General features: G+C 71.9%; 46 protein-coding genes and 1 tRNA gene (1 of these 47 running past the window's edge). 20 read left to right on the top strand and 27 right to left on the bottom strand.

What is annotated here, in order from left to right; all coding sequences use genetic code 11:
• The 4 genes in view from ACX80K_RS10335 to ACX80K_RS10320 are tightly spaced (at most 43 nt apart) and all read right to left on the bottom strand, a layout consistent with a single transcriptional unit that may run on beyond the window.
• A protein-coding gene (locus tag ACX80K_RS10335; protein ID WP_459271783.1) for a uroporphyrinogen decarboxylase/cobalamine-independent methonine synthase family protein crosses the window boundary here: on the bottom strand, positions 1 to 495 show its 5' portion. Its footprint begins 540 nt before the window's first position; the window shows 495 of its 1,035 coding nt (coding positions 1-495); it begins with the start codon at positions 493 to 495; its stop codon lies beyond the left edge, outside the window.
• Complete coding sequence (locus tag ACX80K_RS10330; protein WP_459271782.1) at positions 488 to 907, bottom strand: chorismate mutase; 420 nt, start codon at positions 905 to 907, stop codon at positions 488 to 490. Before ACX80K_RS10330 ends, ACX80K_RS10335 begins: the two co-directional genes overlap by 8 nt.
• A 43-nt stretch (positions 908 to 950) precedes the next feature.
• A complete protein-coding gene (gene mnmA / locus ACX80K_RS10325) occupies positions 951 to 2,087 on the bottom strand; it encodes a tRNA 2-thiouridine(34) synthase MnmA (RefSeq protein WP_459271781.1) in 1,137 nt (378 codons plus the stop codon).
• A complete protein-coding gene (locus ACX80K_RS10320) occupies positions 2,084 to 3,307 on the bottom strand; it encodes a cysteine desulfurase family protein (RefSeq protein WP_459271780.1) in 1,224 nt (407 codons plus the stop codon). The genes mnmA and ACX80K_RS10320 overlap by 4 nt, the downstream gene beginning before the upstream one ends.
• Positions 3,308 to 3,400: 93 nt before the next feature.
• Between ACX80K_RS10320 and folP the strand changes: the two genes are divergently transcribed.
• The 7 genes from folP to ACX80K_RS10285 all read left to right on the top strand — a co-directional run bounded on the left by folP (position 3,401) and on the right by ACX80K_RS10285 (position 9,323).
• Entirely contained in the window at positions 3,401 to 4,345 is a 945-nt protein-coding gene (gene folP, locus ACX80K_RS10315; protein ID WP_459271779.1) for a dihydropteroate synthase, read from the top strand.
• Positions 4,342 to 5,085 carry a pyrimidine reductase family protein gene (locus ACX80K_RS10310; RefSeq protein ID WP_459271778.1) on the top strand — a complete coding sequence of 248 codons (744 nt, stop codon included), beginning with the start codon at positions 4,342 to 4,344 and terminating at the stop codon, positions 5,083 to 5,085. The genes folP and ACX80K_RS10310 overlap by 4 nt, the downstream gene beginning before the upstream one ends.
• A 291-nt stretch (positions 5,086 to 5,376) precedes the next feature.
• The gene (locus ACX80K_RS10305) at positions 5,377 to 6,327 is read left to right on the top strand and encodes a J domain-containing protein (protein ID WP_459271777.1); all 951 of its coding nucleotides are present in this window, start codon (positions 5,377 to 5,379) and stop codon (positions 6,325 to 6,327) included.
• Between the two features lie 9 nt (positions 6,328 to 6,336).
• Entirely contained in the window at positions 6,337 to 6,801 is a 465-nt protein-coding gene (locus tag ACX80K_RS10300) for a tRNA (cytidine(34)-2'-O)-methyltransferase (protein ID WP_459271776.1), read from the top strand.
• 19 nt (positions 6,802 to 6,820) lie between these two features.
• Positions 6,821 to 7,645 (top strand): class I SAM-dependent methyltransferase, encoded by an 825-nt coding sequence (locus ACX80K_RS10295; RefSeq protein WP_459271775.1) that lies wholly within the window; start codon positions 6,821 to 6,823, stop codon positions 7,643 to 7,645.
• Between the two features lie 180 nt (positions 7,646 to 7,825).
• Positions 7,826 to 8,443: an ECF RNA polymerase sigma factor SigK gene (gene sigK / locus ACX80K_RS10290; RefSeq protein WP_459271774.1), complete on the top strand. Its 618-nt coding sequence runs from the start codon at positions 7,826 to 7,828 to the stop codon at positions 8,441 to 8,443.
• Positions 8,444 to 8,459: 16 nt separating this feature from the next.
• The gene (locus ACX80K_RS10285; RefSeq protein ID WP_459271773.1) at positions 8,460 to 9,323 is read left to right on the top strand and encodes an anti-sigma factor; all 864 of its coding nucleotides are present in this window, start codon (positions 8,460 to 8,462) and stop codon (positions 9,321 to 9,323) included.
• A gap of 77 nt (positions 9,324 to 9,400) precedes the next feature.
• Here ACX80K_RS10285 and ACX80K_RS10280 read toward each other — a convergent pair whose 3' ends face one another.
• From ACX80K_RS10280 to ACX80K_RS10265, 4 genes are all read right to left on the bottom strand, one after another.
• Complete coding sequence (locus ACX80K_RS10280) at positions 9,401 to 10,153, bottom strand: PIG-L deacetylase family protein (RefSeq protein ID WP_459271772.1); 753 nt, start codon at positions 10,151 to 10,153, stop codon at positions 9,401 to 9,403.
• 9 nt (positions 10,154 to 10,162) lie between these two features.
• Positions 10,163 to 11,110: an electron transfer flavoprotein subunit alpha/FixB family protein gene (locus tag ACX80K_RS10275; RefSeq protein WP_459271771.1), complete on the bottom strand. Its 948-nt coding sequence runs from the start codon at positions 11,108 to 11,110 to the stop codon at positions 10,163 to 10,165.
• A gap of 40 nt (positions 11,111 to 11,150) precedes the next feature.
• Complete coding sequence (locus ACX80K_RS10270; protein ID WP_459271770.1) at positions 11,151 to 11,978, bottom strand: electron transfer flavoprotein subunit beta/FixA family protein; 828 nt, start codon at positions 11,976 to 11,978, stop codon at positions 11,151 to 11,153.
• Positions 11,979 to 12,076: 98 nt separating this feature from the next.
• Complete coding sequence (locus ACX80K_RS10265; protein WP_459271769.1) at positions 12,077 to 13,624, bottom strand: S1C family serine protease; 1,548 nt, start codon at positions 13,622 to 13,624, stop codon at positions 12,077 to 12,079.
• A 443-nt stretch (positions 13,625 to 14,067) separates the two neighbouring features.
• Here ACX80K_RS10265 and ACX80K_RS10260 point away from each other — a divergent pair, with 443 nt between their 5' ends.
• From ACX80K_RS10260 to ACX80K_RS10250, 3 genes are all read left to right on the top strand, one after another.
• Positions 14,068 to 16,203: a TPM domain-containing protein gene (locus tag ACX80K_RS10260; protein ID WP_459271768.1), complete on the top strand. Its 2,136-nt coding sequence runs from the start codon at positions 14,068 to 14,070 to the stop codon at positions 16,201 to 16,203.
• 62 nt (positions 16,204 to 16,265) lie between these two features.
• Positions 16,266 to 17,060: a PspA/IM30 family protein gene (locus tag ACX80K_RS10255; protein WP_459271767.1), complete on the top strand. Its 795-nt coding sequence runs from the start codon at positions 16,266 to 16,268 to the stop codon at positions 17,058 to 17,060.
• A 111-nt stretch (positions 17,061 to 17,171) separates the two neighbouring features.
• Positions 17,172 to 18,560 (top strand): cryptochrome/photolyase family protein, encoded by a 1,389-nt coding sequence (locus tag ACX80K_RS10250; RefSeq protein WP_459271766.1) that lies wholly within the window; start codon positions 17,172 to 17,174, stop codon positions 18,558 to 18,560.
• A gap of 97 nt (positions 18,561 to 18,657) precedes the next feature.
• Here ACX80K_RS10250 and ACX80K_RS10245 read toward each other — a convergent pair.
• The 3 genes from ACX80K_RS10245 to ACX80K_RS10235 all read right to left on the bottom strand — a co-directional run bounded on the left by ACX80K_RS10245 (position 18,658) and on the right by ACX80K_RS10235 (position 23,176).
• Positions 18,658 to 18,731: transfer RNA gene (locus tag ACX80K_RS10245), tRNA-Met, on the bottom strand.
• A 67-nt stretch (positions 18,732 to 18,798) separates the two neighbouring features.
• Positions 18,799 to 21,849: a UPF0182 family membrane protein gene (locus tag ACX80K_RS10240; protein ID WP_459271765.1), complete on the bottom strand. Its 3,051-nt coding sequence runs from the start codon at positions 21,847 to 21,849 to the stop codon at positions 18,799 to 18,801.
• A 232-nt stretch (positions 21,850 to 22,081) separates the two neighbouring features.
• Positions 22,082 to 23,176: a YlbL family protein gene (locus tag ACX80K_RS10235; RefSeq protein WP_459271764.1), complete on the bottom strand. Its 1,095-nt coding sequence runs from the start codon at positions 23,174 to 23,176 to the stop codon at positions 22,082 to 22,084.
• Between the two features lie 329 nt (positions 23,177 to 23,505).
• On the opposite strand from ACX80K_RS10235, the gene ACX80K_RS10230 reads away from it, so the two are divergent.
• Positions 23,506 to 24,951, top strand: a complete 1,446-nt coding sequence (locus ACX80K_RS10230; RefSeq protein WP_459271926.1) for a zinc-dependent metalloprotease — start codon at positions 23,506 to 23,508, stop codon at positions 24,949 to 24,951.
• Positions 24,952 to 25,083: 132 nt separating this feature from the next.
• Here the strand turns inward: ACX80K_RS10230 and ACX80K_RS10225 are convergent, their stop codons facing one another.
• From ACX80K_RS10225 to nudC, 3 genes are read right to left on the bottom strand one after another with little or no spacing between them, the layout of a single operon-like run.
• Positions 25,084 to 25,656 carry a M48 metallopeptidase family protein gene (locus tag ACX80K_RS10225; protein ID WP_459271763.1) on the bottom strand — a complete coding sequence of 191 codons (573 nt, stop codon included), beginning with the start codon at positions 25,654 to 25,656 and terminating at the stop codon, positions 25,084 to 25,086.
• Positions 25,643 to 27,751, bottom strand: a complete 2,109-nt coding sequence (locus tag ACX80K_RS10220) for an ATP-dependent DNA helicase UvrD2 (protein WP_459271762.1) — start codon at positions 27,749 to 27,751, stop codon at positions 25,643 to 25,645. Before ACX80K_RS10220 ends, ACX80K_RS10225 begins: the two co-directional genes overlap by 14 nt.
• Positions 27,751 to 28,707, bottom strand: coding sequence for an NAD(+) diphosphatase (gene nudC / locus ACX80K_RS10215; protein ID WP_459271761.1), 957 nt, complete (start codon positions 28,705 to 28,707; stop codon positions 27,751 to 27,753). Before nudC ends, ACX80K_RS10220 begins: the two co-directional genes overlap by 1 nt.
• 163 nt (positions 28,708 to 28,870) lie before the next feature.
• On the opposite strand from nudC, the gene ACX80K_RS10210 reads away from it, so the two are divergent.
• Entirely contained in the window at positions 28,871 to 30,352 is a 1,482-nt protein-coding gene (locus tag ACX80K_RS10210) for a phosphotransferase (RefSeq protein WP_459271760.1), read from the top strand.
• Positions 30,353 to 30,374: 22 nt separating this feature from the next.
• On the opposite strand, the gene ACX80K_RS10205 is transcribed toward ACX80K_RS10210, so the two are convergent.
• From ACX80K_RS10205 to ACX80K_RS10195, 3 genes are read right to left on the bottom strand one after another with little or no spacing between them, the layout of a single operon-like run.
• Positions 30,375 to 33,785 carry an ATP-dependent helicase gene (locus ACX80K_RS10205; protein ID WP_459271759.1) on the bottom strand — a complete coding sequence of 1,137 codons (3,411 nt, stop codon included), beginning with the start codon at positions 33,783 to 33,785 and terminating at the stop codon, positions 30,375 to 30,377.
• Entirely contained in the window at positions 33,785 to 37,057 is a 3,273-nt protein-coding gene (locus ACX80K_RS10200) for an ATP-dependent helicase (protein WP_459271758.1), read from the bottom strand. Before ACX80K_RS10200 ends, ACX80K_RS10205 begins: the two co-directional genes overlap by 1 nt.
• A 53-nt stretch (positions 37,058 to 37,110) precedes the next feature.
• Positions 37,111 to 37,563, bottom strand: a complete 453-nt coding sequence (locus ACX80K_RS10195) for an MGMT family protein (RefSeq protein ID WP_459271757.1) — start codon at positions 37,561 to 37,563, stop codon at positions 37,111 to 37,113.
• 70 nt (positions 37,564 to 37,633) lie between these two features.
• Here ACX80K_RS10195 and ACX80K_RS10190 point away from each other — a divergent pair, with 70 nt between their 5' ends.
• Complete coding sequence (locus ACX80K_RS10190; RefSeq protein WP_459271756.1) at positions 37,634 to 38,437, top strand: exonuclease domain-containing protein; 804 nt, start codon at positions 37,634 to 37,636, stop codon at positions 38,435 to 38,437.
• 54 nt (positions 38,438 to 38,491) lie between these two features.
• On the opposite strand, the gene hemL is transcribed toward ACX80K_RS10190, so the two are convergent.
• From hemL to hemE, 8 genes are all read right to left on the bottom strand, one after another.
• Positions 38,492 to 39,829 carry a glutamate-1-semialdehyde 2,1-aminomutase gene (hemL, locus tag ACX80K_RS10185; protein WP_459271755.1) on the bottom strand — a complete coding sequence of 446 codons (1,338 nt, stop codon included), beginning with the start codon at positions 39,827 to 39,829 and terminating at the stop codon, positions 38,492 to 38,494.
• Positions 39,830 to 39,839: 10 nt separating this feature from the next.
• The gene (hemB, locus tag ACX80K_RS10180) at positions 39,840 to 40,823 is read right to left on the bottom strand and encodes a porphobilinogen synthase (RefSeq protein ID WP_459271754.1); all 984 of its coding nucleotides are present in this window, start codon (positions 40,821 to 40,823) and stop codon (positions 39,840 to 39,842) included.
• A complete protein-coding gene (locus ACX80K_RS10175; protein WP_459271753.1) occupies positions 40,820 to 41,683 on the bottom strand; it encodes a uroporphyrinogen-III synthase in 864 nt (287 codons plus the stop codon). Before ACX80K_RS10175 ends, hemB begins: the two co-directional genes overlap by 4 nt.
• Positions 41,684 to 41,690: 7 nt before the next feature.
• The gene (gene hemC / locus ACX80K_RS10170; RefSeq protein ID WP_459271752.1) at positions 41,691 to 42,638 is read right to left on the bottom strand and encodes a hydroxymethylbilane synthase; all 948 of its coding nucleotides are present in this window, start codon (positions 42,636 to 42,638) and stop codon (positions 41,691 to 41,693) included.
• Complete coding sequence (locus ACX80K_RS10165) at positions 42,638 to 43,792, bottom strand: ferrochelatase (RefSeq protein ID WP_459271925.1); 1,155 nt, start codon at positions 43,790 to 43,792, stop codon at positions 42,638 to 42,640. Before ACX80K_RS10165 ends, hemC begins: the two co-directional genes overlap by 1 nt.
• Before the next feature lie 47 nt (positions 43,793 to 43,839).
• Positions 43,840 to 44,559, bottom strand: a complete 720-nt coding sequence (hemQ, locus tag ACX80K_RS10160) for a hydrogen peroxide-dependent heme synthase (protein ID WP_459271751.1) — start codon at positions 44,557 to 44,559, stop codon at positions 43,840 to 43,842.
• Between the two features lie 73 nt (positions 44,560 to 44,632).
• Positions 44,633 to 46,174: a protoporphyrinogen oxidase gene (gene hemG / locus ACX80K_RS10155; protein ID WP_459271750.1), complete on the bottom strand. Its 1,542-nt coding sequence runs from the start codon at positions 46,172 to 46,174 to the stop codon at positions 44,633 to 44,635.
• A 2-nt stretch (positions 46,175 to 46,176) separates the two neighbouring features.
• A complete protein-coding gene (hemE, locus tag ACX80K_RS10150) occupies positions 46,177 to 47,238 on the bottom strand; it encodes a uroporphyrinogen decarboxylase (protein WP_459271749.1) in 1,062 nt (353 codons plus the stop codon).
• A 183-nt stretch (positions 47,239 to 47,421) separates the two neighbouring features.
• Here hemE and ACX80K_RS10145 point away from each other — a divergent pair, with 183 nt between their 5' ends.
• Positions 47,422 to 48,810 carry a glutamyl-tRNA reductase gene (locus ACX80K_RS10145; RefSeq protein WP_459271748.1) on the top strand — a complete coding sequence of 463 codons (1,389 nt, stop codon included), beginning with the start codon at positions 47,422 to 47,424 and terminating at the stop codon, positions 48,808 to 48,810.
• Positions 48,811 to 48,859: 49 nt separating this feature from the next.
• Here the strand turns inward: ACX80K_RS10145 and moeB are convergent, their stop codons facing one another.
• A complete protein-coding gene (moeB, locus tag ACX80K_RS10140; RefSeq protein ID WP_459271747.1) occupies positions 48,860 to 50,134 on the bottom strand; it encodes a molybdopterin-synthase adenylyltransferase MoeB in 1,275 nt (424 codons plus the stop codon).
• 189 nt (positions 50,135 to 50,323) lie between these two features.
• On the opposite strand from moeB, the gene ACX80K_RS10135 reads away from it, so the two are divergent.
• Positions 50,324 to 50,944: a TetR/AcrR family transcriptional regulator gene (locus ACX80K_RS10135; RefSeq protein ID WP_459271746.1), complete on the top strand. Its 621-nt coding sequence runs from the start codon at positions 50,324 to 50,326 to the stop codon at positions 50,942 to 50,944.
• 48 nt (positions 50,945 to 50,992) lie between these two features.
• Positions 50,993 to 51,217 carry a DUF3107 domain-containing protein gene (locus tag ACX80K_RS10130; RefSeq protein WP_459271745.1) on the top strand — a complete coding sequence of 75 codons (225 nt, stop codon included), beginning with the start codon at positions 50,993 to 50,995 and terminating at the stop codon, positions 51,215 to 51,217.
• A gap of 117 nt (positions 51,218 to 51,334) precedes the next feature.
• Here ACX80K_RS10130 and ACX80K_RS10125 read toward each other — a convergent pair whose 3' ends face one another.
• Entirely contained in the window at positions 51,335 to 52,189 is an 855-nt protein-coding gene (locus ACX80K_RS10125; protein WP_459271744.1) for a ferritin-like fold-containing protein, read from the bottom strand.
• 170 nt (positions 52,190 to 52,359) lie between these two features.
• Between ACX80K_RS10125 and ACX80K_RS10120 the strand changes: the two genes are divergently transcribed.
• From ACX80K_RS10120 to ACX80K_RS10105, 4 genes are all read left to right on the top strand, one after another.
• Positions 52,360 to 52,806, top strand: coding sequence for a YdeI/OmpD-associated family protein (locus ACX80K_RS10120; protein ID WP_459271743.1), 447 nt, complete (start codon positions 52,360 to 52,362; stop codon positions 52,804 to 52,806).
• A 64-nt stretch (positions 52,807 to 52,870) separates the two neighbouring features.
• Positions 52,871 to 54,394 carry an RNB domain-containing ribonuclease gene (locus ACX80K_RS10115; RefSeq protein ID WP_459271742.1) on the top strand — a complete coding sequence of 508 codons (1,524 nt, stop codon included), beginning with the start codon at positions 52,871 to 52,873 and terminating at the stop codon, positions 54,392 to 54,394.
• A gap of 259 nt (positions 54,395 to 54,653) precedes the next feature.
• Complete coding sequence (locus ACX80K_RS10110; protein ID WP_459271741.1) at positions 54,654 to 56,402, top strand: DEAD/DEAH box helicase; 1,749 nt, start codon at positions 54,654 to 54,656, stop codon at positions 56,400 to 56,402.
• Between the two features lie 6 nt (positions 56,403 to 56,408).
• Positions 56,409 to 57,278 (top strand): DNA-methyltransferase, encoded by an 870-nt coding sequence (locus ACX80K_RS10105; RefSeq protein ID WP_459271740.1) that lies wholly within the window; start codon positions 56,409 to 56,411, stop codon positions 57,276 to 57,278.
• Positions 57,279 to 57,671 lie beyond the last annotated feature (393 nt).

Genomic DNA, 57,671 nt, shown 5'->3' with positions numbered 1-57,671 from the left:
CCGGGCGACGGCGGACACGCGGCGGACCAGCTCCGCGGCACCCGAGGCGAGGGACGCGTAGAGCTCCCGCCGGGCGCCGTGGTCCACCAGGACGCGTTCGCCGTTGTGCAGGTGGACACCGGCCGCGAGGGACAGCGGGCCGCGCAGGTGCAGACCCAGGCGTGTCGCGGGCCGCTCCTCGGCGCCGGCGACGTCGCCCAGCGCGTTGATGTCGGAGGACAGGGCCGAGTCCGCACGCCGCTGGTCCCTGCCGGGCCGCTGGACGAGGCGCCAGCCGTGCGGCTGCAGGTCGAAGGGCAACTCGACGAGGACCCCGAGCGTCCGCCCGATCGCGTCGCTGCCCGGTCCGCGTGCGGGCAGCGACGGCAGGAACGGCAGGTTCGCGCCGCCGAGTTCGCCGCGCACCGCGCGGTTGGCCTCGAGGGGGTCGGTGCCCGGCCAGTCGCCGGCAGCCGTCGCCCCCACCGTCCGCACCGATCGGGCCGGCTCAGGCATGCGTACCGGAGGCCGGCGTGGCCTGCGTCGGAGCAGCGGACGGTGCCGTGCCCTCCACGGGGGGCCTGCGGTTCTCGGAGATCGCCTGGTGGTGGCGGATCACCTCGGAGATGATGAAGTTGAGGAACTTCTCGGCGAACGCGGGATCGAGCTGTGCCTCCTCGGCCAGCATGCGGAGCCGGGCGATCTGCGCCGCCTCGCGCTGCGGGTCGCCGGCGGGGAGGTCGTGCTCGGCCTTGAGATGGCCCACCCGCTGCGTCGCCTTGAAGCGTTCGGCCAGCAGGTAGACGAGCGTCGCGTCGATGTTGTCGATCGAGCTCCTCACCGAGAGCAGCTCCGCCATCACCTCGGGGGCCACGTCTCCCGCGAGTGAACTGGCTGCCGGGTCGAAGCCGCTGCGTGGATGCGTCATGGTTCCAGTCAAGCAGACGCCGGGGGCGCTCCGTGAACTGCGACTAGCCCGCGGCGACCGGCTCGGGCCGCAGGGCGGACCTCGCGGAATCGATGGTCGCCTGCCCGAGCACGCGGGTGCCCTGGTAGAGGACGACGGTCTGGCCGGGTGCCACCCCGCGCATCGGCTCCACGAGGCGCACCACGAGGTGCTGGACGCCGTCGGTGGACCCGACGGACGCGCGGGCCGCCACGGGATCGCCGTGCGCCCGTACCTGGGCCATGCAGTCGAACTCGTCCCCCCGCTGCACCTCGTCGATGGGCAGTCCCGCCCAGGACACCTTGATGCCGCGCATCTCGTCGATCGCGAGCAGGTGCTCCGGTCCCACGACCACCTCGTTCTGCTTCGGGCGGATCTCGAGGACGAAGCGGGGCTTGCCGTCCGCAGCGGGGGTGCCGAGCTTCAGCCCGCGCCGCTGACCGACCGTGAACGCGTTCGCGCCGGGGTGGCTGCCGATCCTCGCGCCGTCGACGTCCAGGATGTCGCCCTCGGTCATGTCGATGCGCTCCTCGAGCCAGCCGCGCGTGTCGCCGTCGGGGATGAAGCAGATGTCGTGGCTGTCGGGCTTGTTCGCGACCGAGAGCCCCCGCCGCTCGGCCTCCGCACGGACCTCGGCCTTCGACGGCGTCTCGGCCAGCGGGAACAGGGAGTGCCGGAGCTGCTCGTGGGTCAGCACGCCGAGCACGTAGGACTGGTCCTTCGCCCAGTCGGCCGCGCGGTGCAGCTCCGGGTTGCCGTCGCGGTCCTCGACCACCTTCGCGTAGTGGCCGGTGCAGACGGCGTCGAACCCCAGGGCGAGCGCCTTCTCGAGCAGGGCCGCGAACTTGATGCGCTCGTTGCAGCGCATGCAGGGGTTCGGCGTGCGCCCGGCCGCGTACTCGGCGACGAAGTCGTCGACCACGTCCTCCTTGAACCGCTCGGAGAAGTCCCACACGTAGTAGGGGATGCCGAGGATGTCGCAGGCACGCCAGGCGTCCCGCGAGTCCTCGATGGTGCAGCAGCCGCGGCTGCCCGTCCGGAGCGTGCCGGGCATGCGGGAGAGGGCCAGGTGGACGCCGACGACGTCGTGGCCCGCCTCCACCGCGCGTGCCGCCGCCACCGCGGAGTCGACGCCGCCGCTCATTGCTGCCAGTACCCTCATGAGAAACCTGTTCCTGCCGTCCGGATGGTCGATGCGTGCCCGGCCATGCCTGCCCTGCGGGCGCGGGCGTAGGCTCCGCCGATGGCGCCCACCACGGCGTCAACGTCGTCGGGCGTGGATGTATGCCCCAGGCTGAACCGCTGCGCGCCGCGGGCCTCGTCCTCCGACAGTCCCATGGCGAGCAGGACGTGCGACGGCCGCGGGACGCCTGCGGTGCACGCGGAGCCGGTCGAGGACTCAATGCCCGCGAGGTCCAGGAGGAACAGCAGGGAATCACCCTCGCAGCCCGGGAAGGTGAAGTGGGCGTTGCCGGGGAGCCGGGTCCCCGCCGGGGCGGGGTGCGGGACCCCGCGCAGCACCGCGTCCGGCACCTCCCTGAGGACGCCCTCGATGAGGCGGTCCCTGAGTTCTGCCAGGCGCGCGGACTCCGCCGGGAGGTGCGCGGCGGCGTCGTCGGCCGCGGCGGCGAAGGCGGCGATGCCCGCGCCGTCGAGCGTGCCCGACCGGATGTCGCGCTCCTGCCCTCCGCCGTGCTGGACAGGGGTGAGGGTGACGGAGCGGCCCACGAGGAGGGCGCCCACGCCCACGGGGCCGCCGATCTTGTGGGCACTGACGGCCATGGTGGCGAGCCCGGACGCGGCGAAGGAGACGGGAAGGGCACCGAACGCCTGCACGGCGTCGCTGTGGACGGGGACCCCGTGTCGCGCGGCCTCGTCGACCACGGCACGCACGGGCTGCACGGTCCCCACCTCGTTGTTCGCCCACATGACGGTCACGAGCGCGGTCCGGTCGGGTGCGTCGGCGAGCGCCGCACGCAGTGCGTCGAGGGACACGACGCCGGCCGCGTCCACGGGCAGCCAGAGGACCTCGGCGCCCTCGTGCCGCTCCAGCCATTCGACGGTGTCCTGCACGGCGTGGTGTTCCACGGAGCTGCTGATGATCCGGGTCCGCGCCGGATCCTCGGCACGGCGCGCCCAGTAGAGGCCCTTGAGGGCGAGGTTGTCCGCCTCGGTGCCGCCCGAGGTGAAGATCACCTCCGAGGCGTGCGCCCCGGCGGCCGCGGCGACCGTCTCCCGGGCCTCCTCGACCGAGCGCCGGGCACGACGGCCGGAGCCGTGGAGGGAGGACGGATTCCCGCTCCGGCTGAGTTCGCGGGTGAGCGCGGCGAGCGCAGGGGCCGAGATCGGCGTGGTCGCCGCGTGATCGACATACACGGGCATGCTCCGATTCTACGGGCGCCACGCCGCCCGGACGATTCCCGCCGCGCACCCCGGCACGCGGGAGCGTCCAGCCCGCAGTGGTACAAAGACAGGGTGGACAGTCATGCAGCGGCTCCTTCCTCCCCCGGCACCTACCTGCCGGGCCTCCGGCATCCGACGCACACGTTCGGCGCGCGCACCCTGGACTTCGACCGGCAGGTGGCGCTCATGGCCGTCATCAACCGGACGCCCGATTCCTTCTACGACGGCGGCGCTACCTTCGCCCTCCAGGCCGCCGTCGACGCGTCCCTGAAGGCCGTCGCGGACGGCGCCGACTGGGTGGACATCGGCGGCGCACCCTTCTCGCCGGGCGAACCCATCCCCGCGTCGGAGGAGGCGGACCGCATCCTGCCCGTCATCAGCGCGGTACGGGCTGTGTCCGACGTCGTCATCTCCGCCGACACCTTCCTGCCCGAGGTGGCGCGCCGGGCCCTCGCCGCCGGGGCCAACGTGGTCAACGACACCACGGGCCTCCGGGATCCCGACATGGCCGCCGTGGTGGCCGACGCCGGTGCCCACCTCGTCATCACGCACAGCCTCGCCGAGCCCCGCACCGTGTACCCGAGACCCACGTACGACGACGTCGTCCGGGAGATCGCGGACTTCCTGCTCCGCAAGGTCGACGACGCCGTCCGGCTGGGCATCCCCGAGGACCGGATCCTCCTGGACCCCGGACACGACCTCAACAAGAACACGCTGCATTCGCTCGAGATCACGCGGCGGTTCTCCGAGATCGCCGGGCTGGGCTTCCCCACCCTGGCCGCGGTGTCCAACAAGGACTTCATCGGCGAGACCCTCGACCGCCCCAAGCGGGACCGCGTGGAGGGCTCACTCGCCGCCGCGGTCATCTGCATCCTCGGCGGCGCGCGCGTGGTCCGCATGCACAACGTCGCGGCATCGCGTGCGGCCATCGACCTCACCGAGGCGGTCCTCGGATGGCGTGAGCCCGCCTACCTCCGCCACAACATGGGCGACGCCAACGAGCCGGTGGCGCCGTGATCACGTCACTCGTCCCCGCGTCCCCGGAGGCGATCGACGACGGGGCGCTGCACGGCATCTATGCGTACCCCGCCGCGGACCGGCCCTTCGTCCGGTTCAACTTCGTGGCTGCGGCCGACGGCGCCGCGACGAGCGGCGGCTTCTCCGCGGGGCTGGGCAACGACGGCGACAAGCGCATCTTCACGGTGCTCCGGCGCCTCGCGGACGTGGTGCTGGTGGGGGCGGGGACCGTCCGCGCCGAAGGCTACGCGGGCGCCCTGGTCGACGACGACGCCCGGTCCTGGCGCGCGGGGCAGGGCCTCGCACCGCACCCGGCGGTCGCGGTCATCTCCGGCAGCCTGAACCTCGACCCGTCGGGCGGGTTCTTCCGCAGCGCCCCGGTCCGGCCTCTCCTCCTCACCAGTGCGGCCGCGCCGGCGGACCGGCGCGCTGCGCTCGCGGAGGTCGCCGACGTCGTCGAGTGCGGCCGGGACACCGTGGAGGTGTCCGCAGTGCTCGCCGAACTGGCGGGGCGCGGGCTGCCGAAGGTCCTGTGCGAGGGTGGCCCGGCCGTGCTCGGCGCCTTCATCCGCGCCGACGCCGTCGACGAGCTGTGCCTCTCGATCAGTCCGCTGCTCGCCGGCGGTGACGGTCCCCGCATCGCGGCCGGTGCCGGCCCCGCGGGCGCCCGGGCCCTGACGCTCGCCTCGCTCCTGACGGAGGACTCGGCCCTCTACACGCGGTACCGGCGCGCCCCCTGAGCGCCGCGCGCCGGGCAGGCCCCCCGGCGCGGGTTCCGTCCGGCGCGAACTTCCCCGACGTGTCCCCCGTTGTACCTGTGCGCGTCGCAGGACCCGGACGGGCCCCGGAGGACCGTTCGGGTCCTCCCGCCGGGCTCCGGCCCGGCCCGTGCCGCCCGGACCCGGGTGGATGGTCCGCCCGGCGCTTTTGTCCGGTACCACCGGTGCCTCTAGTCTCAGGGGTACCCGGTGGTCCCGGCGGCGCGGTCCCGCCCGTCCGGACGCGGAGAACTCCCACGAAAGGCCCGATCGATGCCCGAGGCACCACGGAAGTCGTACTACGACATCCTCGGCGTGCCCCCGGGAGCCGACCTCAAGGACATCAAGGACGCGTACCGTCGGGCAGCACGCGCGGCGCACCCCGACCTCGGCGGTACGGCTGCCCGGTTCCACGACGTCGCGGTCGCCTACGAGACGCTGAGCGACCCCCGGCGCCGCGAACGGTACGACGCCGACACCGGACGGTCCCGCCCGGCGGCCGGCGGTCGCGCGGCCGAGGCGCGCCGCAACGGCACCGCTCCCCCTGCCGCGCCCACGCGGGTCGAGGACGAGGATGCGGCGAAGTCCCCGCCGGAGTACCTGCCCCCGTTCTCCCCGTCCTCCCCGCCGGCCGTCCCCTTGATCGACGCCGGCCGGCAGCTGCACGGCACCGCCCGGCAACCCGGCATGTTCGCCCGGCTGTCCACGGGTGTCCGTGCCCGGATCGACGGCGAGCTGCGGACCTCGGCGCTCCTCGAACGCGCGTTGCTGCCCACCTACCCGGCGGCCCGCCTCGTCAACGGCGTCGAGTTCGCCGACCGTGACAGGACCGCCGTGGGTTCCGTCCTCGTCGCCGGCTACCGGATGGCCGTGATCGACTCCTTCACGGCTCCCCCGGGCAATTTCTCCTGGGACGGCCGCGCGCTGCGCCATCAGGGCCGGCCCGTCGAGTTCCGGGTGCCCCGCACGGTGCGGGCCGTGCAGGAGCTGTTCCCGGACTGCAACGTGGCCGGGTGGATCGTGGTCCACGGCGCGCCGGACAATCCCTTCGCGCCCGTCATCGACGTCCCTCCCGGGTTCGACCGGACGTCGCCGGGCGTCGTGCAGGTCGTGAACGCGGGGACGGCCGTCCGGACCATCCGGTCGTTCCTCTCCTCGGGGCCCACGCCGAACGTGGTGCAGCTGCCGGTGCTCGCGCGCCTGCTGGCCGCGGCCGGGAGCTAGGATGAACCGGTGTTCCGCATCCTCTTCCACACCCCCGAGATCCCGGGCAACACCGGCGCCGCGATCCGCCTCGCCGCAGTCGCGGGCGCCGAGCTCCACCTCGTGGAACCGCTCGGGTTCTCCCTCGAGGATGCGAAGCTGAAGCGGGCCGGACTCGACTACCACGACCTCACGGTGCTCCACGTCCACGCGAGCCTCGAGGACGCGTGGACAGCCCTGCAGCCCCGCCGCGTGTTCGCCTACACCTCCGACGGCGACGTCTCCTACACCGACATCGCCTACGAGGCCTCGGACATCCTCCTGTTCGGCAGGGAGTCGGACGGCCTCCCGCACGAGGTGAAGCACGATCCCCGGATCACCTCGCGCGTCAGGGTCCCCATGCTCCCCTCCCGCCGTTCGCTCAACCTCGCCAACACCGCATCGATCGTCCTCTACGAAGCCTGGCGCCAGCACGGCTTCGCGGGCGCCCGATGACCACCGCCCAGGAGTCCTGATGCCCGCTCGCCATGCCGCAACCCTGCCCGACGGCGGTGCGGAGGACTACGACCGCCTCGCCCCTGCCGTCTGGAACCCGGTCAGCAACGCCGTGGTCGCCGCGGCCGACGTCCTGGTGGGCGAGCGCGTCCTCGACGTGTTCGCCGGGACCGGTACCGGGACCATCCCCGCGGCGCAGCTCACCGGACCGGACGGGCACGTCGACGCGGTCGACCGCTCGTCGGCCATGCTGGACCTCGCCGAGGCCAAGGCGGAGGCCCTCGGGCTCGGCAACGTGTCCTTCCACCGGGGGGATCCCGAGGCCTGGGCCGCCGAGGCACCGTACGACGCCGTCGTCAGCTGCTACGGGGTGTTCCTCCTCGACGACATGGACGCGGGCATGGACCGGATCGTCCGCCTGCTGCGACCCGGCGGCCGGCTCGCCCTGAGCGCCTGGGACGACGGCGCCCTCGAGCCGTTCGGCGAGCTCCTCCTCGAGACCCTCCGGGCAGCAGGCAGCGCCGGCATCGCGACCGCGGGCCAGCCGAGCGCCCCGGTCTTCGTGGAGAACTGCAGGAAGCTCGCCTCCGCGGACCGGCTGGCCGAGTGGCTGGGCGCACGGGGTCTCAGGGAGGTCTCCGTGGAGAGGTTCGGCCTGACCGTCCCGCTCGACGCCGACCACGCCTGGTCCCTCGCCCTCGGGAGCGGGTACCGCGGACTGCTGCCGGACGAACCCGTGGCGCTGCAGCGCGTGCGGGAGGACTTCGCCGAGCGCCTCGGCGGCTCCCTCGTGCTCAACGCCGACTCGCTCATCGCCGTCGGGTCCCGGCCGCCGGCGGAGTAGACGGCGCGCCCGACCATCCGCCGGCACTGCAGCACCGAATGACAGGTGACAGCGGAAAGCCAGGAGTAGGCGGGGGGTGGTGGGATGGTGCTTCTACACCAGGAACGTGCTCCCCGGCCGCGGCACGGCGACCTCCGGGGTGTTCGGCCGGGACCGAACGGCGCTCTATGCTGGAGCCCTATGGAAACGCCACGAGTAAGCCGGGTACGCCCTGTCGCTCCCGCCGCACACGAGGTGGCCGTGGATCCCGGTGCGGGCCCGACCCTGACCGATCTGCTGCTGCGGATCGCACGGCAGGACCGCACGGCCTTCGCGCTCTTCTACGAGCAGACGTCGAAACGCGTCTACGGCCTGGCCCGGCGCGTGCTCATCGATCCCGAGCTGAGCGAGGACGCCACCCAGGAGGTGTACCTCCAGGTCTGGAACACCGCGGACCGGTTCGATCCGGCCCTGGGTAGCCCGATGGCGTGGCTCATGACCCTCGCCCACCGCCGCGCGGTGGACAAGGTGCGGTCGGAGCAGAGCGCCACGGACCGTGAGGCCCGGTACGGTGCCGCCACGCAGACCATCGACCACGACGACGTCGTCGACACCGTGACCCAGCGCCTCGAGGCGGAGGGCGTGGTGAGGTGTCTCGACACACTGACCGAGACGCAGCAGGAATCCGTGAAGCTGGCGTACTACGGCGGCCTCACCTACCGCGAGGTGGCCGAGAAGCTCGGCGTCGCGGTACCGACCATCAAATCGCGGATCCGCGACGGACTGATCCGGCTCAAGACCTGTCTGGAGGTGACCTGAGATGCAGGACAAGGATATGAACAGACGATTCGCAGACGACCTCGAGACGGACCTGTCACGAGGCCACGCCCTGGAGTGGGCCGAGCTGTACGCGCTGGACGCCATCAGCGCCGAGGAACGCCGTGTCCTCGAGGCCTTCCTGGAGGACGCCGAGCCCTCGCTCCGCTCCTCGTTCTCCGAGCGGGTCCGCACCTGTCGCGAGACCGTGACCGCCGCCTACGCGACCGACGAGGCCGAGCCACCGGCGGATCTCTTCGAACGCATCGTCCGACGGCTGCCGGCCACGGGCGACACCGGGGAATCGTCGGGCCGACCGACGCTCGTGGCCGCCGGCGGCGGAGCCCTAGGAGCATCGGAGGCAGGCTTCGACCGGGAGGCACTCCCGTCCGGACACGACGAGCTGGCGGCACGGCGCACTGCACGGGCCTCGCTGCCGTCGCGGGCCTCCCGCTGGGTGGTCGCTGCCGCGGCTGCGGCGGTCATCGCCGTCGGCGGCGTGACCATCGGCCAGAACCTGCAGCAGACCACCCTCGAGCAGCAGGTGCTCCAGGCCTCCGATGTGCGCACGGAACAGCTGCCCCTCGACCCCGGGGGGACCGCGGTCCTCGCCGTCTCCGGCGAGGAGAACGCAGCCGTCGTGACGCTCAGCGGTGTCCCTGCCCCCGCAGAGGGCTTCGTCTACCAGATGTGGCGCATCCCCGCCGACGGGACCGCGCCGGTCTCCGAGGGGACGATGTCCGGTGAGGACGTCGCGGGCACCAAGGTGACCGAGCTCCCGGAGATCGGAGGCTTCACCGCGGTCGCCATCACGGTGGAACCCGAGGGCGGATCGGCGACGCCGACCCTGCCGATCGTCGCCCAGATCCCGCTCGGGGCCTGACCCACAGCTTGACGCAGAACGGCCCCGTCGATTCCCGACGGGGCCGTTCTTCTTCGGTGCGCCGCCTCCTGCAGTCGCTAGAAGCCCGCGATCGTCTCATCGGTGTTGACACCGACCACGTGGAAGGACTCGGCGCTGTGCCCGTCGGGCAGACCGCCGCGGCGGGCGTTCTCCCGGAGGATGGCGCGCACCCTCGACTGCATCCGCCCGACGTCGGGGTGCTGGCTCCCATGTGCCGTGATGGCGGCGATCTTGGCGTCCTCCCTGCCGGTCACGTCCATGAAGCGGTTCTCGAGGTGGGCGGGTCCGCCGTAGAACCACAGCCACGGGACGCGGAAGCTCCGGAGCCCGGCCGCCTCGAGTTCGGGATAGGCGAAGGGGTTCTCCACCGCCGGGTACACGGCCCTCGTCACCGCCTCCCCGCAGGCGAGATGGTCGGGGTGGCTCTTCTGGAGGCGGTCCCAGGCGCGTTCGGGGTGCATGGACAGGACGATGTCCGGCCGCACCTCGCGCATCCGCCGGACGATCTCGCGGACGACGGCGTCCGTCGGTGCGAGGTATCCGTCCGGCTCACCGAGGAAGGTGACGTCGGTGACGCCCACCAGGGCGGCGGCGTCGCGCTGCTCACGGCGGCGGAGGTCCGCGATGCCGGGCCGGTCGTCGGCCGAGAAGCCTCCCGCGTCACCGTCCGTCAGGATGCAGTAGCTGACGGACACCCCGGCGGCGGTCCATCCTGCGATCGTGGCGGACGCCCCGAAGTCGATGTCGTCGGGATGGGCGGCGAACACCAGCACGCGCCCGGGAGCGGACGGGGCCTCCTGGTCGGTCATGCCGCCGGCCTACAGGCCACGCTTGCGGATCTCCTCGGTGGCCTGCGGGAGCACCGAGAAGAGATCACCCACGATGCCGAAGTCGGCGATCTCGAAGACGGGCGAATCCGCGTCCTTGTTGATGGCGACGATCACCTTCGAGGTCTGCATGCCTGCCTTCTGCTGGATGGCCCCCGAGATGCCCACGGAGATGTACAGCTGGGGCGACACGGTCTTGCCCGTCTGGCCGATCTGCGCCGAGTGCTCGATCCAGCCCGCGTCCGTGGCCGCCCGCGACGCGCCGACCGCGCCGCCCAGGGCATCGGCGAGGTCCTCCAGCGGGCTGAAATCCCCGTTCACACCGCGACCGCCGGCCACGATGACCCGGGCCTCGGTGAGCTCCGGCCTCCCACTGACGGGCTTGTCCACCCGGCCCGTCACGCGCGCCACGGCCCCCGGCAGGTCCACGGACACCCGCACCTCGCGCGGGGACGACGGGAGACCCGCCTCGACGGCCTCGAAGCTGTTCGGCTTGACCGTCAGGATCGCGACGTCGGTCGTGGCGCGGCACTCCACGGTGTAGGAGCCCGCGAAATCGGACTTCGTGGCCGTGAGGTCGGCGGCGAGCGCGACGACGTCCGTGATGACGCCCGCCTCGATCCGCACGCCGACCCGCGCGGCGATCTCCTTCGCCTCGTAGGAGTTGCCGAGCAGGACGATGGCGGCGCCGGTGCTGCGTGCGGTCGCGGCGAGGAACGCCGCCTTCCCGGCCACCAGCACCTCGGACACGGCGGCGGCCTCGGGCCGGTGGACCTCCTGCACGCCGTACGAGCCGATGCCGTCGAGATAGGCCGGCTCGGCGTCGCCCGCGAGGGCCACGGTGACCTCGCCGAGGGACGCCCCGAGGGAGAGGAGCTCGCGCTCGCTCTTGGCGAGGCTCGCCCCGGCATGGTCGAGGAAAACGAGGACGGTGGTCATGGCGGTGTCTCCTGGGAGTCGGGGGAGGACGGGGTGCGGGCTAGAGGAGTTTCTGTCCCGCGAGGAAGTCGACGAGCCGGACACCGGCATCGCCCTCGTCCGTGATGACGACCCCCTGGCTGCGGGGCGGCCTCGGCGCCGCCGCCTCCACGCGGGTCCAGGAACCCGCGAAGCCCACCTCGTCCTGCTGCAGGCCGATATCGGCCAGAGACAGGACCTGGATCTGCTTCTTCTTCGCCGCCATGATGCCCTTGAAGTTCGGGTAGCGCGGCTCGTTGATCTGGTCGGTCACCGAGACGAGGGCCGGCAGGGACGCCTCGATGGTCTCGGCGTAGGTGTCGTTGTCACGCCGTGCGCTGAGCGTCCAGCCGCTGCCTGCGGCGGTCAGCTCGAGCGACGCCGCGAACGTGACCTGGGGCAGGTCGAGCCGTTCGGCGAGCTGGGCGGGGACGAGCGAGGTCTCCCCGTCAGTGGACGCCATCCCGGTCAGGACGAGGTCGAACGCGCCGAGGTGCCGCAGGAGTGCGGCGAGGGCCTTCGAGGTGGCCGATGCGTCGGATCCGTTCAGCGCCTCGTCGGTGAGGTGGACGCCGTCGTCGGCGCCGATCTGCAGCGACTTCTTCACCGCGGCGACGGCGGCGGCGGGTCCCATGGTGATCGCCGTGACGCGGTGACCGGCGGCCGCTCCCCCGCGCGCCTCGACGAGTTGCAGGGCGGCCTCGAGGGCGTACTCGTCGAGTTCGGAGAGGATGCTCTCCGCGCGGACGGTCGTCAGGTCGTCGCCGCCGATGTGGCGGTCGAACTGAGCGTCCGGAACGTGCTTCACGAGGACTGCGATGTGCAGTGCTCCTGCTGTGGCCTCGTCCATGAATGACCTTCCTCGTTCGGGGATCTTCCCAGCGTCTAGCTAACCACAGGTGGCGGTCCCGGATCCGGGACCGCCACCCGTCCCCGCCCGGGGACCGGCTACTGCGTGGGTGCCTGGGCCAGGGTGACCTCGACGGTGCGGGCGTCTCCCCCGCGGAGGATCTCCACGGGGACCTGCTGCCCCACGGTCTGGATGCGCACGGCGGCGGTGAGGGACTGCGGGTCGCTGATGGAGAAGGTGCCCACCTTGGTGATGACGTCGCCCACCTCCAGCGAAGCCCCCTCGGCGGGGGAACCCGGTTCGACGGACTGCACGAGGGCTCCGGACGAGAACGTGGAATCGCCCGCGGATCCGTCGCTCGCGGCCGACGTGACACTGACACCCAGGAACCCGTGCGTGGCCTCGCCGTCGGCGATGATCTCCTCGGCGATGCGCTGGGCGTAGTTGATGGGGATGGAGAAGCCCACGCCGATGTTGCCGGTGGACTCGCCCGAGCCGGCGGAGGCGATGGCCACGTTGACGCCGATGATCCTGCCGTCGGTGTCGACGAGTGCGCCTCCCGAGTTGCCCTGGTTGATGGCCGCGTCGGTCTGGATGACGTTCAGGTAGATGGAGCCCTGTGATGCGCTCTGCTGTCCGCTGGAACCGCCCGGGGGCAGGAAGTTGAAGCCTTCGCCGTCGTCGGACTCCGTGCTGTCGGGCTGCTCCTCGGGTACGGCGGACGAGGCGACGCTGATGGTGCGGTTGAGGGTGGAGACGATGCCGTCGGTGACGGTACCGCTCAGGCCCAGCGGGGCGCCGATGGCGATCGCCGTGTCGCCGACGTTGAGTTCGTCCGAGTTGCCGAGGGTGGCCGCCGTCAGGTCGGGTGCGTCGATCTTGATGATCGCCAGGTCGCTGAGCGGGTCGGTGCCGACCACCGTCGCCGCGAACACGCGTCCGTCGTTGAGCTTCACCTCGACGGTCGGCTCCGAGACCTGGCCGCCCAGGGTCACCACGTGGGTGTTCGTCAGGATGTGGCCGTCGGTGTCGAGGATGATGCCCGATCCGGAACCGCTCGCGGTTCCGCCGCTGACGGCGATCGTCACGACGCTCGGCGATGCCGTCACCGCCGCGCCGGTGATGGTGTTCACGTCCTCGGTGTTGTTCACCACGACGGACTCCGGTGAGGACCGGAACGTGGTGGCGGACGCGTCGCCGTCCAGGGCGTTGTACCCGGCCGTCGCGACCCCGCCGCCGATCAGCCCCGCCACGAGGGCCCCCGCGGCGAAGGTCGCGAGACCCACACGCTTGCGGTCCTTCACGACCGTCCCGCCCCCGGGCCCGGCTGCGGCGGCGGAGGTGTAGCTGCTCTGCTCGCCGTAGAAGGGCTGGTGGCCCGCATAGGCGGGATGAGCGGCGGGATCCTGCTGGAACACGGGCCGCTGTGCGTCGTGACGGGGCGCCGCCGCGGAGACCGTCGGATGCTGGGCTGTCGGCTGCCCGGCGAGGGGCTGGCTCGTCGTCTCCGGGGCTCCGACCGGACGCTCGGCGGGGCCTCCGGTGGACGGCTGGTCGTGCCGATCCGAGCCCCGGGTCGGTGGGTTCTGCGGCTGGGGAGGGAGGGGTCGGTCCGGAGTGCCCGGCGTGCCTGACTGCTCGTTCATCGGAGGTCCTTTCGTTGCTGTTGACCACATTCTGGCAACCTCCGCTGAGCCTCAAGCATGCGTTCGCTGTGCGGTTGCTGAGAAGTTGCTGGACCGAGGGGCCGGGGCCCGGCGGCCGTGGGATGCGGTCGGCCCTCCCCCAGTATCGTCCGTCGCAGGTCGTACGCGGACGAAGCGCCGCTGTGGGCGCCCGACCGGGACGGTGGGCGGGCTCCGTGGTACGCGGGCTGCCCGGCCTCCACGGAATTCGCCGCCTCCGGGTGGACCGGCGTCCGGCGGGAGACCCCCGGTCGCGGCGGCTTTCGCTAGCGGCATAGATGCAGTGGTGGACGCTCCCCGACCCCAACCATAGAATCGGAAAGACAGGGAGCCTCCGGCGTCCGCCGGCCCCAGTCCTGGGACCGGTAGGGTCCGGGGGACGTGCTGAAGGGTCGAAAATGCGAATGTTGAGCAGGCGCACCCGCGTCTCTGCTGTCCTGGGCGCCGTCGTGGCGATCCCGTTCCTCTCGAGTGCCGCGGCCTTCGCGGACGAACCACTCACCTTCCCGTCGGGTGACTACGTCATCGACAACGCGGACGCCCTCAGCCCCGCCGAGGAGAGCGAACTCGAGGCCGCGATCGAGGACCTGCGCTCGCAGGAGGGCTTCACCGTCCGCATCGCGTATGTCGATGCGTTCGAGAACCCGACGGACCGCTCCTCGTGGGCCACGGCGTCCGCGCAGCTGAACGACCAGACCTCGAACGAGGGCATGCTGGCTGTCGCGATCGATCAGGGCGCAGCGGCGTACGTCGTCGGGAGCGGATCGGCCATCGGCGGGCAGGGCCAGACGATCTACGACGAGTTCATCGGCCCCGCACTCCGGGCAGGTGACTTCGCCGCCGCCGGCAGTGCGACCGTGCAGGGGACGGAGGACGCCCTGTCCGGCAACACGGGCGGCAACACGGGCGGCAGCACGGGCGGTGGGACGTCGTCCGGGACCGGCAGTTCCTCCGGCGGCAGCGGGCTCGGCGGCCTCGTCCTCGTCGGCGGCCTCGTCGCCGTCGCCGGCGCGGGCGGCTACCTGCTGCTCAAGAACCGCAGCAACGGCAGCGCCGAGCGCAAGCGTGAGCAGTACGGCTACGGACCGGTGCCCTCCGCCAGCGGCGAGGTGGTCGATCCCCTGGCCTCCCTCAGCGTCGAGGACCTCCGCAAGCGCGCAGGGAGCCTCCTGGTCGCCGCCGACGACGCCATCAAGTCCAGTGAGCAGGAGCTCGGCTTCGCGGAGGCCCAGTACGGCAGCGAGGCCATCACGACCTTCGCCCAGGACATCGCCGCTGCCCGGCAGCACATGAGCGAGTCCTTCAAGCTGCAGCAGCAGCTCGACGACCACATCCCGGACACGGAGCAGCAGCAGCGCCAGTGGCTCGGCGAGATCATCCGACGCTGCGAGGACGTGAACACCTCCCTGCAGGCGAACAAGGCCGACTTCGACGCCCTGCGGGAGCTCGAGCGGAACGCGCCCGAGGCCCTGCGTCGGGCCCAGTCCGCCGCCGGGGACGCCCAGCGACGCTTCGCGGCCGCCGAGCAGTCCCTGCGGACGCTCCAGGGACGCTACCTCGAGACGGCGACGTCGCAGGTCGCCGACAACATCGAACAGGCCAGGGAACGCCTCGCCTTCGTCGACAGTGCCGCCACCGAGGCACAGTCACGCATGACGGCAGGCGACACCGGCCGGGCCGTCGTCGCCGTCCGGGCGGCCGAGGAGGCGGTCCACCAGAGCACGGTGCTCCTCGACGCGATCGACAAGCGCGCCGACGAGCTCGCGGCGGCCGAGCGCGAGCTCGAACGCGCACTGCCCGAGGCGGAGCAGGACATCGCGCAGGCACAGGCCATGGATCGCGCCGGCCAGTACCGCGACCTCGCCGGCCCTATCGCGGCTGCGGCTGCCGCCGCGGCGACGGTACGGCAGGAGCGACAGGGCGCACGGAGCAACCCCCTCGCCCTGCTGCAGCGGCTCGAGGCGGCGCACGCGCAGCTCGACGCCGCCCTCGGAGGTGTCCGCGACCAGGCGGAGAACACCCGGCGCGCCCAGGACTCCCTCCAGCACGCCATCATCGCGGCGCAGTCGGGGATCTCCGGCACGGCGGACTACATCCGGGCACGCCGCGGCGGCGTGGGCAGCGAGGCGAGGACCCGCCTGGCCGAGGCCGAGCGGAACCTGGACTACGCCGTCGACCTCCAGCGCTCCGACCCCGTGACCGCGCTGTCCCACGCACAGCAGGCCTCGACGCTCGCCGACCAGGCCGCGCAGCTCGCCGAGCAGGACGTGGAGGGCTTCGGTCGTGGCGGCATGGGCGGCGGCATGTACGGCGGCCGCGGCGGTGACGGCATGGGAGGAGCCCTGCTCGGCGGCATCCTCCTCGGATCCATCCTCAACGGTGGCGGCGGCTTCGGCGGCGGTTTCGGTGGCGGCGGGTACAGCGACGGCGGTGGTGGCTTCGGCGGCGACGGCGGCAGCTTCGGCGGCGGCGGCTTCGGCGGGTTCGACGGCGGCGGAGGCGGCTTCGGCGACTTCGGCGGAGGCGGCGGCGACTTCTAGGCCGCGCCGCTCCCACCACCAGCAGGACACAGCACTCTCAGGAAGAATCGAAAGGGAAATCAATGGTAAAGCAGTCAATTTTCGGCAGGATCGCCCAGCTCACGCGCGCCAACATCAACTCGCTGCTCGATCAGGCGGAGGACCCGCAGAAGATGCTCGACCAGATGGTCCGCGACTACACGAACAGCATCGCCGAGGCCGAGAGCGCCGTCGCACAGACCATCGGCAACCTCCGCATGATGCAGGACGACTACAACGAGGACATCGAGAACGCGCGGAGCTGGGGCAACAAGGCCCTCGCCGCCTCGCGCAAGGCCGACGAGTACCGCGCCTCCGGTGACACGACGGACGCCCAGAAGTTCGACAACCTCGCCAAGGTGGCCATCCAGCGGCAGATGTCGTCGGAGAACGAGGCGAAGGGTGCCGAGCCGACCATCGCGTCGCAGACCGAGATCGTCGACAAGCTCAAGGACGGCCTCAACCAGATGAAGGGCAAGCTCGGCGAGCTCACGGTCAAGCGCGACCAGCTGATCGCCCGTGCCCGCACCGCGCAGGCGCAGCAGCAGGTGCACGACGCCGTCAAGAGCATCGACTTCATGGACCCCACGAGCGAGGTGGGCCGCTTCGAGGAGAAGATCCGGCGCGAGGAGGCCCGGGTCCGCGGGCAGCAGGAGCTGGCGTCGTCGAGCCTCGACGTCCAGTTCGAGAGCCTCGAGGACCTCGGCGAGCAGACGGAGATCGAGGCGCGCCTCGCGGCCCTGAAGTCCGGGGCGGGCACGCAGTCGGCGATCGGCCAGGGCGCGGACGACGACGCGAAGGCCGGGACGCCGGCCACCACGGGCGAGATCGCCTACTGACGCACGGAATCCGCATCGCACAGGGGAACCGCGGCCGCCCGGCCGCGGTTCCCCTGTGCTGTACGCCTCCGGACCGTCCCCCGTGTCAGAGCCCGCCGGTACATTGAGGGCATGGCTCTGACAGTGGTGTGGTTCCGCGACGATCTCCGAATCTCCGACAACCCGGCGCTCGCCGCCGCGGCGGACAGCGGGGACGACGTCGTCGCCTGCTACGTGCTCGACGACGGGACGGAGGGCATCCGCCCCCTGGGCGGCGCATCACGGTGGTGGCTGCACCACTCCCTCGCGGCGCTGGCCGCGTCACTCGCCGAGCTCGGCATCCCGCTCGTCCTGCGCCGCGGGGCGGCGGGAGAGGTGCTGCCGGGCCTGGTGCAGGAGGCCTCGGCCCATGCCGTCGTCTGGAACCGGAGGTACGGTCTCGTCGAGCGGACCACGGACTCCGCGCTGAAGGCGTCCTTCGCCGACCAGGGCGTGGAGGCCACGAGCTACCAGGCGAACCTGATGTACGAGCCGTGGGAGGTCACCTCGGGCTCCGGCGAGGCGTACAAGGTGTTCACGCCGTTCTGGCGGGCGTGCCTGACGTTCCGCACGCCGCGCAGGCCGTTACCGGCGCCGGAGTCCCTCCACGGGCCCGGACTGGCCTCCGACGACCTGGACGCGTGGGGGCTGCTGCCCACCCCCGACTGGGCGCAGGGACTCCGCGAGACGTGGACGCCCGGCGAGGCCGGTGCGCACGCACGCCTCGACGACTTCCTCGAGGATGCCGCCCACGGGTACAAGGACAACCGCGACCGGCCGGCACTGCAGGGGACGAGCAGGCTCTCGCCGCACCTGCGGTTCGGGGAGATCAGCCCCTTCGAGGTGTGGCACGCGGCGCAGGACCGCAAGGACAGCTCGACGGCGGAGGACCTGCGCGTGTTCGGGGCCGAACTCGGCTGGCGCGAGTTCAGCTGGCAGCTGCTGTACTTCAACCCCGAGCTGGCCACCGTCAACTACCGTCCCGAGTTCAACGCCTTCGCCTGGGAGAGCTCCACGAAGGCGGAGCTGGAGGCCTGGCAACGGGGCCGCACGGGCTACCCGCTCATCGACGCCGGTATGCGCCAGATGTGGGAGATCGGCTGGATGCACAACCGCGTGCGCATGGCCACGGCGTCCTTCCTCATCAAGAACCTCATGATCGACTGGCGGATCGGCGAGAAGTGGTTCTGGGACTGCCTCGTCGATGCGGATGCCGCGAGCAACGCCGCGAGCTGGCAGTGGGTCGCGGGATCCGGCGCCGATGCCAGCCCCTACTTCCGGATCTTCAACCCGGTGCTGCAGAGCAAGAAGTTCGACCCCGAGGGGGCGTACCTCGTCCGGTTCGTCCCGGAGCTCGCCGATGCCCAGAACGTGCACGAGCCGTGGAAGGGTACAGCGCCCGGGTACCCGGATCCCGTGGTCGACCTCAAGGAGAGCCGGCAGCGGGCCCTGAGCGCCTACAAGGCCCTGTCCGAGGGGTAGGTCCCACGCGTCGGGCCCTCACGGGCCCGGCAACCGGATCACCGACCCTGAACAGCAAGAAGTCCGGCCCACCAGAGGTGGACCGGACTTCTCTTCGTTGCGGGGACAGGATTTGAACCTGTGACCTCTGGGTTATGAGCCCAGCGAGCTACCGAACTGCTCCACCCCGCGGCGTGTAACCAACGTTACCGGCCGCGGGGCCCAGAGGCAAATCGGGCGGCTGCCCGACCCCCTCCGGCTACTCCCCGGTAGCTCCGGAGACGCGCTCCTCGGCGTCGAGTGCGCGCTGCAGGGCGTCCTGCAGGCGCTCCTGCGCCTCGCCGTACGCCGCGAAGTCACCGGCGGCGAGCGCTGCATTGCCGTCCTGGATGGCCGTGTTCGCATCGTCCAGGGCCGTCCGCAGGTCGGCCGCCGGATCGCCGGTGGCACCGCCCGGCGTCCCGCCCTCGGACGGGGTCGGGGCCGGCGTGGGCGCCGGCGCGGGCGCCGGGGTGGCTCCACCCTCGGTGGGCGGCGTCGCCGGGTCCTCGGGCGTCTCGCCGACGTTCTCCTGGTCGCCCGTGGTCGCGCCGGAGCGTCCACCGAAGACCTGGTCGAGGGCCTCGGCGAGGGTCGGGGCGAACCCGACGTTCTCGCCGAAGCTCACAAGGACGCGTCGCAGGACCGGGAAGGACGAACTCCCCGAGGACTGCACGTAGACCGGCTGCACGTACGCGATGCCTCCGCCGATCGGCAGGGTCAGCAGGTTGCCGTTGATCACCTCGGACGCACCCTGGCGCAGGAGGTTCAGCTCCTGGGACACCTCGGTGTCCGAGTTGAAGAGGTTCTGGGCCTGGCCGGGGCCGACCACGGAGTCCTGTCCGGAACTGTCCAGCAGGGTCAGCCGGCCGTAGTCCTCGCTCTTGACGCCGTCCTCCCCCGTCCCGGCGTCGCCGTTGGCCGCGAGGAATCCGTACAGCACGTTCCTCGGGGTCTGGCCGGCGGGCACGAACGGGATGAAGGGGGTGGTCAGCGAGAAGGCGGCCCGCTCCTGGTTGGGCATCTGGAGCGTGAGGTAGAACGGGGGCTGCCGATCGGTCGTCGCCGTCGTCGTCGCGCCCTCCGAGGTCGCTCCCGGGTCGGCCGGGACGTTCCATGCCTCGCTGTTGAAGAAGAAGGCGTCGGTCTCGGTGACGTGGTAGCGCGCCAGCAGTTCCCGCTGGACCTTGAAGAGGTCCTCGGGGTACCGCACGTGGGCCATGAGGTCCGCGGACATCTCGCTGAAGGGCTGCAGGGAGGACGGATAGACGTTCTGCCAGGACTTGAGGACCGGGTCCTGGTCGTCCCACGCGTAGAGGTCCACCGAGCCGTCGTAGGCGTCGACGGTGGCCTTGACGGCGTTCCGGATGTAGTTGACCTGCTCGGCGGGCAGCGCGGTGGCGAGGCCCTCCGCCGTCTGCGAGTCCTGCGTGGCCGACTCGAGCTCCTGCTCCGTCGAGTAGGGGAAGTTCGCGCTGGTCGTGTAGCCGTCGATGATCCACTTGACCCGGCCGTCGACGATGGCGGGATAGCTGTTGCCGTCGAGCGTGAGGTAGGGGGCGACCTTCCGGACGCGCTCCACGGGGTCGCGGTCGTAGAGGATCTGCGACTCGCTGGTCACCTGGTTGGACAGCAGGAGATCGGTGGACTGGAACTTCAGGGCGTAGACCAGGCGGTTGAAGGGGTTGCCCACCTCCGGTCCGCCGTCGCCGCTGAACGTGGTGCGCGAATCCGTGTCCGAGTTCTCGCTCTGCGGCCTGTCGATCTCCGCGGCGGGCCTGCCCTCCGGGGCTCCGACCACCGAGTACTCGGGTGATTCCTCGCCGAAGTAGATGCGGGGCTCGTAGGTCGTGTCGTCGCCCAGGACGCCGGTCGAGGGGATGCCCGACTGCAGGAACGAGGGCCGCCCGTCGGGCTGCACGGTCGAGCCTGCGGCGGCCACCACGCCGTACCCGTGCGTGTAGAAGGCGTGCTCGTTGACCCAGCCGTCCGGGACGCCGTTGGTGTCGAGCTCGCGCACGGCGATGACGGTGTCCTGCACCTCGCCGTCGATCTCGTAGCGGTCGACGTTGAGCGTCTCCGGGAACTGGTAGTACTGCCGGAACTGCTGGAGCTGGCTGAAGGCGTCCGACACGATGTTGGGGTCCAGCAGGCGGATGTTCGCGGTCGTCTGGCCGTCGTCGCCGAGGGCCCCGGCCTCGGGGACGTCCGTGGGCGTGTACGGCTCCACCTCGACCTGATTGAGGCCGTACGCCTCCCGCGTCATCTCGATGTTGCGGTCGATGTACTCGCGCTCGGCGTCGAGCTCGGACGGCTGCACCTGGAAGCGCTGGACGATCGAGGGGTAGACCCCACCGGCGAGCAGCGCGGTGATGATGAGCATCGCCGTACCGATGAGCGGCAACCGCCAGCGGCCGAGGAAGGCCGAGGCGATGAACAGGGCCGCCACGATGAGCGCCGCGACGGCGAGGATGGCCTTGGTGGGGATCACGGCGTTGACGTCGGTGTACAGCGCACCGGCCCAGGTGCCCTGGTTCAGCAGGGTGTCGAAACGGTCCAGCCAGTAGTTGACGCCCTGCAGGACGAGGAACAGCGCCGCGACCACGGCGATCTGGATCCGGGCCGCCTTCGTGGTGAACAGGCCCTTCTCCTCGAGCCGGATGCCCCCGTACAGGTAGTGGGTGAGAACCGTGGCGATCGCGCTGATGATGACGACGCTGATCAGGAAGCCCGTCACGAAGCTCAGGAACGGCAGCGTGAACATGTAGAACGCGTAGTCCATGCCGAACTCGGGGTCCTGCTTGTCGAACGGCTCCTGGTTCAGGAAGAGGAGCACCTCCTGCCACTGGGAGGAGGCCGCGGTGCCGGCGAAGGCGCCGAGGACGACGGGGATGCCGAGCATCAGGAGGCGGCGGATCGGCTCGAGCTGCGCCTGGTAGCGGTTCAGGTTGTCCTGGATGGCGCTGTCGGGCGCGTAGATCGGCCTGCTCCGGAACGCGATCCGGAGGCTCGTGTACACGGCGCCGGCCATGATGAGGAACGCCAGGATGAAGAGCACGATCCGTGCCAGGTTCTCGGTGACGAAGACCTCGAGGAACCCGAGCTGTTGGTACCAGAGGACGTCCGCGTAGACCTGGGACAGGTAGACGAAGGCGATGACGATCACCGCGACGACGATGATGGTCGGGATCAGCGGGTTGCGCCGACGGCTCCTGGCTGCACTTGCGGGGCTCGGCCTACTGCCGAACGGACGATCTGGTCCGGATGTCACATCTACCTCATCGTTAGCTGCTGCGGGTCACGACGACGGGTGTCCCACGCCGCTCCCCCGGCCCGCGGACGGGCAGACGACAGCGCGCGGTTCCGCCCTTCGTGGTCTCATTCTGCCCTGTTCACGTTCGGCCGGACCAATTAGGTTCCCGGAGGGGCACACCGGCTCCGGATCGTCACCCAACCGTGTCGTGCGGCCCCTGCACCCCGTCCCCTCCGTGGTCGGCGTCCGGTCAGCACGCGGGCAGCCCCGCCGGGCCCTCACCCGCCCCGAGCGCCTCGACGGCGTCCACGGCCTCGTCGAGCGTCTCCACCTTGACCACGGTCAGGCCGTCCGGGATGTTGCCGACGACCTCCCCGCAGTTCTCGGCGGGGGCCAGGAAGAACTCGGCGCCGTCGGCGCGCGCTCCGACCAGCTTCTGGGCGATGCCGCCGATGGGGCCGACGGCGCCCGCGGAGTCGATGGTCCCCGTCCCCGCGAAATGCCGGCCTCCGGTGAGGTCGCCCTCGGTCAGGGTGTCGATGATCCCGAGCGCGAACATCGTCCCCGCCGACGGACCACCGACGTTGTCCAGCTGGATGGTCACCTCGAACGGGAAGTCGAACGTGGAGGCGAGCAGGATGCCCAGCTGGTAGTCGCCCTCGTCCGACTTCCTGGGTGTGACCGAGACGTCCATCGGCGCTCCGTCACGGATGATCGAGAGGGCAGCAGGCGCTCCCTGCGCGTCGCTCAGCGCAGAGCGGAGGGTCGTGATGTTCTCGACCTCCTCCCCGTCGACGGTGCGGAGGATGTCACCCTCCTGCAGGGTCCCCTCGGACGCGGCGCCGGTGGCGAGTCCGGCGAGGGACAGCTCCTCGGTGAACTCGATGCCCTCGTGCGCGAGCGCCGCGGCGATCGCCGACTCCTGCGAGGACGTCATCGCCACCGCGTTCTGCTGCTGGACGTCGGTCGACGTCGTGCCCTCGGGGTACACCAGCTGCTCGGGCAGGACGTTCGCGCTGGGGTCGGCCCAGGCGCGGAAGGTGTCGAGGATGTTCACCGGCCCGTTCGGCCCGCCGTTCACGAACACCGTCGTGAGGTCGAGCTGGCCGGAGGGCGGGAAACTCTCCCGGCCCTCGATCCGGATCAGGGGCTGCCCGTCCACCTCACCGATCGTGTTGAAGGTGGGGCCGGGCGATTCGAGGACGTACGGCGCGGGCAGGAGGACGGCCGCGGCGCAGAGGGCGACGGCGAGACCCCCCGAGACCGCCATCGCGCGGAAGCGCGGGTCCCTCGGCCCCGTGGGCTCCTCGGGGACGTAGGTCTCGACGTGGACAGGCTGCGTCACTGGTCTTCTCTCTGTAGGGCGCCATCGCGCACCGAACCCCGGGGATCAGCACGCGCCCGGCACCCCTAGGGTAGACGCTTTCACTGGCGACGTTCCCGGGAGGGGTTGCCCTGTGCCCTCCCCCGGCAGCTCTTTGCCCTCAGCGAACGGCTTCCGCGGCAAGGGACACCGGTGAGGCCGGGCCGGTAGCGTGGGTCGCACAGCCGGCCGGAGGAGCACAGCCCCTCCTGCCGGACCCCAAGCTACTCCCAGGACCGGTGGTATCAGTGACCAACCCATCCAATCCCTCGAACGGCGACGACGACACGCCCCAGGATCCGCTGTCCGAGATGCTGGCGAAGATGTTCGGTGGAGGGGCCGGCGGTTTCGATCCCCAGGAGATCGCGAAGGCGGCCGGCCTGCCCTCCGACCCCGCTGCCATGGCGATGATCATGCAGCAGGTCCAGGCCATGTTCAGTTCCCAGAGCGAGGGCCCGGTGAACTGGCAGATGGCGCACGAGCAGGCGCGTCGCGTCGCCGCCTCCGACAACGATCCCTCGGTCACCGCACTGCAGCGGCGCAGCGTCGACGAGTCGTTGAAGCTCGCGGAGATGTGGCTCGACCCGGTGACGGATTTCCCGAGCACGGGCCAGCTGGGCCGGGCGTGGTCGCGCGCCGAGTGGGTGGAGGCGACCATGACGACGTGGCGCCGCCTCACCGAGCCCGTCGCGACGAGCATCGCGAAGGCGCTCTCCGACGTCATCTCGGAGCAGCTGCCCGAGGAGATGAAGTCGATGATGGGCATGATGGGCGGCCCCGCCTCCATGCTCCAGAACGTCGGCGGTGCCATGTTCGGCATGCAGCTGGGCCAGGCGGTGGGCGCGCTCTCGAAGGACGTCGTGGGATCGACGGACATCGGCGTCCCCCTCGCCGACGGACGGATGGCGCTCCTGCCGGCCAACGTCGCGGCGTTCGGTGTCGGGCTCGACATCCCGGAGCAGGAGGTGCAGCTCTTCCTGGCGGTGCGCGAGGCGGCCCACGTGCGCCTGTTCACGCATATCCCGTGGCTCACCGGCCACCTGCTCGGGAGTATCGAGCGGTACGCGAGGGGCATCCACATCGACATGGGGAAGATCGAGGAGGCCGCACGGGACATCGACCCGACCAATCCCGAGAGCCTCCAGGGGGCGCTCTCCCAGGGCGTGTTCATGCCGGAGCGGACCCCCGAGCAGGACGCCGCCCTCGTGCGGCTCGAGACGACGCTCGCCCTCGTCGAGGGCTGGGTCGACGAGGTGACGGCGGCAGCGGCCGCCAACCTGCCGTCGGCCGGGGCACTGCGCGAGATGGTCCGTCGCCGTCGGGCGACGGGCGGACCCTCGGAGCACGCGTTCGCGGCGCTGGTCGGACTGGAACTGCGGCCCCGCCGCCTGCGCGATGCCGCCGCGCTCTGGGCCCTCCTGCTCGAGGACCGCGGCATCGAGGGCCGCGACGCCCTCTGGCAGCACCCCGACCTCCTGCCCACCGCCGAGGACCTCGACGATCCGGCCGGGTTCTCGGAGCGCCGCCGGCTGATCGAGTCGTCGGACGCCGACGTCGATGCGGCCCTCCAGCGGCTCCTCGCCGGGGGCTTCGAGCAGGACGGCGACACCCCGGCGGATGGCGCCCCGGGTGCGGGAGCTCCGGAGGGTGCGGCTCCGACGGACCAGGACGGGCGGACGCCTCCGGCCGGTTCCGGGGACGACTCGGGCGACGACCCCGATACGGAGACGGACCCGGACGGCACCAAGGCCGGCTGAGCGCCGGGCGGCACCCGGCCGACGCCCCGTCGGCCCGTGATCACCCCGGCCTCCGCCCGTCACTCGTCGTCCGGTTCAGGAGCTTCGGTCCAAGAGCTTCGGTCCAGGAGCCTCGGTCGTAGAGCCTCGGTCCTAGAGCTCCTCCACGTCGCCCGACAGGTTGCGGTGCGCGGCGAAGGCCGCGCCGTCGAGGAAGGCCTTCGCCGCCTCGGTGCGCGGATACGACGTGAGCAGGCTCCAGAAGACCGCATTGTGGGAAGGCTCCACGAGGTGCGCCATCTCGTGGAGGATCACGTAGTCGACCACCCACTCGGGCATGCCCTGCAGCCTGTGCGAGAGACGGACGGACCGGTGGGCGGGCGTCGCGGATGCCCACCGCGAGTTCTGGTTGGTGACCCACCCGATCCTCGCGGGTACGCCTCTACCGCCGAGGTACTGGCGGGCCAGCCGCTCGGCCCGCTGCAGCAGCTCGGGGACGGGCTGATCGTGGGCGATCGCGGGGCCGTCGAGGTACTTGGCGGCCATGCGAGCCGTCATCCGCTCCACCCAGTGACGCTCCTGGCCTGCCGAGAAGTGGCCCGGGATCGAGATGCGGATCACCCCGTCCCGGATGTCGGCGCTGACCGTCCTCTTCCGGCGTGCGGAGCGCCGCACCTCGACCGGCAGCCGCGCGGCGCCCGACGGGTCGGCGTCAGGCGTCGTCACCGAGGATCCCGAGGACGGCGTCGCCGTACCGCTCGAGCTTCGCGGAGCCCACGCCGGCCAGTCCGCCGAGCTCCTCGAGCGTCTCCGGTCTCGCTTCGGCGATCGCGACGAGCGTGGCGTCCGTGAAGACGACGAACGCGGGTACGTCCTTGTCGCGGGCCTCCGCGAGGCGCCAGGCGCGGAGCGCGTCGAAGGTCTCCTCCTGGTAGGTCGCCGGGCACTCGCTGCAACGCCCGATCTTGCGCTCGGAGCCGGTGAGGAGCGGGCGCTTGCACACCCGGCACACGGCGGGCGCGGAGGGCTTGCGGGTGGCCTTCGCGCGGGGCTGGCGGAAGGTCGCCTGCCCGGCCGTCGCGGGACGGAGCGGATCGAGGAAGCGTGACGGCTTCCGGCTGGCCCGCCCGCCCGGCGAGCGCGAGGTGGACCAGGACAGCGACAGGTGGATGCGGGCACGGGTGATCCCGACGTACAGCAGCCGGCGTTCCTCGTCGATGGCTTCCTGCGTGTCGGCGAACGAGATGGGCATGAGGCCTTCGCTCAGGCCGACCAGGAAGACGGCGTCCCACTCGAGCCCCTTCGCCGAGTGCAGCGACGCGAGCGTCACACCCTGCACGGTCGGCGCGTGCTGGGACGCGGCCCGCTCCTCGAGCTCGGCGACGAACATCTGCAGGGTGAAGGTCTCGGGCCCACGGACCCTGTTGAGCTCGTCAGCGAGGCCGACGAGGGCAGCGAGCGACTCCCACTTCTCGCGGACCGCCCCGGAGTTCGAGGGCGCGACGGAGGTGTAGCCGAGCGACGCGAGGACGTCCCGGACCTGCTGGGGCACGTCGGCGTCGCCCTGCGTGCGTGCGGCGGCCCGGAGCTGCAGCAGGGCGTCGCGGACCTCGCGGCGCTGGAAGAACCTCTCGCCGCCACGCAGCTGGTATCCGATACCCGCACTGGCGAGGGCCTGCTCGTACGCCTCCGACTGCCCGTTCGTGCGGTACAGGATCGCGATCTCGCTCGCCTTAACGCCCTGGTCGAGGAGCACGCTGATGCGCCGCGCGCATTCCGCGGCCTCGGCCTCGTCGTCGCTGCACTCGGTGAAGACCGGCTCCGGACCTGCAGGGCGCTGCGCGATCAGTTCCAGCGGCGCGGACCACGTGGTGCCGACGGCGCGGCGGTCGGCGTCGTCCCCCCTCGCCGCGAGGAGCGTGTTCGCGGCGCGGACGACCTGCGGGGTGGAACGGTAGTCACGCACGAGCCGGACCACCTGGGCGCCCTCGTAGCGCTTCGTGAAGTCCAGCAGGTGCCGCGACGTCGCGCCCGTGAACGAGTAGATGGTCTGGCTGGCGTCCCCGACGACGCACAGTTCCCGGCGTTCGCCCAGCCACAGGTCGAGCAGGCGCTGCTGGAGCGGGGACACGTCCTGGTACTCGTCGACGACGAAATGGCGGTACTGGGCCCGTACCGTCGCGGCCACCTTCTCGTCCTCCTCGAGGATGGCGACGGTGGTCAGCAGGACGTCCTCGAAGTCGATGAGGTTGCGGTCGATCTTCAGGTCCTCGTACGCCGAGAAGATCCGCGACACCGAGATGAGGTCCATGCCGGCCGGTTCCGCCCGCCCCGCGGCCGCGGCGGCGTACCCGTCGGGCGTGAGCATCGACACCTTGGCCCATTCGATCTCCGCCGCGACGTCCCGGATGGCGGCGCGGTCCGTCGTGAGGCGGAGTCGGCGCGCCGACTCCGCGATGAGCTGGGCCTTGTGGTCCACCAGTGCCGGCAGGGGCCCGCCGACGGCCTGGGGCCAGAAGTACTGCAGCTGCCGGAGCGCGGCGGCGTGGAACGTCCGGGCCTGCACCCCGCCCGCCCCGAGGTCGCGGAGCCGCGTGCGCATCTCCGCTGCCGCGCGGGCCGTGAAGGTGACGGCGAGGACCTGCTGCGGCTTGTAGACGCCGGTGTGGACGCCGTACGCGATGCGGTGGGTGATGGCGCGGGTCTTGCCCGTGCCGGCGCCGGCGAGGACGCAGAGGGGGCCGGAGAGGGTGCTCGCCACGGTCCGCTGTTCGTCGTCGAGCCCCTCGAGGATGCTCTCCTCGAGCAGGATGCCTGACATCAGGGACGCGCCTTCGAGGGCTCCTCGTCCAGCGGCCCACCGTACCAGCGCTCGATGAGGGCACGGGCGATCGAGACGCCGCCCGCGACGGCGATCTTCCCGTCCCGCACCTCGGTGAAGAGCTGCTCGCGCGTGAACCATCGGACGGACCGCATCTCCTCGCGGTCGGGCACGGCGTCGGTGGTGACCGCACGCGCCGTGAAGCCGAGCATCAGCGACGCCGGGAAGGGCCACGGCTGGGAGCCCAGGTACTCGGGCGACCGGATCTCGATGCCGGACTCCTCGCCGACCTCCCGGATCACGGCGGCCTCGAGGGACTCACCCGGCTCGACGAAACCGGCGAGGGTCGAGTACCGGTCCTCCGGCCATGCCACGGCGGAGCCGAGGAGCAGGCGGTCGTCGTCGTCGACCACCGAGACGATGATCGCGGCGTCGGTGCGCGGGTAGTGCTGCGACTCGTCCTTGGGACACTGGCGCACCCAGCCGCCGTCGCGCACCACGGTGGGGGTGCCACAGCGTGGACAGTGCGTGTGGGTCGCGTGCCAGTTCGCGACGGCCGCGGCCTCGACGAAGAGCCCGGCGTCGCGCGCGTCGAGCGACGCGGCGATCTCCCGCAGCCCCAGCCACCGGTCGAGGGGTGCCAGGAGGGGATCCTCCGCCTCGAGGACGGCGACGACGACGCGCTTCCCGGCGTCGGCGGCTCCCTCGTCGATGCGCCCCAGGTAGACGAGGAGCTCGGGCCGCCGCAGCTCGGACGGTGCGAGGAGCCGGAGCGCGCTCCCGTCCACCGGAGCCTTCCCGCGGGCCAGGGGCAGGACCCTCGTCTCCGCCGAGGCCCACAGCCCGTCGAGGAGGTTCGCGGTGGTCCTCGCGTCACCGTCCCGGTCGGAATCCGTGCGCGAGAGCGGCAGCGATCCGAGGGGAGGCAGCACGAGGGTCCGGAGGGGATCGGTCATGCTTCTACGGTACGTTCTCGCTCTCCCAAAACCCATTTCCACGGGGGCCGGTGGAGGAGGAGTGCACGCCTCAAGACGAGTAGTGCATCTGGCGACGCGCCGCATCGGAACTGGTGGGGCGGACCACGGACGCCCTACGGTGGAGCTTGTGAAACGGACACCCATGGAACTTGCTGCCATCGCAAGCGCCGCTGTACCCGGCCTGGCCCCGACGGGCGTCGCCGGCGCTCCCGACGACGCGGCGGATTTCGATTCCGCCCTGCTGGTCGACGACGCGGGGAAACAGTGGAGGGTCCGCTCGCCGAGGCACGCGGAAGCCAGCATGCGGCTCGAGACGGAACTGCAGGCCCTGCGCGCCTTCTCGCCCGCGGTGAAGGCGGAACTGCCGTTCCTCATCCCCCACATGGCGGGCAGCGTCCGGCAGGGCGAGCTCAGCACCTTCGTCTACTCCCACCTCGCCGGGACGACCCGCCCCCTCGCCGCGCTGACCGCGGCGGGCGCGGACATGGCGCGGGAACTCGGGCGCGTCCTCGCCGCGATCCACGAGCTGCCGAAGGACATGGTCCAGCGCGCCGACCTGCCCGGCTACGAGGCGGACGAGTACCGCCATCGGAAGCTGAACGAGCTCGACCAGGCGGCGACGACCGGCCGGATCCCCGCCGTCCTGCTGCGCCGCTGGGAGCACGCCCTCGAGGATGTGACGCTGTGGCGCTTCAGCCCCACCGTGGTCCACGGAGACCTGCACGAGGACCACCTGCTGGTCTCCGGCGGACGGGTGTCCGCCGTGACCGGCTGGACCGACCTGAGCATCAGCGATCCCGCCGAGGATTTCGCCTGGCTCGCCGCAGCGGAGGACACCGGGTTCGTGGACGCCGTCCACGAGGCCTACGTCGAGGCGAGGACGTCCGCCGTCGACCCCCACCTCTCCCGCCGCGCCGCCCTCGCCGCCGAGTTCGCCCTGGCGCAGTGGCTGGTGCGCGGGGTGGCACTCGAGGATGCCGCGATGATCAGCGAGGCCGAGGGCATGCTGGCCACGCTCGAGGCGGACGTGGAGGCCATCGAACGGGAGCAGCACGAGGCCGCTGAGCGTGCGCGGCACGCCCAGGAGGAACGCCTCGCCTGGGGCGACGACCTGGGGACCGACTCCTACGGGCCCGGGCACGACAGCGCTCACCTGCACGACGATGGCCTGCACGACGGCGGCCTGCAGGCCCAGGGGGTGCCGGGGCGTCCCGGTACCGATGTCGGGCCGGCGGCCGGCTCCACCGCGGACGCGTCCGTGCGCGGCATCGCCGCGCGGACCGCCTCCGACATGCCTCCCGACGGGTGGACGGAGGACGGCGACGGCAGGACCGGCAGCCATGCCTACGATCCGGACGGTCCTGTGGCCCCCCGGTTCCACCGGCTTCCGGACAGCACCCCGGCGCAGGAGAACGGCCGCACCGGAGATCCCTCGGAGGCGCACCGCGACGACCACGGGACGGCGTCGGGTTCCTCGCTGGCCTACGCCCGCCTCACCGCCGGTCGCCAGCGGACCGCCGCGACCTCCTCCAAGGTGACGCTGCTCCGGAACACGGAGCAGTCCGCGGGCTCGCCCGACGACGTAGCGACCTCCGCCCTTCCGATCGTCTCCTTCGGGAGCTGACGCCCGCGGCGGTCCGGGGCGGTCAGCCCGCCGCCGTGTCCGCGGCCCGGATGATCTCCTCGAGCTCCGCCGCATCGGCGAGGTCGTGCGGGCGCACCACGAGGTCGTCCGCCACGTAGAAGAACGCGGCCCTCACCTTCTCGAGCGGCACGTCCTTCAGCCGTGACCAGGCGAGCCGGTAGACCGCCAACTGGACCGCCTTGGCCGCGCGCCGGTCGGGAGCAGGCGGGCGTCCCGTCTTCCAGTCGATGAGGTCCCAGCCGCCGTCGGCGTCGCGGAACACCGCGTCGATGCGTCCGCGTACCACGATGCTGCCGATCCTCGTCTCGATCGGGGCCTCGATAGCAGCCGGCTCGCGCAGCGCCCATTCGGACTGCTCGAAGATCGCCGCCATGTCCTTCAGTCCGAGGGTCTCGTCCACGTAGGCGTCCGCCCCGCCCGGATACTCGCCGAGATCGAGCATGCCGCTCGACCCGTAGAACTCCTCGATCCAGGCGTGGAACGCCGTGCCCTTGCGCGCGGCCAAGCCCGGCCGCCGCGGCAGCGGGCGCCGCAGCTGCTGCATCACGGCTCCGGGGTCCTCGCGCAGCTCCACGAGCGTCGAGGCGGAGATGTGTGAGGGGAGCACGAGCGGCATCCGCTCCCGTTCGCGTGCCTGGCGGGCCAGCGCGAGCCGGACCTCACGTCCCCACCGGCCGCCGTCCACGTCGACCTCGAGGGCCGGCGCCGCGGCCTGTTCGAGGACCGCCTGCGCCGCACGCTCCATCGCCGGGCGGCGCGCACCCAGCGGGTCGAACGGCCACGTGGCACGGTCGGGTCGCGCATTCGCGGGGTTGGCGTCCCCCTCGTCGTCCTCGGGGAGCCAGTACGGCATGGTGAAACCCGCGGCCTGCGTCTCGGCCAGGTGCACCAGCTCCAGGAGGTAGGACGACGCCCCCGACGGCCGGGACCTCCCCCCGCCCCACGCCGACGACGTGCAGACGAGAGAGTGCTTGGCACGGGTGAAGGCGACATAGGCGAGCCGGCGTTCCTCCCGCTCCGCGTGGGCCCTCGCCTCGTCGGTGAACTCCTTCTCACTCGCCAGCCATTCCTTCTGGTCCTGCTGCTCCCAGTCCCATTGGGGGAGCTCCGCGGCGTCTCCGCGCAGGGGCCAGGGGATGGATGCGTCACCGCTGCTCCAGCGGGAGTCCTTGCCGCTGGGGAACGACCCGTCGTTGAGGCCGGGCACGAAGACCACGTCCCACTCCAGCCCCTTCGAGGCGTGGACGGTCAGTAGCTGCACCGCGTCCCTGCTCGCTTCGAGCTGCGTCACGGGCAGCCCGTCCTCCTCCTGGTCGGCCGCTTCGAGCCACGCCAGGAACGCCGGCAGGTCGACCCGCTCGGCGGTGGACACGAAGCCGGCGACGGCTTCCGTGAAGGCGTCCAGGTTCCGGCGCGCCTCGTGGATGGTCACCCCGGGCTTCGCCGCCACCTCGATGTCCAGCAGGATCGTGCGCTCGACCTCCCCGATCATGGTGCCGAGGTCGTCGCCCACGAAACTGCGGAGGCCCCTCAGTTCCCGCCGGAGCGTGTCGAGCCGCCGTCGCGCCACGTCGCCGAGCGACCGGCCCGACGACGACACCCAGTCCGCCGGGGGCAGGTAGTCGACGGCCTCGACGAGGCTCCCCGACTCCGCGAGGTCGGGGGCGACGACCGCGGCCTCGGCCTGTTCGTCGTCGAGCTCCTCCCCGGCGGCGGCTCCGCGGCGGAACATCGCCTCCCGCGTCCGGGCGAGCTGCCGCGACCAGTCGCCGAGCGCCATGAGATCGGACGGACCGAGACGCCAGCGCGCGCCGGAGAGCAGCCGCAGCATCGCGTCCGAGCGGTCGGGGTCGCCGAGGACCCTCAGGGTGGCCAGCAGGTCCACGATCTCGGGGGTGCGCAGCAGACCGCCGAGGCCCACGACCTGGACCGGCACGCCCGCGCGCTCCAGCTCCCGCCGGATCGGGTCGAACTGCTTGCGGCCGCGGCACAGCACGGCCATGGTCGGGCGTAGCGGGTCGCCGGCGTCGTCGGTCTCGAAGCTGCGCCGTCGCTGGCGCAGGACCTCCCGCGCGATGGCCTCGGCCTCGCTCAGCGCCGGGGCGGGGCGCGCCGACGGTGTCCCCTCGGGCAGCGGCTCCGCGGCGCCGACAGGGGCGTCGGTGAGGAAGCGCCCGAGCGTCACTTCTCCGAGCGGCGCCTTGGGACGCGCCACCAGCCCGGGTACCTGCTGGACCGTGGTGGTGCGGAGCCACGGTGCCGGCACGTTGAGGGGCGCGGACACCCTGTTCGCGGCCGCCAGGATCGAGGTGGAGTTCCGCCAGGCGACGGACAGGTGGGCGACCTCCGACGGCGCGCGTCCGGCCTCGACCACTCTCGGGAAAGCCGTGCGGAAGGTGGCCAGCTGACCGGCCGAAGCGCCCCTGAACCCGTAGATGGACTGGTGCGGATCACCGACCGCCGTGACCGAGCGCCCGTCGGCGAACAGCCGGGAGAACAGCACCATCTGCGCATGCGAGGTGTCCTGGAACTCGTCGAGCAGCACGACCCTGTACTTCTCGCGTTCCATCAGGCCCGCTTCGGGGATGTCCCGGGCGATCCTCGCGGCGAGGGACACGAGGTCCCCGAAGTCGAGCTGCCGGCGCGCGAGCTTCGCGGCGGCGTAACGCTCCGCGAGTTCCGTGACCGTGACGCGGGTGCGCAGCTTGTCGATCAGCCTGGACGCATCCTGGGTGGTCGCCCTGGTGGACCCCGCGACGTAGGGCCGGGCGGTGACGTGGTCGATGTGGCGGCGCAGCTCGGCGCGCACGGTGGCGGGACTGACCAGATGCTCCGCGCACTCCCCCGCCATGTCGAGGACGGCCTTCACGAGCGTGCTCTTCGCGGCCCTGAGGTGTTCCCACTCGCCGTCGTACGTCTCGACCACGGTGGACGCGAGCTGCCAGGACTGGGCCGTGCCGAGCATCACCGAGTCGCGTTCGACGCCGATGCGCAGCCCGTAGTCCTGCACGATCCCGTTGGCGAACGAGTGGTAGGTGGAGATGGCCGGGTCGAGCCGGTCGAGCGAGTCCCCTCCCGCGGCGGCGTCGTCCCGCTCGAGCGCCGTATAAAGCTGCGCCAGGCGTTGCCGGACCCGCGAGGCGAGCTCTCCGGCCGCCTTCCGGGTGAAGGTGACGCCGAGGATCTGCTCGGGCCGCACGAGGCCGTTCGCGACGAGCCAGACCACCCGGTCCGCCATCGTCCGGGTCTTCCCGGAGCCGGCGCCGGCGATGACGAGGAGCGGCTCCAGGGGCGCCTCGATCACCCGTGCCTGGTCCTCCGTGGGGTACGGCACGGCGGTGTCGGACTCGGTGTGCAGCAGCTCCGCGAGTGCCCGGGCGGAGTATCGTGCGGTCGCTGTCCCCGACGCCACTACTGGGTCACCTGCTTGCCCTCTTCGCACAGCGGGCAGATCTCGGGCAGTCGGCAGCCGCTGCCGCCGAACCCCGAACGCCGCGGATCGTGGATGGTGTCGAACGTCGCGGCAGCCATGAGCGCTGCGGCATCCTCGATCATCGTCCTCGCCCAGGTGTCCTCGGGACCCACCGGGGGCTGCTCCTGGACGGACACCGCCTTAGAGTCCTTGCCCAGCTGGACGAGCGATGCACCGCCCGGAGCCCCCGACGCATCCACCAGTGCCGTCCCGTCCGAGGCGACGGCGTCCTGCAGCCCACCCGCGGACACGGCGGTCTGGTAGGCGGCGAGCTGCGGGTGGCGCGCGATCTCCGCGCCCACGGGTGCACTCCTGCCGGTCTTCAGGTCGACGACGACGAAGCGGCCCTCCGCGTCGAGCTCGAGCCGGTCGATCTGGCCGCGCAGCCGCGCGACGCGCTCCGCTCCGTCGAGCCGCACATCGAGGTCCACCGAGAAGTCGACCTCGGTGGCCGCCAGGGTCCGCCCTGCCTTCCGCATGGACAGCACGTACGCGGCGAGCTTGCGCACCATGCCCTCGGCACGCCGGAAGTCGGCCTGCCCCTCCCACGTGTCCCTGATGCCCAGTTGCGGCCAGCGCCGCTCCAGTTCGCGGACGTACTCGTTGCCGGTTGCCTCGGGGAGGTCCTGCGCGATCTGGTGCACGAGGGTGCCGAGGGACCGGGCGAAATCGGTGGTCCGTTCCCCTCCGGCGGCCGAGACGAACCAGCTGAGGGGCGAGGTGAGGACCGACTCCACCTTGGAGGGCGAGACGGGGACGGGCTGCTCCGGTGGAACCACGGGCTCCTCGCTGCTCATCGCGAGCACACCCCACCACTGCGCCGGGTGCGCACCCGGCACCGGCGGCTCGAGGGCGGCCATGCGCCCGAGGTGCTGGACCGCCTCGCGGGAGAGGGCAGGGCCGGCCTGGGTGTCCTGCGCGAACTTGCGGAGTTCGGCGACCAGGGCGCGGAGGGTGAGGGGCCGCAGCACCTCGGTGCGCGGCCTCTCCGCGACGCCCACCGGCAGGGGATCGAGCACGTCGAGGAACTGGGACGCCTGTTCGTCCTGCGAGGAGACGGCGCAGCAGACGAGTTCCTCGGTCGCCCGGGACACGGCGAGGGAGAACGTCCGCAGCTCGTCGAAGCGGATGTCCTGCAGCAGCGACACCGGGTCCCGCGTGCTGCGGAAGGACTCGCCGTGGTCCAGCAGGGCGCGCAGCTCCCCCGACCCGAGGAGTTCTCCTCGCAGCCGGAGGTTCGGCCACACGCCGTCCTGCACGCCGGCGACGATCACGAGCGGCCAGTGGCGGCCGGCGGCACTCGCGGGCGTGAGGACCGAGACCGAGGCATGGCGCGTGGTGCGCTGCGTCAGCGTGTCCATGGGGATGTCCTGGCTGAGGATGTAGTCGAGGAAGAGTTCGGGGTCGGCGCCGGGCATCTGCTCGACGAAGCGCTCCGCGGTGGTGAACAGTGCCATCATCGCGTCCAGGTCCCGATCCGCGCGCGCGGAGGACGGCCCCTCGGACAGGGCCGCGGACGACCACTGCTGGGCGAGCCCGGACGCCGACCACAGCGCCCACAGGACGGTCTCCGGGTCGCGTCCCGGATCCGCGATCGCGGCGCGCGCCGCCTCGAGCATGCGGTGCAGCCGGCGGACGGGGGCGCCCTCCGTCGGCAGCGCGGCGATCTCCTCGGGTGCGGAGAACAGGGCCGCGAGTAGCTCGTCGCTCGTGCGGCCGCCGCCCTGCTGGAGTTCCGTGCGCCGCAGGACCTGGCGCAGCCGTCGGAGGTCGAGGCTGCCCGCCCCGCCGATCCGCGACGTGAGCAGCGAGATGCACAGCTCCGTGTCCAGCTCGGCCCTTCCCACGACGACGGCGTAGAGATCGAGCAGGGGCCGGACGGCGGGTTCCTCACGGATGGCCGTCTCGGCAGCCGGCACGTTCACGGCGATGCCCTGCGCTGTCAGGAAGCGCTGCACGGCACTCACCTGCGCCCCGTTCCGCACGATCACCGCCATGTCGTCGAGGCTCCGACCACCGAACAGGTGGGCTTCCAGCACCCGCTGGGTCAGGAATCTCTGTTCGTGGAAGACGCTGTCGAGCACGTGGGCGGACACGACCGGTCCTCCGGCCGGTCCTCCGGCCGTCCGACGGCCGGGCGCGGCGCCCTGGGGCGTCCTGTACGCGGTGCTGACGCCGGTGGTGGCGATCCGCGCCGCCACGTTGCCCCATGCCTCCGCGAGCCGGTCCCCCATGGTCAGGGACGCGGGCAGGGTCACCGTGGTGAGGCCGTTCCCGCGGCGGAACAGGGTGGACAGCCGGCCGGTCAGTTCGGGGCGGGCCCCGCGGAAGCCCTGCGCGACGGTATCCGGGCAGGAGGTGACCACGACGTCGTTGCCCGCCCCGATCAGTCCCAGCAGGGCATGGACGGCGGGGTTCGCCTCCTGGTAGTCGTCGACGAGGACGAGCTGCAGCCGTTCCCGTTCCCGGTCCAGGAAGTCCCGGTCCGTCTCGAGGATCTCCCGGGCGGCCGTGAGGATGCCTGCCGGGTCGAAGGCCTCGGGCATCCGGAGGTCCAGGACGTCGCGGTACTCGCGGTACAGCGCCGCCGCCGCGACCCAGTCCGGGCGGTCGAACCGGTGTCCCCAGGCGGCGAGGTCGTCGGCCTGCACGCCGTACTCGCTGACGCGGTCGAAGAGGTCCCGGATCTCCTGCCGGAACCCGCGTGTGGGCAGCGCGAGGGCGAGCCCCGACGGCCAGTCGGGGGCGGCGGCCCCGTCGCGTCCGTGTCCGGCGAGGAGCTCCTTGATGATGAGGTCCTGTTCGGCGCCGGACAGGAGCCTCGGCGTCCGTGTGATCAGGGGAGTACGCCCCTCGGCCTTCGCCCGGCGGATGAGGTCGAAGGCGTAGGACGCCCAGGTGCGCGCGGGCGCGGTGCTGATGCTGCGGTCCAGTTTCGCGGTCAGCTCGTCCCGGAGGCGGGTGGCCGCGGCGCGTGTGGGTGCGAGGAGGAGGAGCCCCTCGGGGTCCACGGCGCCCGCCTCGATGCGGCGGACGGCGAGATCGGTGAGGAGGGAGGACTTCCCGCTGCCGGGAGCGCCGAGCACGAGGACCTGACCGGCCAGGGCTTCCAGCGACGCGAGGACGGCGTCGTATCCCCGCCTGGACGGCGGAGTGCCTCCCGGGAGGGGGGCGGCGGACGCCGCCGGAGCGTCGGGGAGGGTGCTGGTCATGCCTCAAGACCATCACATGCCACGGACAATCAGCGACAGCGTGACGGGCGCCGCTACGGCCCGGGCCGCCGGAGCGACGCGCCGAGCGCCGCCATCCGGGACAGGTCCGCCTCGGAGGGCCACCAGCGCGCCGTCCGGAGGTCCACGCGGTACTCGGCGCCCGCAGCGTCCGGCGGCACGGCCAGGGCCGTGCCCTCGTCCTCGTAGTGGCGCAGGGCATCCCGTGCGAACCCGCGCGGCGGGTGGCCTCCGGCGCGCAGGACCCGCCACCACGGGACCTCCCGGGTACTGCGCGACAGGGCCCTGCCGACCTGGCGGGGACCACCGCAGTCGAGGAGTTCCGCGATGTCCCCGTACGTCAGGACGCGGGCGGCAGGGATCATCTCCGCGACGGTGAGCACGGCGTCCGTGTAGGCGTCGGCGTCGACCCGGGGCGACGGCGCGCGTCCCGACCCGACGGCACCCAGCCGCAGGGAGCCCCGGACGTCCGCACCTCGACCTCGCATGGGCCCCACCCTAGTCGGGACCGCGGTCCAGGAGCCTCAATTGGTCGGAGCCCGCCAGTACGGTGGTCCCATGACCAGCTGGCACGTGGGACCGAGGGCGGCCTTCGACCTCGAGACGACGGGACGGGATCCGTTGTCGGCGCGGATCGTCACCGCGACGATCGTCCTCGTCGACGGAAGCGGTGGGGTGCTCGAGCACCACGAGTGGCTGGCGGACCCGGGGGTCGGGATCCCGGACGGAGCCGCGGCGATCCACGGGATCTCCACGGCGCACGCACGCGCCCACGGGCTCCCGGCCGCGGACGTGGTGCAGGGCATCGCCGCGGTCCTCGCCCGCCTCTTCGGCGACGGCGTCCCCGTGCTCGCCTACAACGCGCGGTACGACTTCACGGTCCTCGAGCAGGAGGGGCGCCGCCACTCGGTGCACGTCCCGCGCCCGTCGCCCGTGATCGACCCGTACGTCATGGACAAGCAGGCGGACCGCTACCGGCGCGGCAAACGGACGCTGACGGCGGTGTGCGAGCACTACGGCATCCGGTTCGAGCATGCCCACACCTCCGCGGCGGACGTGCTCGCGACGCTGGAGGTGGGGCGCATCCTCGCCGACCGGTACGCGTTCCTCCAGCGCCCGGCGACCGATCTCCATGCCTCCCTGGTGCTGTGGGCCGACCGCCAAGCCGCGAGCTTCGAGGAGTACCTACGGCGGACGGACCCCGACGCCGTGATCGAACGGGCATGGCCCGTCATCGGGCCGTTGGAGGAATCCCGTGACGGAGGGACGGGCCCGGTACGACCCGGAGGCCCTGCCGGTTCGGCTGCACCCCCTGGCGCCCCGCCGTCCCCCGGGACGGCACCGGTCACCGACCCGGGGTGATCCCCGGGGGATCGCGGGGTAGCCGTGCGGGGTCGGTCCCGATCCGGCCCGGCGTCAGTCGACCGGGACAGCCGCCGCGGCCGCCTTCGCCGCGGCGGGAAGGGCTGCGTGCACGCGTTCCATCGCGGCGTCGTCGTGCGCCGCCGAGAGGAACCAGGCCTCGTACACGGACGGCGGCAGGTAGACGCCCGAGTCGAGCATCGAGTGGAAGAACGGCCCGTAGCGGAACGCCTCCTGCCCCTGGGCATCGGCGTAGTTCCGGACCCCGTGCTCCGCGGTGCCGAACGCGACGCTGAAGAGGTTCCCGGCGCGCTGGATGGAGTGGTCGACGCCGGCCTTCGAGAGTTCCGCCGAGAGGGCGTCGCCGACCTCGAGCGAGCGGGCGTCCACGTGGCGGTACACGTCGTCGGTCGCGGCCGTCAGGGTGGCGACGCCCGCCGCCATGGCGATCGGGTTGCCCGAGAGGGTTCCGGCCTGGTAGACGGGCCCGATGGGCGCCAGATAGTTCATGACGTCGGCGCGCCCGCCGAGCGCGGCCGCAGGGATGCCACCTCCGATGACCTTCCCGAAGGTCAGGAGGTCAGGTGTCCACGGGTGCTCGGCGCCGTCGGCCCCGCCCGTGAGCCGCCAGTAGCCGCCCGCGTGCGTGCGGAACCCCGTCATGACCTCGTCGACGATGAACAGCGCACCGTACTCCGTGGTGATGCGGCTCAGGAACGCGTTGAAGCCGGGTGCGGGCGTCACGACGCCCATGTTCGCCGGCGCCGCCTCCGTGATGACCGCGGCGATGTGCTCGCCGTGCGTCCGGAAAGCCTCCTCGACGGCCTCGACGTCGTTGTACGGCAGCACGAGGGTCTCCGCCGTCGTCGCCTCCGTGACCCCTGCCGAGCCGGGCAGCGCGAGCGTCGCGACACCTGAACCCGCCGACGCGAGGAGGCTGTCGACGTGGCCGTGGTAGCAGCCGGCGAACTTCACGATCAGGGTGCGCGAGGTGAAGCCGCGGGCCAGGCGCACAGCGGTCATGGTGGCCTCGGTACCGGTGGAGACCATGCGCAGGAGCTCGACGGCGGGGACGCGCTCCTGCACGAGCTGGGCGAGGTCCGCCTCGGCGGGCGTGGAGGCGCCGAAGGTGAGCCCGTGGTCGACGGCGCGGTGGACCGCGGCGATGACGTCGGGGTGGGAGTGCCCCAGCAGCGCCGGGCCCCACGAGCACACGAGGTCCACGTACTCCTGCCCGTCGGCGTCGGTGACGTAGGCGCCGTGGGCGTCCACGAGGAAGCGCGGGGTACCGCCGACCGAGCCGAAGGCCCGCACCGGGGAGTTGACCCCGCCGGGCATCAGGGCCCGCGCGCGTTCGTACAGGGAGTCCGACGTCGTCGGGGAGTGTGTCATGAAGGGTTCCTCAGTTCTTCTCGTCGAGCCAGAGCGCGAGCTCGGAGGCCCAGTAGGTCAGGATCATCTGCGCGCCCGCGCGCTTGATGCCGAGGACGGACTCCTCGATGGCGCGGCGGCGGTCGATCCAGCCGTTCGCCGCGGCGGCCTCGATCATCGCGTACTCCCCCGAGATCTGGTACGCCGCGACGGGCACCGGGGACATGGCGGCCACGTCGGCGAGGATGTCGAGGTAGCTCATGGCCGGTTTCACCATGACCAGGTCGGCGCCCTCCTCGATGTCCAGCTCCACCTCGAGGAGCGCCTCGCGCCTGTTGGCCGCATCCATCTGGTAGGTCCGGCGGTCGCCCTGCAACTGGGAGTCCACGGCCTCGCGGAACGGACCGTAGAACGCCGAGGCGTATTTGGCGGCGTAGGCGAGCACGACGGTGTCCTGGTGGCCGGCGTCGTCCAGCGCCTGGCGGATGACGGCCACCTGCCCGTCCATCATTCCGGACGGGCCGAGGACGTGGGAGCCCGCGTTCGCCTGCTCGACCGCCATCTGCGCGTAGAGGGTCAGCGTGGTGTCGTTGTCGACCGAGCCGTCCTCCGCGAGCACGCCGCAGTGCCCGTGGTCCGTGAATTCGTCGAGGCACACGTCGCTCATCACGACGAGAGCATCACCCACCTCTGCGCGGACGTCGGCGATGGCCCGGTTGAGGACGCCGTCGGGGTCGATACCCGCACTGCCCGTCGCATCCCGGTGTCCGGGGATGCCGAACAGCATGATGCCGCCCACGCCCCGCTCGACCGCTTCGGCCGCCGCGCGCTTCAGCGAGTCCGTGGAGTGCTGCACGACGCCGGGCATGGACAGGATGGGCGAGGGCTCGGTCAGCCCCTCCCGGATGAACGCCGGCAGGATCAGCTCGGACGGGTGGACGCGGTACTCGGCCACCATGCGCCGCAGGGCGGGTGTGGAGCGCAGCCTGCGCGGCCGGTGCTGGGGGAAACTCATGGTCGATCTCCGTTCAGTGGTGCGCGGTGTGTCGCCTCGCCGCGTGAGAAGGCGTCCTCGACGGCCGCGGTGATGCCCTGCGGTGTCGGTTCCGCGGCGGTCGCGGCGGGTGCCCAGCCCTGCGAGCGCAGCGCTGCGGCGGTCGTGCGCCCGATCGCGACGGGGAGGAAGGCGAACGGCTCGCCACCCAGCCTGTCACGGAACTGCAGCACGGCGCTCGGGGCCGTGAACACGACGGCGGGGTGGACAGCGCCCGCAGCGAGCCGGGCGACGTCGGGGACGGTGAGCAGGGGCGGCGGGCTCCCCTCCTCCTCGACACCCGGGACCCGCCGGGCGGGGTGGGCCGGATAGGGCACGGTGCGGTAGGCGTCGATGCGGCGCACGGACCAGCCCCTGCCGGCCAGCCCGTCCCGCAGGTCGTCGGGGGCGAGGTCCGCCTGGGGCAGGAGCACGGCGCCGTCGCCCGCCGGGAAGGCCTGCACGAGTCCGGCGGAGGAGGCGTCGGCCGGCACCAGGTCGACGGCGATGCCGGCGTCGGCCAGCAGACCCGCGGTGGTCGAACCGACCGCGGCGACCCTCACCGCCCCGGCCCCGACGAGGGCGGCCAGCGTCGATCCTCCCGCCCGGGCGAGCAGCTCCAGGGCCTGGACGGTGTTGCCGCTCGTCACCACGAGCCAGTCGTAGCCGCCAAGCGCCGCGAGGGCCGCCGTGACGGTGTCGGCGTCGGCGGGCAGTTCCGTGTCGGTGAGCGGCAGGGCGTACGCACTCATGCCGGCCGCACCGAGGGCCTCGGCGATCCGGACCGTCCGGGCCGGGTGCCGCAGGACGATTACCGGACGCTCCGCCCGCTGCCGCGCCATCGTGGCCTCAGCCGTTCAGCGGCGCGATGTCGGCGGCACCGGCTGCCAGCAGGTCCTCGGCGAGCTCGAGCCCGAGCTGCGCCGCGCCGACGGCGTCGGTGGCGGGAGCCGAGCGCGTGAGCCGCAGGATCGACCGGCCGTCGAGGCTGCAGACCACGGCCTCGAGGGCCAGCTCGTCGCCCCGCAGGCGTGCGAGCGCACCGATCGGCGCGGCACACCCCGCCTCCAGCTGCAGCAGGACGGCCCGCTCCGCCGTCACCGCGAGGCGCGTGGGCAGGTGGTCGTAGGAAGCCAGGGCCTGCCGGACGTGCGGTGTCGCCTCGCTCTCGCGGCACTCCACCGCGAGGGCTCCCTGTCCGGGCGCCGGCAGCATGACGTCCGTGTCGATCAGTTCGGTGACGGCGGCGTCGCGGCCGAGCCGGCGCAGTCCGGCCGCGGCGAGGACGACGGCGTCGAGGTCCCCCGGTGCGCCGGGCACGAGTCCGGCGACGCGCCCGAGCCGCGTGTCGACGTTCCCGCGGATGTCGACGACCTCGAGCCCCGGCCGGGCCGACCGCAGCTGGGCGGCGCGACGCGGCGACCCCGTACCCACGCGGGCGCCGTCGGGGAGCGTGGCGAGCGTCAGGCCGTCGCGCGCGCACAGGGCGTCACGGACGTCCTCGCGTTCGGGCACCGACGCCACCGTGAGCCCGGACGCGGGCAGGGTGGGGAGGTCCTTGAGCGAATGCACCGCGATGTCGCACCGCTCCTCGAGCAGGGCGTCACGCAGGGCGGCGACGAAGACACCGGTCCCGCCGATCTGCGAGAGGGACCCCTTGAGGATGTCCCCCTCCGTCCGGATCCGCACGAGCTCGTACGGCAGCCCGGCGAGGTCCGCCACGCGCTCCGCGACCGTCGTCGTCTGCGTCATCGCCAGGGCGCTGCCCCGCGTGCCGACCCTGATACCGGCCGCCATCACATACCGGGGTTGGGCAGCGGCGTCCCCACGGTGGAGTCGACGGCCGCGACGGTCGGCTTCTCCCCGCGGCGGTTCGCGCAGCAGTTGGGCCGGCACACGTCGTACCAGGGGCCCAGGGCGGTGGCCGACGGCCGGTCGGCGATGTTGTCGTCGATGGTGCGCTCGAGGATGAGGTCGACGAGGCCCGCCACGAACTTGGCATGCGTGCCGGGCGTGGGCACGCGGTCGGCGACCATGCCGAGCTCGCCGCACGTCTCCATCGCCTCGGTGTCGAGGTCCCAGGCGACCTCCATGTGGTCGGAGACGAAGCCGAGCGGGACGATGACGACGCCTCGTGTCCCGTTCTCGTAACGGTCGCGGAGGGCGTCGCTGATGTCGGGTTCGAGCCACGGGATGTGCGGGGCCCCGGAGCGGGACTGGTAGACCAGCGACCACTCGACGCCTGCGGCGTCGGGGATCCGGTCGAGCACGGCCTGCGCGGTCGCGAGGTGCTGCGCGACGTACGCGCCCTCCTCGTGGGCGGGGCCACCCTCGCCGTTGCGCGGGCCGGCCGCCTCGGCGTCACCCATGGGGATGGAGTGGGTGGAGAACATGATGTGGACGGGCGCGTCGGGTGCGCCCTGCTCGGCGAGCCCGGCGCGCACCTTGGCCAGGCCGTCCGTCACGCCCTCGACGAAGGGCTCGACGAAGCCGGGGTGGTCGAAGTACTGCCGCACCTTGTCGACCTCGAGCCGGCCTTCGAGGCCGGTCCTGACGAGGGCCATGCCGAGGTCCTCACGGTACTGGCGGCAGCTCGAGTAGCAGGAGTACGCGCTCGTGGTGACGGCGAGCACCCGGCGGTGGCCGGCGTCGTAGGCCTCCTGCAGCGTGTCCGCGATGAACGGCTCCGAGTTGCGGTTGCCCCAGTAGACGGGGAGGTCGATGCCGCGGCGGCGCAGCTCTGCCTCCATGGCCGCGCGCAGGGCGCGGTTCTGGCTGTTGATGGGGCTCACCCCGCCGAAGGCGCGGTAGTGGTGCGAGACCTCCTCGAGGCGCTCGTCGGGGATCCCGCGGCCGCGGGTCACGTTGCGCAGGAAGGGGATGACGTCGTCCTGCCCCTCGGGGCCGCCGAAGGAGGCGAGCACGACGGCGTCGTACGCCTTCGGGGCCATGCGGCCGTTCTCGTCGACTCCCTCGAGGGGGTCGAATGCCTGTGTCGTCACTGGAGCACCTCTGCAATCTCGTCGTGGTTGATCCGCCGGCCGGTGTAGAACGGCACTTCCTCGCGGACGTGGCGGCGGGCCTCGGTCTCCCGGAGGTACCGCATGAGGTCCACGAGGTCCACGAGTTCGGGAGCCTCGAGTGCCAGGATCCATTCGTAGTCGTTGAGGGCGAAGGATGACACCGTGTTGGAGATGACCTGCGGGTACTTGCGTCCCTTCATGCCGTGGTCCATGAGCATCTCGCGGCGCTCGTCCTGCGGCAGGATGTACCACTCGTAGGAGCGGACGAACGGGTACACGCACACCCATTCGGCGGGGGCCACCCCGCGGGAGAAGGCCGGGCTGTGCGACTTCGAGAACTCCGCGTCGCGGTGGACGCCCATGGCGGACCACACCACGCGGGTCCCGGCGAACGTCTCGGTGCGGCGCAGCCTGCGGACGGCGGCCTGAAGGGCCTCGGGGCGTGGCCCGTGGAGCCAGACCAGGATGTCCGCGTCGGCCCGCATGGCGGAGACGTCGTAGAACCCGCGGAGCACCACGCCGTCCTGCGCGAAGGAGGAGAGCACCTCCTCGAGCTGCCGTGCATCGGAGCCCGTGGTCGCGGCATCCCGCGAGAACACGGTCCAGAGGGTGTAGAAGAGCTCACCGGGGGCTTCGGCGCCCCCTGCGTCCTGCTGCGGAGCGTGGGCGGGAGTGCTACCTGTCGACTCAGTCATGGGTACTAGTCTGCCCCTCGCCCGGAGACGAACCGAATCCCTTTTCTTCTACAGAGGGTAGAAGAGATGAACGTCACATTCCGGTCGGAGGATCATCCCCGGCGAGCGCGTCCGCGAGGGAGTCGGCACGGGCCCGGGCGTCGTCGATCACGGCCACCAGACCGGTCCCGGCGAGCCAGCCGCCGGTCACGGCGAGCGACGCCGACTGGTCGGCGACGTGTCCGCGGATCCTGGCGACCCGCTCCCGGTGCCCCACCGATGCGTGAGGAAGCGCGCCTGCCCAGCGCACCACGTCCCAGTCGAGGACGTCCGCCTCGACGATCGGGACGCCGAGGAGGGTCGACGCGTCGGCCAGTGCATGCCGGTAGAGGACGTCGTCGGACGTCGCGAGACCGACGTCGGCCGGGGTGTCCCCGACGCGACCGAAGGAGAGCCGCAGGACGTGCGAGCCGGGCCCGGCCTGGTCCCGCAGCCACGCCCACTTGGCCGTGGAGTGCGTCAGCGCCTTGGCGGCGACACCCGCGACGCCCCGTGCGACGAGCACGCCGGTCCCGCGCGGCCGGGCGTCGAGCTCCGGGACGTCGACGACGAGGGTGACGAGCGCGACGCCGGGCACCGGGTCGGGCCGCTCGTCCGCGAGGGCCGGTATCACCGGTGCCAGGAGATCGACGGCGGCGCGGCCCTCCGTGGCGACGAGGACGCCGTCGGCCGGTATGCGCCGCGTCAGCGTCGAATGCTCGGTCGTCACCGTCCACCCCGCGGCCGAGCGGGCGAGGGCGGTCACCTGCTCCCCCGACCTGAGGTCGGCGCCGTCGGCCCTGAGTTCCGCGACGAGGGCGTCACGCAGCTGGGCGATCCCGCCGACGAGCCCGCCGACCGCCGCGCCGGCGGGCGCTGCCGTGCGCAGTGCTCCCGCGGCCGCCCCCAGCGACCCGAGGCGGGCCATGGTGGCGCGGAGGCCGGGCGCCACGGAGTCCACGTCCAGGTCGTCCGGATCGGCCGAGAAGACGCCTCCCGCGACGGGGGCCACCAGACGGGCGAGCACCTCCTCCCCCATCCGCGTGCGGACGAGTTCCCCGAGGCTGACCCTGCTGCGGGTCGCGAGGGAACCGACGGGCAGGACCTTGTCCAGGGCGGCCCGGAGGGAGCCGGCGCGCCCGATCACGGCCGTGATCGCCGGGTCCGACGGGTCCGCGGGGATGCCGAGGACCCCCGAACTGGGCAGGGGCTGTGCCGAGGCAGCCAGGTCCCTGCCCGGGAGCTGCACCCAGGCGCCCGTGGCGTCGGGGGTCACGATGCGGTCGGCGAGTCCCAGCTCGGCGGCGAGGGCCGGGACGGTCGCGGAGCGGGTCGAGAACGACTCCGCGCCGCTGTCCAGCTGGAAGCCCCCGAGCGGGCGCCCGTCGACCGTTCCGCCGAAGCGCCCGGACCGCTCCAGCAGGGTGACGTGGAGCCCGCGCCGGCGCAGTGTCCGCGCCGCGACGAGACCCGCCATGCCGCCGCCGATCACCACGACGGTGCCGCGCCGCTCGCGCTCCTGCGGCGGAGCGCCGGGCAGGACGGTCCCGGCGTCGTCGCCGCCCCGGGCGGCAGCGTCCGCGGCGCCCCTGGCCACGGCTACGGCTCCACGGAGTGGATGAGGTCGACGACGCGCGTCAGGACGGCGGGATCCGTGTCCGGCGGGACCCCGTGACCGAGGTTCACCACGTGGCCGGGAGCGGACGCCCCGGCGGCGAGCACCTCGCGGACGTGCCGCTCCAGCACCGGCCACGGGGCGGGCAGCAGGGCCGGGTCGATGTTGCCCTGCAGCGGTACCGTCCCGCCGAGGCGCCTGTTGGCCTCGTCGAGGGGCAACCGGTAGTCGACGCCGATGACGTCGACGCCCACCTCGTGCATCGCCACGAGCAGCTCCGAGGTGCCGGTGCCGAAATGGATCAGGGGCGCGCCCAGTCCCCGCACGTGGTCCAGCGCACGACGGGAGGCAGGAGCCACGAGCCGGCGGTAGTCGGCGAGGCCGAGGGAGCCCGCCCACGAGTCGAACAGCTGGGCGGCGCTGGCCCCGGCCTCGAGCTGGGCGCGCAGGAACTTCCCCGAGGCGTCCGCGGCCCACTCGGTCAGGGCGCGCCAGGTGTCCGGGTCGGCGTGCATCATGGTGCGCGGACCGAGGTGGTCGCGCGACGGGCGCCCCTCCACCATGTATGCGGCGAGCGTGAAGGGTGCCCCGGCGAAGCCGATCAGCGGGGTGGAGCCGAGCTGGGCGACCGTGAGGGCGACCGCCTGCCGGATGGGGTCGAGCGCCTCGTCGGTCAGCGTGGGCAGGGCCGCGACGTCGGCCGCGGTGCGGACGGGCTTGCCGAGCACGGGTCCCACCCCGGGGACGATGTCCACGTCGACGCCCGCGAGCTTCAGCGGGATCACGATGTCGGAGAAGAAGATGCCGGCGTCGACGTCGTGCCGCCGGACGGGCTGGAGGGTGATCTCGGACGCCATCTCCGGGTCGAGGCAGGAGGCGAGCATGTCGGTGCCCTCGCGCAGCGCCCGGTACTCGGGCAGCGACCGCCCGGCCTGGCGCATGAACCATACGGGTCGCCGATGGGGCGCCTGCCCGCGATAGGCCGAGATGAGGGGCGAGCCGGACGTGCGTCCGTCGACCAGCGGGTGCGATGCGGCAAGGTCCATACGGCCGATTCTGCCGAAGATCCGGCCGGAGCGTTAACCGGGGGCGACGCGTCCGGCGTGCGCGTGGTCAACATCACCCGGTCCCTCCGGGGGCAGAATCCCGCAGGAATCCGCGGAACGCAAGGCGGGGTAAGGATCGCCTATTCAGTGGGGAAGACCCGTTCTCGGTATGATCGGAGGGCTGTGGTACTTCTTTCACTTGTTGCGACACACTCGAACGTGGACCTGGAAACTGTCGCCCGACTCAGCGTCGGGGCACCCCAGGTCCCTGCTTCCGTGCTCGCCGAGGACAGGGCCGTCTCCGGCGCCGTCGTCCTCGCCACGTGCAACCGTTTCGAGATCTACGCCGAGGCACCGTCCGAGGACGACGTCGAGGCGGCACGCTCGGCGATCGTGTCCACGATCAGCGAGTACTCCGGCATCCCCGAGCAGTCAGTGTCCGCGTCGTTCGAGACCCACACGGGCCAGGGCGTCGCCGAGCATCTCTTCGCCGTCGGCGCCGGGCTCGATTCCGCCGTGATCGGTGAACGCGAGATCGCCGGGCAGGTGCGCCGGGCGCTCATCGAGGCGCAGGGCTCGGGGGCCGCCAGCGGCGGTCTCGTGCGCCTGTTCCAGGCCGCCTCGAAGACCGCGAAGGACGTCGGCGCCCAGACCGCGCTCGGCAGCCGTGGCCGCTCCATCGTCTCCGTGGCCCTCGAACTCGCCGGCGACCTCTCCGTCGACGCCGACTGGTCGCGCAAGTCCGTGGTGCTGTTCGGCACCGGCGCCTACGCGGGCGCCACGATGGCCGCCCTGAAGGACAGGGGCTGCACCGACGTCTCCGTCTTCTCCTCCTCCGGCCGCGCCGAGGGCTTCGTCGCCTCGCGCGGCGGTACCGCCGTCCCGGCCGCGGACCTGCCGGGAGCGATGCGCCGGGCCGACGTCGTCATCGGCTGCAGCGGCAGCGATGCGCGGATCGACGCGGCCGACATCGAGCGGATCCGGGAAGGCAGCGATCGTCCGCTCGTCGTCATCGACCTGGCCCTCAGCCACGACTTCGACCCCGCCGTCGGGACCCTCGACGACGTCGAGCTGATCACGCTCGAATCCGTCCGCGCTGCTGCCCCCGAGGAGCAGGCCGACGCGCTCGCCCAGGCCGGCGACCTCGTCCGCGACGCGGCACGGTCCTTCGAGGAGCAGCAGACGACCCGCGCCATGAACGCGGCCATCGTGGCACTGCGCCGGCACACCCAGGCGGTCCTCGACTCCGAGATGGAGCGGGTGCGGGCCCAGCACGGCTGCACGGCCGCCGCCGAGGAGGTCGAGTTCGCCCTGCGGCGCATGGTCCGGCAGCTGCTGCACGTGCCGACCGTCCGCGCCAGGGAGCTCGCGGCCGAGGGACGCCAGGACGACTACACCGCCGCGCTCGAGGCCCTCTACGGGATCGACCTCGCTCCCGCGGAGAAGGTTCCCGCGCCGGAGCGGACCGCCCCGGCGGCATCGGACGGCAGGGCGGCAGCACATCCGCTCCACGTCCACCGCGACGGTGCCGTGTGCCCCGTCGACCACGAGCGGCCCGCGCAGAGCGCCTGATCCCGGCCGGCGCCTGATCCTGGCTGCCTGACCGACCCGTCCGGGCGGATCAGTAGGTCATCTTCTCCGGTTCGATCGTCCGGACCCACTCGACGATCCCGCCTTCCACGGACCGTGCGTCCGAGTGACCCTGCTCCTGGAGGAAGCGGACGACGTCGGCGGAACGGACGCCGGACTTGCAGTGGACGTAGAGCGTCCGGTTGCCGTCGATGATCATGTCGCCGTCCAGGATCACGTTCTTGGGCACCAGCACGGCACCGTCGATGCTGACGATGGCGTGTTCCTCCGGGTTCCTCACGTCCAGCAGGTCGAAGTCCGCGCTGCCGGCGGATCGCGCCTCGAGCAGCGCCGCGAGCTCCTCGACGGTGACCGTCGGCACGGGCGGCACCGGCGGTACCGCCTCCGCGGCCCCGTCGCTCGCCGGGGTGGAACCCGCGGACGGCAGGCCGCAGAACTGCTCGTAGTCGATGAGTTCCGTGATCGGGGACGCCGCCGGATCGGGCCGCACGCGCACCTCGCGCCACGTCATCTCCAGCGCATCGAACACCAGCACCCGGCCGAGCAGCGTGGTGCCCACTCCGGTGATGAGCTTGATGGCCTCGTTGACCATCACGGAACCGATCTGCCCGCACAACACCCCCAGCACGCCGCCTTCCGCGCACGACGGCACGGAGCCGGGCGGCGGCGCCTCGGGATACAGGTCGCGGTACGTGGGGCCGTGGTCCTGCCAGAAGACGCTGACCTGGCCGTCGAAGCGCAGGATGGAACCCCACACGTACGGCTTCCCGAGGATCGCCGCCGCGTCGTTGACGAGGTAGCGGGTGGCGAAGTTGTCCGTGCCGTCGACGATCAGGTCGTAGCCGGCGAAGAGTTCCAGCGCGTTCCCCCGGTGCAGCCGCTCCTCGTGGAGGACGACGTCGACGAGCGGGTTCAGCGCGAGGATGCTGTCGCGTGCGGAGACCGCCTTCGACCGGCCGAGGTCCGGCATGCCGTGGATGACCTGGCGCTGCAGGTTGGACAGCTCGACGCCGTCGTCGTCCACGATGCCGAGCGTGCCCACGCCCGCCGCCGCGAGATACAGGAGCGCCGGCGACCCCAGTCCCCCGGCGCCGATCACGAGGACGCGCGCATTCTTCAGGCGCAGCTGCGCCTCGGTGCCGAAGCCGGGGATGATGAGGTGCCGCGAGTACCGCAGCGTCTCCTCCTGCGACAGGCTGCCCGTCGCCCCCACGAGCGGCGGCAGTACCGCGGGCAGGTCGGACTGCAGGCCGGACGGCGGGGTGGACACCGGGGCGCCGGCGGACGCCGGAGGGGAAGGACTCATACCCAAGGATATTGCGCGCCGCCCGCGCCGGGCCAGCGAGCACGGCAGAGCCCGGTCCCCGCGACCGGCCCACCGGCCGTCCCACCGGGCCGACCGCGCGGCGTCGCCCTCCCTCCAGCGCGGACCGCCTCCTACTGGTGGGTAAACTGGGCGGACATCCCCGCCCGCAGAGCCCGAGGAACACCTCACGTGAGTGCTGAACCGTCCACCGCAGGAAAAGCCGTCCGGTTGCCGCGGGACGAGCGACGGCGCCAGCTCCTGGCGGCGGCGCAGGAAGTCTTCGTGAGCAACGGCTACCACGGTGCCGCGATGGACGACATCGCCGTGGCGGCCCGCGTCAGCAAGCCCGTGCTGTACCAGCACTTCCCGGGGAAGCGGGACCTCTACCTCGCGCTGCTCGACGGGCATCTCGCCGAGCTGACCCAGCTGCTCGTCGACGCGCTGCGCTCCACCGACGACAACAAGCTGCGCGTGCATGCGACCATGCGGGCCTACTTCCAGTTCATCGCGCAGGACAGCCAGGCCCACAGGCTCGTCTTCGAATCGGACATCGGCAACGAGCCCGACGTCCGGGACCGGCTCGAGGAGTTCAACGCCCACTTCGCGGGCGCGATCGCGGGCGTGATCGCGGGTGACACGCAACTCTCCGTCGTCGAGGCCACCCTGCTGGGCCGCGGACTCGCGGGCATGGCGCAGGTGAGCGCCCGCTACTGGCTCGAGACGGAGGGCACCCTCGACATCGATGCCGCGGCGGAGCTCATCTACCGTTTAGCTTGGCGCGGAATCAGCCGTTTCCCCAAGGAGATCTAGGGTAGTTTTCGAAGCAGAAGCACCCCCATACAACAGGAGGCATACGCCGTGGAAGTCAAGATCGGTATCCAGAACGTCAACCGCGAGATCATCCTCGAATCCTCCGAGAGCGCCGACGCGATCGCCGAACTCGTGGCCCAGGCGATGAGCGGCGGCACGGAGCTGCGCCTCAAGGATGCCAAGGGACGCCAGGTGATCGTCCCGACGTCGGTCCTCGGCTATGTCGAGATCGGCGCCGAGGAGACTCGACGGGTGGGCTTCGGCGCGCTGTAGGGCGGGAGGATCCTCTCCGCTACGGGACCCGTGGTCGACGGCAGACGCCGTCGGGCACGGGTCCTCCGTTCGAGGGTTCTTCCGCGGAACAGGTCCTCCGCCGGACCGGTGCGGGAGTCAGGCGGTGAGTCCCAGGGCGCCCATGCGCCTCGAATGGTTGCGGGTGAGCTGCGCGAAGAGCGCCGTCGTGTGCTGCGTGTGGCTGGGCTCGTTCGCGAAGAGGAGTCCGGCGAGGTACTCGCGCTCAATGCCCACGCGCTGGGCCTGGGTCAGGGCCTCCCCCACGAGCCGACGCCCCCACAGCGCCAGGCGTGAGGCCAGCCGGGGATCGTCGGAGAGGGCCTCCTTGAGGCGCCGCTGCAGGTGGGCCGCGCCGTCCCCCGAATCGATGGCACTGATGAGGGCGCGGGTGCGCGGATCGAAACTGTCGGCCAGCGCCCGGTAGAAGTCGCCGGAGAACGCGTCGAGGACATACGCCTTCATGAGGGACTCGTACCAGTCCCCGGGGCGTGTCCGCTCGTGGAAGGCGTCGATGGACGCCTGGAACGGTCCCATCGCGTCCTCGATGGTGATGCCGAGGTCCGCGAGGAAGGCGGCCACCATCTCGAAGTGCTCGAACTCCTGCACGGCCAGCCGGCCCAGGCCTGCGCGGTCGCCGAGGCTCGGCGAGAACCGTGCGTCCGAGGACAACCGCTCGAATCCCGACAGCTCCCCGTAGGCGACGATGCCGAGCAGGTCCGTGACGAAACGCGCGTAGAGCGGATTGGCGAACGCGTCCTCCCCCGGACCCGCATCCACGGCGGCAGCACCGGGCGGGCCTGCTGCACCGGCCGGGCCTGCTGCACCGGCCGGGCCGGTTCGGGCCGGCGCGGGGTTCGGGCTCACCGGCGCGGCCGTGGGGGGCCGGACGGGCCCGGTGCGATCCCGCTCTGCTGCCGAGAGGGCCGTACTGTCGGAGGAGCCGTTGTTCATTCTGCTAAGAGTACGCACTCAGGGTGGAGCGGCAACCTGCCCGACGGCGCCGGGCCCTGTTGCGCACCGCCGCCCCCGGTCTATGCTCGGTCCCTCCGACCGGACGGATCAGGCGCTCCTTGCCGGTCATCGAAGATCAGGGCCGGCGGCCGGACGGAAGGCAGGAACGCATGGAGTTCACGGGTGTCCTCGAACTGGCGGGCCGCACCGCAACGGGCATCGAGGTCCCCGAGGAGGTGCTGTCGGCACTCGGAGGGGGCCGTCGTCCCGCGGTGACGGTGACACTCGGCGCCTATACCTATCGCACGACCGTCGGGTCCATGAACGGTCGTGCGATGATCCCCGTCAGTGCCGAGCACCGGAACGGTGCCGGGCTGGCAGCCAACCAGTCCGTGACGGTGCGCCTGGACCCGGACCGGGAGGAACGCATCGTCGACGTGCCGGAGGACCTGGCCGTGGCCCTCTCCGAGGACCCGGGGCTCGTCGCCGCGTTCGGTGCCCTGTCCGTCAGCCGGCGGAAAGCCCTCGTCCTGTCGATCGAGCAGGCGAAGGGCGCCGACACCCGGCAGCGCCGCGTGCTGAAGGCCGTCGACTCGCTCCGCCCCCAGGAGTCGTAGCAAGCCCCGTCGTCCACCCGCGACGGGATCCCCGATGTCTGTGGCGTGCGTTACCGTATTGCGTGTGCCCGCACAGCATATGGATCTCAGGGACCGGGAGTCCCAGCAGCGCCTCACCGAGTCGCTGCGCGCCCTCCGCCGGGAACTCGAGATCCGTGAGGATTTCCCGGAGGACGTCCTGCGCGAGGCACAGGACGCGGTAGCGGCCCGGCGGCTTCCCTCCGCCGACCTGCGGGACCTGCGGGAGCTTCCGTTCCTCACCATCGATCCGCCGGGCTCCACCGACCTGGACCAGGCCGTGCATCTCCGGCGGACGGGCGGCAGCCAGGCCGATGGAGGTGCGGGCGGCTACGAGGTCTGGTACGCCATCGCCGACGTGCCGCTCTTCGTCCGGCCCGGAGGCACCATCGACGCCGAGGCCAGGCTCCGCGGACAGACCATGTATGCCCCGGACGGCCGGATCTCGATGCACCCGGAGGTCATCTCCGAGGACGCCGCGAGCCTCCTGCCGGATCGGGACCGGCCCGCCTACGTCTGGCACTTCCGTCTCGACGCCGCAGCGGTCGTGCAGTCCGCGACCGTCGGGCGGGCCCTCGTCCGCAGCCGGCGGCAGCTCACCTACACGCAGGTCCAGTCCACCATCGACGCGGGCACCGCCGACGAGCAGCTGACCCTCCTGAAGGAGGTCGGCATGCACCGCATCCAGCAGGAACTCGATCGGGGTGGCGCGAGCCTCAACCTCCCCCGCCAGGAGATCACGCACGACGGCGAGAGCTACGGCATCATCACGGAGCCCGCCCTGCCCTGCGAGGACTGGAACGCCCAGATCTCGCTGATGACGGGCATGGCCGCTGCGCGCATGATGATCGACGGCGGTATCGGCATCCTGCGCACCATGCCCGAACCCGACGACGGCGCGCTCGCGAAATTCCGGCGCCAGTCCGAGGCGCTCGAGCACCCCTGGCCCGCGGACATGCCCTACGGTGCGTTCCTGCGGACGCTCGACGTCGGAGACCCCCGGCAGCTCGCGCTGATGCATGCCGCCGCCTCGCTGTTCCGGGGTGCCGGCTACACCGCCTTCGACGGACAGGTGCCCGACGCCGTCGTGCAGTCCGCGATCGCCGCACCGTACGCACACACCACCGCTCCCCTGCGGCGCCTCGTGGACCGCTTCGTGCTCGTGACCTGTGCGTCGCTCTGTGCCGGCGAGGAGGTTCCCGCATGGGTGCGCGCGGCGCTGCCGGACCTCAACGCCCTCATGGCCTCCTCGAACCAGACGGCGTCCCGGCTCGACTCCGGCGCCATGGACGCGGTGCAGGCCGCACTGCTGAGCAACCGTATCGGCGAGGCGTTCTCCGCCGTCGTCCTCCAGGGTTCGCCGCCCGCCGTCGAGGACGCCCCGGGCAAACAGGCGCCGCGCCTGTCGGGTACGGTGCAGGTCACCGAACCGCCGCTCGAGGCGAAGTGCTACGGGGAGCTCGTCGCCGGCGAACGGGTCACGGTGGTACTGCTGGAGGCCGACATCGCGCGTCGCCGTCTGCGCTTCGAGGTCAAACCCCCGGACGCGCCACCGCCAGGCCTGCGATGACACCGGTGAGGGGCGGGCAGGGTAGTCTTGAACCTGTAGTAATGGATGCCCGGTCGTTATCACTTTCCCGATAACCCGCAGTACCTACTCGATCCCGAGTTCCCGCGGGCGCAGGTCTCCCTCCGCAGCCCGCATGCAGTCGCAAGCCCGCGATCGGCTTCCACTGGACGCCCTGGCGCCCGCCGATACGCTCCGCCCCGGATGGATCAATCCCGGCGTCGAGCCTCAGCGGCCGCGGGGCCTGAATGAACGGTAGAACGTGCTCGACATCAACTCAGACAACACTCCGGTAACGGACGCCCACCACCTCGTGGCCGACGACTCGATCGACGCCATCGACGTCGAGGAGACCCTGGTCACCACCGAGGAGCCGCACGCGGTCGTCCCCGAGACCTTCGCGGACTTCAACGTGCGCCCCGACATCGTCGAGTCCCTCGCGGACGCCGGCATCGTGCACCCCTTCCCCATCCAGGCGATGACGCTCTCGATCGCCCTCGGCGGCCACGACATCATCGGCCAGGCGAAGACCGGCACGGGCAAGACGCTCGGCTTCGGCATCCCGGCGATCCAGCGCGTCGTCGGTCCCGACGATGCGGGCTACGAGAAGCTCCCCGTCCCCGGTGCACCGCAGGCCCTCGTCGTCGTCCCGACGCGCGAGCTCGCGGTACAGGTCGCGAGCGACCTGACGACGGCGGCGAAGAAGCGCAATGCGCGCATCGTCACCATCTACGGCGGCCGTGCCTACGAGCCCCAGATCGAGGCCATCAAGAAGGGCGTCGAGATCGTGGTCGGCACGCCCGGGCGCCTGATCGACCTGTACCGGCAGAAGCTGCTGGTGCTGAAGAACGTGAAGATCGTGGTCCTCGACGAGGCCGACGAGATGCTGGACCTCGGCTTCCTGCCCGACGTCGAGACCCTCATCGCCGCGACTCCGCCCGTGCGCCAGACGCTCCTGTTCTCCGCGACCATGCCCGGTCCCGTCATCGCGATGGCCCGCCGCTACATGACGCAGCCCACGCACATCCGCGCCGCGGATCCCGAGGACGAGGGCATCACCAAGAAGGACATCCGCCAGGTCATCTACCGGGCGCACAACCTGGACAAGGCCGAGGTGGTGGCACGCATCCTGCAGGCCCGCAACCGCGGCCGCGCCATCATCTTCTGCAAGACGAAGCGCACCGCCGCGAAGCTCTCCGAGGAACTCATCGACCGCGGGTTCGCGGCCGGCGCCATCCACGGCGACCTCGGACAGGGCGCCCGCGAGCAGGCGCTCCGTGCCTTCCGCGGCGACAAGATCGACGTCCTGGTCGCCACCGAGGTGGCCGCGCGCGGCATCGACGTGGAGGACATCACGCACGTCATCAACTACCAGTGCCCCGAGGACGAGAAGGCCTACCTGCACCGCGTGGGCCGCACGGGCCGCGCCGGCAAGAAGGGCACCGCCGTCACCTTCGTGGACTGGGACGACGTCCCCCGCTGGGGCCTGATCAACAAGGCTCTCGGTCTCGATACCCCCGAACCGGTCGAGACCTACTCGTCGTCCCCGCACCTCTACACCGACCTCGACATCCCCGAGGGCACCAAGGGTCGGCTGCCCCGCAAGGATCGCAAGCTCGCCGGCATCCAGGCCGAAGTCCTCGAGGACCTCGGCGAGACCGGCAAGCGCGGCGGTGGCGCCGGTGACTCCGGTGGGCGCGGCGGCAGCGCGGGCGGTGCCGGGAACGACGGCGGACGCGGGCGATCGGGCGGCCGTGGTGGCCCCCGCCGTGATTCGGCCACCGGCGAGCAGTCGCGGGGTTCCCGCGGCCGTGGCCGGGGCAACGGCTCCGATGCTACCGACGCGCCTGCAGCATCCACCGTCCCGGCCGACGCGGTCGAGGGTGGCACGCGCCGTCACCGCTCCGGCGGCGAGGGCGAGGCGCCCGCAGGCGACCGCCCACGCCGCAGCCGGACCCGCCGCCGCAACGGCGAGGTCGTCGCGAAGCCTGCCGGCGGCTCGGAGGACTGACACCCGGTGTCGGAGCTCCCCGTGCCGTCCGCGCCTCCTTCATGGAGCGCGGACGGCGCCAACCTCGTGGTGCACGCCGACAATGCGGAGTACCTCGCCACGCTGCCGGACGCGGCCTTCGCGATGATCTACGTGGATCCGCCCTTCAACACGGGCCGCGTGCAGCGCCGCCAGCAGACGTCGATGGTGCGGGCGGTGGACGGCGAGGGGGACCGCGTGGGCTTCAAGGGGCTCTCCTACTCGACCGTCAAGGGCATGCTCGCGAGTTACGACGACGCGTTCGAGGACTACTGGGACTTCCTCTGGCCCAGGCTCGCCGAAGCGTGGCGACTCCTGGCCGACGACGGCACGCTCTACCTGCACCTGGACTACCGCGAGGTGCATTACGCCAAGGTCATGCTCGACGCCCTCTTCGGGCGTGAGTGCTTCCTGAACGAGATCATCTGGGCTTACGACTACGGGGCGCGGACCAAGCGCAAGTGGCCCGCCAAGCACGACAATATCCTCGTGTACGTCAAGAATCCGTCCGGGTACTACTTCAACAGCGACGAGGTGGACCGGGAACCCTACATGGCGCCCGGCCTCGTGACCGCCGAGAAGGCGGCCCTCGGCAAACTCCCCACGGACGTCTGGTGGCACACGATCGTGTCCCCGACGGGACGGGAGAAGACCGGCTACCCGACCCAGAAGCCCGAGGGCCTGCTGCGGCGTGCCGTCGCGGCGAGCAGTCGCGAGGGTGACTGGGTCCTCGACTTCTTCGCCGGCTCCGGGACGCTCGGGGCCGTGGCCGGGAAGCTCGGCCGCCGATTCGTCTGCGTGGACAGCAATCCGCAGGCCATCCAGGTCATGCAGGCGCGCCTGGACCCCTGGACCTGACGCCTTGCGGAGGTGGACACCGGGTACGTGATGTCTCGGGAGCATGGACTGGGTCGGCCACCCGATAGGAACGCCTCTGCGTCTGGCCACCGCTTCGGCGTCGGCACCCCTACGCGTCGGCCCGAGCGGAGGTCGCTCGATTGTGGGGGCTCCTACGGGACCGTTGCCGCGCGGTAGCTGCCAGAACGTCACTCTGTGCGGTCCCCTATGCGCGGCGCTCCACTTCTCAGTGTTCCCGTGCGGGGTAGCCGGGAGGTCGATCAACTGGTCCTGGGTCTCCCATCAGGCGAAGAGGAGTTCGGCCCGTCGTGAGTGTCGGGTGTGAGGGTGTGTCGGGCCCGTGTGGTCGTCCTGCGCACGATCCGGCGTCGGTGGGCGGTCCTGCGGCATCAG

Source organism: Arthrobacter sorbitolis (genome assembly GCF_054510995.1).
The sequence above is the reverse complement of the archived record's forward strand: the minus strand, read 5'-3'. Positions and strand labels throughout refer to the sequence as shown.

Excerpts from the sequence above, each read along its gene's own strand:
- ACX80K_RS10330 (WP_459271782.1), bottom strand. The coding sequence starts at position 907 with ATGACGCATCCACGCAGCGGCTTCGACCCGGCAGCCAGTTCACTCGCG.
- mnmA (WP_459271781.1), bottom strand. The coding sequence starts at position 2,087 with ATGAGGGTACTGGCAGCAATGAGCGGCGGCGTCGACTCCGCGGTGGCG.
- ACX80K_RS10320 (WP_459271780.1), bottom strand. The coding sequence starts at position 3,307 with ATGCCCGTGTATGTCGATCACGCGGCGACCACGCCGATCTCGGCCCCT.
- ACX80K_RS10305 (WP_459271777.1), top strand. The coding sequence starts at position 5,377 with ATGCCCGAGGCACCACGGAAGTCGTACTACGACATCCTCGGCGTGCCC.
- ACX80K_RS10295 (WP_459271775.1), top strand. The coding sequence starts at position 6,821 with ATGCCCGCTCGCCATGCCGCAACCCTGCCCGACGGCGGTGCGGAGGAC.
- sigK (WP_459271774.1), top strand. The coding sequence starts at position 7,826 with ATGGAAACGCCACGAGTAAGCCGGGTACGCCCTGTCGCTCCCGCCGCA.
- ACX80K_RS10285 (WP_459271773.1), top strand. The coding sequence starts at position 8,460 with ATGAACAGACGATTCGCAGACGACCTCGAGACGGACCTGTCACGAGGC.
- ACX80K_RS10280 (WP_459271772.1), bottom strand. The coding sequence starts at position 10,153 with ATGACCGACCAGGAGGCCCCGTCCGCTCCCGGGCGCGTGCTGGTGTTC.
- ACX80K_RS10275 (WP_459271771.1), bottom strand. The coding sequence starts at position 11,110 with ATGACCACCGTCCTCGTTTTCCTCGACCATGCCGGGGCGAGCCTCGCC.
- ACX80K_RS10270 (WP_459271770.1), bottom strand. The coding sequence starts at position 11,978 with ATGGACGAGGCCACAGCAGGAGCACTGCACATCGCAGTCCTCGTGAAG.
- ACX80K_RS10265 (WP_459271769.1), bottom strand. The coding sequence starts at position 13,624 with ATGAACGAGCAGTCAGGCACGCCGGGCACTCCGGACCGACCCCTCCCT.
- ACX80K_RS10260 (WP_459271768.1), top strand. The coding sequence starts at position 14,068 with ATGTTGAGCAGGCGCACCCGCGTCTCTGCTGTCCTGGGCGCCGTCGTG.
- ACX80K_RS10255 (WP_459271767.1), top strand. The coding sequence starts at position 16,266 with ATGGTAAAGCAGTCAATTTTCGGCAGGATCGCCCAGCTCACGCGCGCC.
- ACX80K_RS10250 (WP_459271766.1), top strand. The coding sequence starts at position 17,172 with ATGGCTCTGACAGTGGTGTGGTTCCGCGACGATCTCCGAATCTCCGAC.
- ACX80K_RS10230 (WP_459271926.1), top strand. The coding sequence starts at position 23,506 with ATGCTGGCGAAGATGTTCGGTGGAGGGGCCGGCGGTTTCGATCCCCAG.
- ACX80K_RS10220 (WP_459271762.1), bottom strand. The coding sequence starts at position 27,751 with ATGTCAGGCATCCTGCTCGAGGAGAGCATCCTCGAGGGGCTCGACGAC.
- nudC (WP_459271761.1), bottom strand. The coding sequence starts at position 28,707 with ATGACCGATCCCCTCCGGACCCTCGTGCTGCCTCCCCTCGGATCGCTG.
- ACX80K_RS10210 (WP_459271760.1), top strand. The coding sequence starts at position 28,871 with ATGGAACTTGCTGCCATCGCAAGCGCCGCTGTACCCGGCCTGGCCCCG.
- ACX80K_RS10200 (WP_459271758.1), bottom strand. The coding sequence starts at position 37,057 with ATGACCAGCACCCTCCCCGACGCTCCGGCGGCGTCCGCCGCCCCCCTC.
- ACX80K_RS10195 (WP_459271757.1), bottom strand. The coding sequence starts at position 37,563 with ATGCGAGGTCGAGGTGCGGACGTCCGGGGCTCCCTGCGGCTGGGTGCC.
- ACX80K_RS10190 (WP_459271756.1), top strand. The coding sequence starts at position 37,634 with ATGACCAGCTGGCACGTGGGACCGAGGGCGGCCTTCGACCTCGAGACG.
- hemL (WP_459271755.1), bottom strand. The coding sequence starts at position 39,829 with ATGACACACTCCCCGACGACGTCGGACTCCCTGTACGAACGCGCGCGG.
- hemB (WP_459271754.1), bottom strand. The coding sequence starts at position 40,823 with ATGAGTTTCCCCCAGCACCGGCCGCGCAGGCTGCGCTCCACACCCGCC.
- ACX80K_RS10175 (WP_459271753.1), bottom strand. The coding sequence starts at position 41,683 with ATGGCGCGGCAGCGGGCGGAGCGTCCGGTAATCGTCCTGCGGCACCCG.
- hemC (WP_459271752.1), bottom strand. The coding sequence starts at position 42,638 with ATGGCGGCCGGTATCAGGGTCGGCACGCGGGGCAGCGCCCTGGCGATG.
- ACX80K_RS10165 (WP_459271925.1), bottom strand. The coding sequence starts at position 43,792 with ATGGCCCCGAAGGCGTACGACGCCGTCGTGCTCGCCTCCTTCGGCGGC.
- hemQ (WP_459271751.1), bottom strand. The coding sequence starts at position 44,559 with ATGACTGAGTCGACAGGTAGCACTCCCGCCCACGCTCCGCAGCAGGAC.
- hemE (WP_459271749.1), bottom strand. The coding sequence starts at position 47,238 with ATGGACCTTGCCGCATCGCACCCGCTGGTCGACGGACGCACGTCCGGC.
- moeB (WP_459271747.1), bottom strand. The coding sequence starts at position 50,134 with ATGAGTCCTTCCCCTCCGGCGTCCGCCGGCGCCCCGGTGTCCACCCCG.
- ACX80K_RS10125 (WP_459271744.1), bottom strand. The coding sequence starts at position 52,189 with ATGAACAACGGCTCCTCCGACAGTACGGCCCTCTCGGCAGCAGAGCGG.
- ACX80K_RS10120 (WP_459271743.1), top strand. The coding sequence starts at position 52,360 with ATGGAGTTCACGGGTGTCCTCGAACTGGCGGGCCGCACCGCAACGGGC.